We start from the raw sequence: 57,671 nt of genomic DNA on the forward strand, positions 1-57,671 counted from the left end.
GGCTCGCAATTGCTGCAGGACGTCTTGCGAGAGTGCTTTACCGTTGGCCCGCAGTGACGAAAAGTCCAGGGACATCTGACTTCGGTGGGGATAAACCCAGCCCTCTCGCGGGGACAAGGCGGAGGAGGAAGCCCGGCTTTGATGGGCTCTCAGAAAGCCTTGTGTCACGGCGTCCCGCAACGTCACCGCGGCGGTTTTGCGTTCAGCGGCCGAATCGACAGTCTCGACCTCCAGATAAGTGACCTGAACCTGCACCTCGCCGGTGAGGCCCCATTGGGCTAACCATTGATCGGCAAATGTATGAGGTTGAAATCGGCTCCCGTTGGGTAACAGGCTGATGGGTTTCAAGCGCGCGAAAGAAGGCACACCACGTTCATTTTCAGAGAAAACAGTCATTTCAGTGTCCGGTTGTGATCAGGGCTGGGACCCTATCGCGCCGTTCGAGCGGAAATGACATACATATGTATGGAGGGGTTAGAGGGTTCGGGGAAAAGCGTAAGTCCAAATGTCAGCAGAATCTCACGACTCCGTGGCGAAGGCGCTTGCTTGCGCTCGGTTGCGCAGCAACCGCAAGTTCTTAGGGCCGCTGCGCAGCCCCGCGCCACAGGGTTATTCCACAGTACGATGAACCAGGCTCAGACCAGCTTTTGCGCCAGCACCGCAATATGCTCCGGCCCAATCCCGCAGCAGCCGCCCAGATGGCTTGCCCCGCGCTTGCGCCAGTCAGCCGCCCACTGAAGGTACCCTGGTGGATCAAGGTCTTCGCGCAGTGGGTCCAACCCGTCGTTGGCCGTCGCCTCCTTCGGCTGCGGTGGGAACGCGTTGGCGTAGGCTCCAATGTGGATCTTCACCCCCAGGCGCTCGAAGGTGTCCCGCGCGGCATCGATTGCTGCGCCGATCACTTCTGGTTGGCTGCAATTGAACAGCAGCGTTTCGACGCCGAGCTCGGCGGCCACTGCCGCCGCGTCCGCCACCGGCTCACCGGAACGCAGGCGCGGCACTTCATCGGTGTCTTCATCTTTCAGGGTGAATGACAGCCAGAACGGCTTGCCGTCCTTCGGCAGCCCGGCGTGGATCGCTCGCGCTTCAACCGTCGAGCTTTGGGTTTCGGCCAGCCACAGGTCAACATGAGGCGCCAGGCCTGTCACCAGCGGCGCCAACAATTCATTGGCACGGCAAGCATCGAACAAATCGGGTCGATAGGAACCGAACAACGGTGGCAGCGACCCGGCAATCCGTACTGATTTGCCTGAGGCCTGTACCGCCCGCTGCGCCAGCTCCCCAGCCAGCGCCGCCAATGCCTGGCCCTCGGCTGCAAAGCGCTCCTCTCCGATGTGAAACGGCACTACGGCGTAGCTGTTGCTGGTAATCACGTTGGCGCCGCTGGCGATGTAGGCCGCGTGTACCGCTTCTACCGCCTGGGGTGCTTCGCTCAAGGCCAGCGCCGACCACTCGGGCTGTCGGAACGGGGCGCCCCGGCGTTGCAGTTCGCGGCCCATGCCGCCATCAAGGATGACTATCGTTGCTGCGCCCATATGCGATTCACTCATAAGCTTATGAAAAATACTCACTACCGGAGTCCTTCTTATAACTATTTAATACGCACCCATCGGTTAACCACAACTTATTTTTCAGCCAGGGATCTCTCGTGAAATTTCAACCGCTGCTGGCCCTCGGCCTGACTCTACTGGCCGTTTCGTCACAAGCGCTCGCTGGCGCCACGCTGGATCGCATCGAGCAGAAAAAAGAACTGGTCGGCGTGCTGATGGAAAGCTATCCGCCCTTCTCATTCCTCAACGATCAGAACCAGCTCGACGGTTTTGACGTGGATGTTGCCAAAGCGGTCGCTGAAAAACTGGGCGTGAAGCTGCGCCTGGAAACCCCCTCCTGGGACGTGATTGCCGCCGGGCGCTGGAGCGGGCGCTATGACATCTGTATCTGCTCCATGACGCCAAGCAAGGCCCGCGCCGAGGTGTTCGATTTCCCGGTCCAGTATTACGCCTCGCCAGCGGTGATCGTAGTCAACGCCAAGGACGACAGCATCCATGGCGCCAGTGACCTGAGCGGCAAGAAAGTCGGCCTCACCAGCGCCTCCAGCTACGAGAGCTACCTGAACAAGAACCTGGTGATCGAAGGCGCCGAAGACACCCGTTTGAGCTACCCCTTCGAGGACGTGCAGATCGCCCCGTACGACACCGACAACGTGGCCTTCCAGGATTTGGGTCTGGGTGCCGGGGTGCGGCTGGACGCGGTGCTGACCAACCTGGTGACAGCGCAGCCGCGCCTGACCGAAGACAAACGCTTCAAACTGGCGGGCGAGGCGCTCTATTCCGAGCCGAATTCGGTGGCCATCGAAAAAGGCGACGCCGAGTGGAACAGCAAGGTGCGTGAAGTGTTCGCCCAGTTGAAACAGGACGGCACCTTGAGCAAGCTTTCCCAGAAATGGATCGGCGCCGACATCAGCCAATGACTTCCTTTCCATCCCCTTCTCGGCCACCGCAACCGGTGGCCGAGTCGCGCCTGAAAAAGATCTTCGGTTTTCGCACACGGTTGTACCTGACCTGGGCAGCCATGCTGGTGTTGTTCGCGAGTTTTTTCCTGAGCTTCGACCTGAAATTCTCCATCATCCTGGACAAGCTGCCGAATCTGCTGGGCGTGCACCTGGCACCCAACGGCTTTCTGCAGGGCGCGGCGCTGACGCTGTTCCTGTGCCTGTGTTCGATCGTCGCTTCGTCCTTGCTGGGTTTCATCACCGCCCTGGCGCGGCTGTCCAGCAGCGCGGTAGCCTTCGGCATTGCCAGTTTCTACGCGTCGTTCTTTCGCGGCACACCGCTGCTGATCCAGATTCTGCTGATCTACCTGGGCCTGCCACAACTGGGGCTGGTGCCGGGCGCGATTGCCGCCGGGATCATCGCCCTGTCGCTGAACTACGGCGCCTACCTGAGCGAAATCTTCCGCGCCGGCATCCTGGGCGTCCCCCATGGCCAGCGCGAAGCCTCCCTTGCGCTGGGCATGGGTGAAACCGTGATCTTCTGGCGTGTCACCCTGCCCCTGGCCATGCGCACCATCATTCCACCGACCACCAACCAATTCATCTCCATGCTCAAGGACTCGTCCCTGATCTCGGTGATGGGCGTCTGGGAAGTGATGTTCCTGGCGCAATCCTATGGTCGCTCCAGCTACCGCTACATCGAAATGCTCACCACGGCGGCGATCATTTACTGGTTGATGTCCATCGCGTTGGAGCTGATCCAGGCGCGGATGGAGCGGCATTATGGGAAGGCTTATCTCAAGCGCAGCTGACAGGACAGTTCCGAGGATCTTGTAGGGCGACGCTTCAGGTCATGGAAGCCAACGCGACGATCTCTGGATCGCAACACGACCGGCCTACAGATTCCATCTGCTGTGGCTTGCCCAAGGCGCGGCGTTAGCTGGCAGCGTGACCGGGGGTGGAATTTTTAAAGTGCGGACTTCTTTCAAGAGAGGCCGCACTCGATGTCTATCCAACATTTACACCCACCCCAACACCTTGCCCTGGCAATCGCCTTGGCGCTCGGCTGCGCCGATGTTTCGATGGCTCAGCCATCAGCCGATATTCTCACAACCGCCGAGCAACAAGAGCACCTCAAGGCCTTCGCCGAAGCTAAGGATACCAAGCGGCAAAATGCCAACGCCTCCCGTAAAGGCGACGCGAAATGGACGGGCAAAAATGACTGGGTCATCATCAGCGCAAACGCAAAATTCCCCGGGATCATTGATGGTGGCGGTGGAAAAAACGTTCTGCGCCTGGACGCCGCCAAGCATCCGATATTGGCTGAAACCCGAAACTTCATGGCTTTGCAGGTTGCGCAAGGTGAATGGCAACACACCGGGCATTTCGCAGGCTGGGGGGTGATCGAGCCAGAGGCCACGTTGCTCAATACTGGCCGAATCGGCGGCCAGGTAGGGGTTCTCGGCAAGCTGGACAACCAGGGCGTGGTCGCCAATCGCGTGACTGTCGAGCCAGGTGCCAGCATGACGAACTCCGGCGTGGTCAATGGACAGGTTCATGTACGCGAAAGGGCCAGCTTCAGCGGCAATGGCACTGTGGAGTTCTTGAGTGTCGCGGGCCAGTTGGAAGTCGGCCCCGAAATAGGCGCACCCTCCATTACTCAGGACTTCTCGTTGGCGGAGAGTGCCGAACTGATCTACGGGGTCAATGCAGATGGTGGTAGCTCCACGATCAACGTTGAAGGCACCGCGCTCCTCAACAACGCGACGCTGACCGTCGCCGGCGTGCCGGGCGAATACATTGAGGCGCGCGAGCACACGGTCATCCGCGCGGGGAAGATCGAAGGAACGTTCGGCACGGTCTCCAGCAATCTGGCATTCATGACGGCGACGCTGAGCCCCACCGATACGCAAGTCAACCTGACTTACGCGCGCAACGATGTTCCCCTCAAGCAAGCAGCAACTACCGAAAACGGGCAAGAATTTGCGGCCCATATCGAAGCGCTGCAACCGGTCAAACCAACAGCGCCCGTCCCCAACGACGGGCCCGCCGTTGCACAGGCAGCTGGTGCCCGACCAGGGATCGAAGCCCCAGCAATCAAACCCGTCGAGCCACCCAAAATCACCAGCACCGCTCCCAAACCCACCGGCCAATTGCAAACCACCCAGCCAGTCGCAAAACCCAACGCCGCCATCAACGCCTTGCTCGGCAGCGATATGATGACCGCCGCCAGCGCCATCGACCAACTGAGTGGCTACAACACTGCGGATCTGGGCAACGCCACCTTGAGCAGCATCGCGCCGATCAGCAGCGGAATGCTTTCGGCCATGGGCCAGAAAAACCCGGGGAACGTGCATGCTGACGGTCAAGTCTGGGTCCAGGCCATTGGTAACAGCGGCAGTATCGGCAAACAATTGGGCAGCTATGCCCTGAAACACTCGACCAGAGGTGTGATGCTGGGAACCGACTGGGCCATCAGCCCTGATTGGCGCCTGGGGATAATCGGCGGCAAGACGCAAACCCGGCTGGACGGCCAGCAGTTCGATGGTCGGCTCGACAGTTGGCACCTGGGCGCCTACGCCTTGCGCCAGGACGGGCCATGGGCGCTGCGCCTGGGCGCCGTTTACGGCAATCATGACGGCAGTACCAAGCGTCATGTGCTCTTCAACGGTTTCAGGGATCGCCTCAAAGGTCGCTACGATGCCAATACGCAGCAGGTCTTTGGCCAGCTCGGTTACAACCTGAACATCGGTCACTTCGATGTCGAGCCTTATATCGACCTTGGCTACCAACGCTACCAACGCGATCGCTATTCGGAGAACGGTGGCGACGCAGCGTTGCAGTTCAACGGTCAGGCCCAGGACTATTTCCACAGCAACCTGGGCCTGCACCTCGCCCGGTCATTCTCTCTTGACCAGGGCATGCGACTGACGCCGCGCTTGAGTCTCGGTTGGAAACATCTCTACGGCGAGACCCGAGGCGCTTCCCGCCAGGGCCTGGTCGGCGCAGGCAAGTCGTATACCGTCGAAGGCGTCGAACTGGACCGTGACAGCCTGCTCTTCGAAACAGGGCTGGACCTGGCCGTTTCGCCCAGGCATACCCTGGGGGTGAGTTATAAGGGTGAAACCGGTCAGGACAACCGTAACGGGGCGTTGATGGGCCAATGGCGAATGATGTTCTGACAGGCAAAAAAAAGGGGAGCACATGCCCCCCCGAGGTTAAACGGTTGTATCGAGGCTGTTAGCTCAGCCTTCGATCTCGATCAGGATCTCGCCCGGATTGACCCGGTCGCCCTTGGCGACATGAATGGCGGTGACCTTGCCGGCGATAGCCGCCTGCACTTCGGTTTCCATCTTCATGGCTTCGGTAATAAGCACCGCTTGGCCGGCCTTCACCACATCGCCCTCCTTGACCAGCACATCGACGATGTTGCCCGGCATGGTGGTGCTGACATGGCCCGGCGCAGTGGCTTGTTTGCGCTTGCTGCTGCCGCCGCCGACAAACTCATTGAGCGGTTCGAACACGACCTCTTCGGGCATGCCATCGATGGACAGGTAGAAGTGACGCTTGCCTTCAGCCTTGACGCCCACGCCGGTGATGTCGACGCGGTAGGTTTCGCCGTGAACATCGATGACGAACTCGGTCGGCACGCCTTCACCACCCGCCGAGCTCACACTGCCCGCCTCAGGGATTGGCAACAGCACTTCCGGGGTCAGGGTGCCGGCTTCGCGTTCTTCGAGGAACTTGCGCCCGATGTCCGGGAACATGGCGTAAGTCAGTACGTCTTCTTCGGATTTGGCCAGTGCGCCGATTTCGCCACGCAGCTTGGTCATTTCCGGCTTGAGCAGGTCGGCCGGACGCACATCGATCACGTCTTCGCTGCCGATGGCCTGACGGCGCAGCTTCTCATTCACCGAACCCGGAGCCTTGCCGTAGCCGCCCTGCAAATAGAGCTTCACTTCGTTGGTGATGGTCTTGTAGCGCTCACCGGCCAGCACGTTGAAGAACGCCTGGGTGCCGACGATCTGCGAGGTCGGGGTCACCAGCGGCGGGAAGCCAAGGTCTTCGCGCACCCGTGGAATCTCTGCCAGCACCTCGTTCATGCGATTCAACGCGCCCTGCTCTTTGAGCTGGTTGGCCAGGTTGGAAATCATCCCGCCCGGCACCTGATTGACCTGGACGCGGGTGTCCACCGCCGTGAACTCGCTTTCGAACTGGTGGTATTTTTTGCGCACCGCATAGAAATACAGGCCGATTTCCTGCAGCAATTCCAGGTTCAGACCAGTGTCGAACTCGCTGCCCTTAAGGGCTGCAACCATCGATTCGGTGCCCGGATGGCTGGTGCCCCAGGCGAAGCTGGAGATCGCGGTGTCGATGTGATCGGCGCCGTTTTCTACGGCCTTGAGCTGACACATCGCCGCCAGGCCAGCGGTGTCATGGGAATGGATGAATACCGGCAACGACTGCTCGGTCTTCAATGCCTTCACCAGCTCGCCAGTGGCGTACGGAGTCAGCAAACCGGCCATGTCCTTGATCGCCACCGAGTCGCAACCCATGGCTTCCATTTGCTTGGCCTGGGCTACGAAAGCCTCAATGGTGTGCACCGGGCTGGTGGTGTAGGCGATGGTGCCCTGGGCGTGCTTGCCGGCGGCTTTCACCGCCTCGATGGCGACCCGCAGGTTACGCACGTCGTTCATCGCATCGAAAATACGGAACACATCGATGCCGTTGACCGCAGCCTTGGCCACGAACGCCTTGACCACGTCATCGCTGTAATGGCGATAGCCCAGCAGGTTCTGACCACGCAGCAGCATTTGCAGGCGAGTGTTGGGCAGCGCCGCACGCAGTTGGCGCAAGCGCTCCCACGGGTCTTCCTTCAGGAAGCGCACGCAGGCGTCGAATGTTGCGCCGCCCCAGACTTCCAACGACCAATAGCCGACTTTGTCGAGCTTGTCGCAGATCGGCAGCATGTCTTCGGTGCGCATGCGGGTAGCGAGCAGCGATTGGTGAGCGTCGCGCAGGATCGTATCGGTTACGTGAATCTTCTTGGACATTGTTATTTTCCTTACAGGCCTGCGTGGGCGGCAATGGCGGCGGCGATGGCCAGGGCCAGCTCTTCGGGTTTGCGCTTGATCGAGTAGTTGGTCAGCTCAGGATGGCTTTCAACGAAGCTGGTATTGAACTGGCCACTACGGAATTCCGGGTTGCGCAGGATTTCCTGGTAATACGCCGCGGTGGTCTTGACCCCTTGCAGACGCATGTCGTCCAGGGCCCGCAGGCCACGGTCCATTGCTTCTTCCCAGGTCAGCGCCCAGACCACCAGCTTCAGGCACATCGAATCGTAGAAGGGCGGAATGGTGTAGCCGGTATAGATCGCTGTGTCGGTGCGCACGCCCGGGCCGCCGGGGGCGTAGTAGCGGGTGATCTTGCCGAAACTGGGCAGGAAGTTGTTTTTCGGGTCTTCGGCGTTGATCCGAAACTGCAGCGCGAAGCCACGGTGATGAATGTCTTCCTGCTTGACCGACAACGGAAGCCCGGAGGCGATGCGAATCTGTTCACGAACAATGTCGATGCCGGTGATTTCTTCGGTGATGGTGTGTTCCACCTGCACCCGGGTGTTCATCTCCATGAAGTACACCTCGCCCTCGGCGAGCAGGAACTCCACGGTGCCGGCGTTCTCGTAGCCCACAGCCTTGGCGGCGCGCACCGACAGGTCACCAATGTAGGCGCGCTGCTCAGGCGTCAGTTGCGGGCTGGGGGCGATCTCGATCAGCTTCTGGTTGCGACGCTGGATCGAGCAATCACGCTCGAACAGATGCACCACGTTGCCAAAACTGTCACCCAGGATCTGCGCTTCGATGTGCTTGGGATTGACGATGCATTTTTCCAGGAACACTTCCGCCGAACCAAAGGCCTTGGTGGCTTCGGAAATGACCCGCGGGAAAGCCTGTTCGAGTTCTTCGCGGCTGTTGCAGCGACGGATACCCCGACCGCCACCACCGGACGTAGCCTTGAGCATCACCGGGTAACCAATGCGGTCGCCTTCGGTCAGGGCCTCTTCGATGCCCGATACGTTGCCTTCGGTGCCCGGCGTGACCGGTACGCCGGCCTTGATCATGCTGCGACGCGCTTCGGTCTTGTCGCCCATGCGGCGAATGACTTCAGCCGACGGACCAATGAATTTGATCCCGCGCTCGGCGCAGATGTCCGCCAGCTCGGCGTTTTCCGAGAGAAAGCCGTAACCGGGGTGCAACGCATCGCAACCGGTTTCCACAGCCAGGTTCACCAGTTTGCGCGGGTTGAGATAGCCGGCCAGCGGATCGGCGCCGATGCTGTGGGCCTCGTCCGCACGCTTGACATGCAACGCATGGCGGTCAGCGTCGGAATAGACCGCGACCGAGCGAATGCCCATCTCGGCGCAAGCGCGCACGATGCGGACGGCAATCTCACCACGGTTGGCGATCAGGATCTTTGTTATCAATTGGAGGTTCCCTTGAGCCGGTGGTACCACGACCTGGAGCTTCAGGTCGACGCGTGACCAGATGTAACAATCGGTCGCAGCACCACACTAGTCCTGGCTGTTGATTAACAAAAATGAATATTTATTGGGTCGTGCATAAGCAAAGACTTATAGTTGACTCATCCGCCCCGCCCGAGAGCCTATAGAAAATGCGTAAGTCATTGATGCGTATGACATTGCGTCAACTGCAGATTTTCAATGAGGTGTGCGACCTGAGGTCCTACAGCCGCGCAGCCGACGAAATGTCTCTCACACAACCGGCCGTTAGCCTACAGATTCGATCACTTGAGGAGCTGATTGGCCAGCCGCTGTTTGAGTACGTTGGCAAAAAACTCTACATGACCGAAGCCGCCGAAGCCCTTCAACGCGCCAGCCGGGACATCTTCGGGCGCCTGGAAAACCTCGACATGCAGTTGTCGGACATGCAGGGCTCGCTGCAAGGCCAACTGAAGCTGGCGGTGGAATCCAGCGCCAAGTACTTCGTGCCGCACCTGTTCGCCGCCTTCAAGCGCCAGCACCCGGAGGTCAACCTGAACCTCACGGTGGTCAACCGCGGCCAAGTGATCCGAAGGCTCTCGGACAACCGGGACGATCTGGTGATCATGTCCATGGTGCCTCAGGACATGGGCCTGGAATTCCTGCCATTTCTCAATAACCCGATCGTCGCTGTGGCGCCGCCCGACCATCCGCTGTGCCACATGGGCCCGTTGCGCTTGCAAGACCTTGAGCCGTATACGCTGCTGCTGCGCGAGCCAGGGTCAGGCACGCGGCTGGCCTGCGAGGAATATTTCAAGGAGAAACGGGTGCACTTCACCCAGACGCTGGAAGTGGCGTCGGCGGAGGCCCAACGCGAATGCGTTCTCGCAGGGCTGGGCGTGGCGCTGTTGACGCGCCACGCCGTAAGCCGGGAGATGGTGTCCGGCGCTCTCATCGAGTTGCCGGTGGAGGAGCTGCCGCTGTACCGCAGTTGGTGCCTGGTGCAGGCCAGGGCTAAGCGCCTGTCACCGGTGGCTCACGCCTTTCTGGCGTTCGTTCGCGGCGAGCGTGCTCAGATCATTGGCCTGGTTGAGCGTTTCGACGGGAAGCCGCCGATGTTGCCTGCCAATAGTTGAATTCTGCTGCGTCCGGAAACTCGCTGATTTCGGCCAGCAGCTGGCGCTGCTCACAGCGGTCTTCGATGGCACGACGAAACGCCATGCGGCGCTGGTCTTCCTGCTGACGACGGGTTTTGACGGCGCTGCGTTCTTCGTAGGACTGGGTCATGTCGAGACTCCCAAGACGTATACGGGAGCTTTACGATGAAGGCGCGCGATGACGGTTTGGCGGCGCGAGCGTTACAGAACGATGAATTCGCAGATCCCCTCGCCACAGATGCCCTCAACTTCAAGACCAGCGGTCAATCGTCCAGCGCTTTCACCGACTTGGGTGACAACCGCAAGCTGCGCAGGCTGCGTTTCACGCTCTTGAGGTGATTGACCAAACTTGGGCCGCGCGCCATGGCGACGCCCATCGCCAGCACATCGATCACCACCAGATGGGCGATGCGCGAGGTCAACGGCGTGTAGATCTCCGTGTCTTCATGCACGTCGATGGCCAGGTTCACCGTGGACAGTTCGGCCAATGGCGTCTGGCTCGGGCACAAGGTGATCAACGAGGCGCCGCTTTCGCGCACCAGGTTGGCGGTGATCAGCAGATCCTTGGAACGGCCCGACTGGGAAATGCAGATCGCCACGTCGGTGGGCTTCAGCGTGACCGCCGACATCGCCTGCATGTGCGGGTCGGAATAAGCCGCGGCCGTCAGCAGCAACCGGAAGAACTTGTGCTGGGCATCGGCCGCCACCGCGCCCGAAGCACCGAAACCATAAAACTCGACACGCTGGGCCTGGGACATGGCCGTGACGGCTTTTTGCAACGCCACCGGATCAAGCTTCTCGCGAACCTCCATCAGCGTATGCAGGGTCGTGTCGAAGATTTTCAGGCTGTAGTCGGCGACCGAATCGTCTTCATGGATCGCAAACTGGCCGAAGCTGGCACCCGCGGCGAGGCTTTGCGCCAGCTTGAGTTTCAGGTCCTGGAAACCCGAACAACCGATGGCTCGGCAGAAACGCACAATGGTCGGTTCGCTGATGCCGACGCTGTGGGCAAGATCGGCCATGGAGCTGTGCATCACGGCCGCAGGATCAAGCAATACGTGATCGGCGACTTTCAGCTCCGACTTGCGCAGCAGATGGCGTGACTGGGCGATGTGTTGCAACAGGTTCAAGGGATTGGACTCTTGTTATTGGCAGAAGCCGGGATGTAGCAAGCTTGTAGTTATACTACAAGAATCGGCTTTTTGCCCGCCCAATCCGTAACTCAATCTCCCGGTTTCATGCCGCATGCACGCCATGTAGCAACGGCGGGCTAGCAATCATCCCGATTAGCCCATAACAGCGCGGCCAACCCTTGTGCTTCAACCGGTCGGCTGATGAGATAGCCCTGAACCTCATCACATTGTTCAGCTTTCAGAAACTCGAGCTGCTCTGGCCGCTCGACGCCTTCGGCCACCACTTTGAGCGACAACCCATGGGCCATTGCAATGATTGCCCGGGTAATGGCCGCGTCTTCGCTACCCTCCGTCAGCCCACGAATGAACGCCTGATCGATTTTCACGTAATCCACAGGGATGCGTTTGAGATAACTCAGAGACGAATAGCCGGTACCAAAGTCATCGATCGCCAGCTTGACCCCGAGGTCGCGCAATTGCTGGAACGTCGCGATGATGTGCTCAACGCTGTCGAGCAACTGGCTTTCAGTCAGTTCCAGTTCCAGGTATTGCGGCGCCAGACCGGTTTCCTCCAGCACTTGCCGAACCAGGCTGACCAGCTTGCCTTGGCGCAACTGATGCACCGACAGGTTGACCGACACCCTGATCGGCGCCAGCCCCTCACGCTGCCATTGGCACGCCTGCCAACAGGCCTGGCGCAACACGAACTCGCCGATCGGCCCGATCAGCCCGGTCTCTTCGGCCAGGCTGATGAAGTCTCCCGGCGGAACTCGGCCCATGACCGGATGATCCCAACGCACCAACGCCTCGGCAGCGTTCAGACGGCCGGTCGCCAGGCACAGTTTGGGTTGATAGAAAACCTTCAACTGCTGTTCTTCGAGGGCCTTGCGCAGCTGATTCTCCAGTTGCAGGCGCTCCAGCGTGCTGGCCTGGAGGCTGTCGGTATAGAACTGAAAATTGTTGCCGCCCAAATGCTTGGCATGTTGCATGGCCATGTTCGCCTGACTGACCAGCGTGGAAATCTCCCGCGCGTTGTCGGGCAACATACTGATGCCGATCGAGGCGCTGACCACCAGTTCGTGGCCCTCGATGGTGAGCGGCAGGCGCAGCTTGGCGGACAATCGGGTTGCCACCCGCGCCAAGCTGGAAAGGTTGCCGTAGGCATCGAACAACACGGCGAACTCATCGCCGGACAAGCGGGCGATGGTGTCCGCTTCAGGCAACGCATTGATCAGGCGGCGGGCCATCTTCTGCAACAGTTGGTCAGCAACATCATGGCCGAGGCTATCGTTAAGGAGCTTGAAACGGTCCAGGTCGATATGCAGCAATGCCAGGCTGCGTCGGCCGCCCTGACGCACCCGTTGATGGGCTTCGTGCAGGCGCTCGCGGAATAATGAGCGGTTCGCCAGCCCGGTGAGCTCGTCGTAATGGGTCAGGTAGCGCATTCGCTCTTCGGACTCGCGCCGGGCCGAAAGATCGGCGAAGAAGCCCACGATATGGCTCACATGTCCCCGCGCATCGCGCACCACGTTCAGTTGCAGCCACTGGGGATACAACTCGCCATTGGCCCGGGCCTCCACCAGTTCACCTTGCCAGGTGCCGTGCTGCTTGAGCGCCTGGCGGATAATCGGGTAGTGCCGGCGGGCATCACGACTGCACGGCAGGTCGACGACATTGCGTCCCAGCATGTCATCGATATTAAAACCGGTGACCCGCGTGAACGCCTGATTGGCGGCCAGCAGTGCGTAATGCGGGTCAAAAATCACAATGCCTTCGCTGGCGGCCTCGAAAACCGTGGCCGCCAATTGGCGCTGTTGCTCGAGTTCCTTGCTGGTGCTGATGTCTCGCCGGGTGCCGACCATGCGCAACACTCGGCCACTCGGGCTGCGCTCCACGGCCCGACCGCGGTCTTCGATCCAGACCCAATGGCCATCGCCGTGACGTACGCGGTATTCGATCTGGTAGTCCTCGCTGCGGCCTTTGAGGTGCTCAACGAGGGCGCGTTTGAGGGCCGGCACGTCTTGAGGGTGCAGACGCGGGGTCAGGTGACTGAGCATCGCTGTGATGTACTCAGGCTCCAGGCCGAACAGTTCCTTGAGCTGGGTGTGATGGACTTCGTCGGTTTGCAGGTTCCAATCCCACAGCCCCAACTCACTGGCCTTGAGCGCCAGGTCAAGACGGGCTTCGCTCTTGCTCAGGGCCTGGCTGGTCGCCTCCAGCTCGAGGCTGCGCTGTACCACGCGCGCCTCCAGCCCTACCTGGGCCGACCGTAGTTTTTCCTCGGCGCTGCGACGTTGTTCGACTTCCCGGCCAAGTGCCTCGTTGAGCTGTGCGCTACGCGCTTGCGCCTGCTGCAAATGCTCGATCAGCGCCTGATTCTGGAACCTTCGCAGCATGCCACTTTGTATCAACCGGTTGACCTGCCAGGCCACCACGCTGAGCGAGACGAGTACGACCAGTCCGAGCCAGCCCCATCCGCGCTGCTGCTCATCGCCGCCCCAGAACAGATAACCGATGGCCGGCAACAGGCACGGTAAGGTAAAGGACAAAAACGCCGGAAGGCTCACAGCATAGGCAACGCTGGCTGACAAGGTGGCCGCGCCAATCAGGCCGAATACCCAGGCCTGTTGCTGAAAGCTGTCTGCCGGTACCAGTGCAATACCTGCTCCGGCCAATGTCAGCCCGGTCATCGCCGAGCCGAGCAAAAACATTCGCAACCATATCGGGTGCGCCTGGCGGCTGGGTATCGCCGAATCGAAGGCCGCCACCTGAATGACCCGTAGCGCAACCAGCGAGAGCAACCAGACCAGCCAGACGCTGACCTGAAAATGACGCGAAGGCCCCCACAACAACGCGGCGCAAACCAGGCCGTTGACCAGCATGAACAGCGTGGGCAGCAGCGAACCCTGATACAACAGCCTTGTGCGTTCGACCGCCATTTCCGTGGCGTACTGCTTGCAGATGATCCGTGGCTCCACACAGGGGCCCGCCAGATCGGAATTTAGGGTCATAGGCACTGTTCTTGTTCTTATTCAGCGGAGCATGGAGAACCCGAAACATGCAGCGAGCATACACAAGGCAACGGCCATCCCACACTGCCCAAGCTCATAAAAATGCTGAAAAAGTCGCTATTTCATTGGGTCGCAAGCCCTTCAAGCGAGCCCGGCCAATGCCTGTGGCCCATGACCGACCGGTCATCACCGACCGGTCTTTTATCGGCTGGGGCAAAGCTCGGTTTGCCCGGGCTGCCGCCGCACCCTAGAATGCCCCGATGCGCGATGATCTCTCCCTTCTGCTGAACTCCCTCAACGATGCCCAACGCCAGGCCGTAGCGGCCTCCGTGGGTCGTCAGTTAGTCCTGGCCGGTGCCGGCTCCGGTAAAACCCGGGTGCTGGTGCACCGTATCGCCTGGTTGATCCAGGTCGAGAACGCCTCGCCCCATTCGATCCTGTCGGTGACGTTCACCAACAAGGCCGCTGCCGAGATGCGCCATCGCATCGAGCAACTGATGGGCATCAACCCGGCCGGCATGTGGGTCGGCACCTTCCACGGCCTGGCGCACCGCTTGTTGCGGGCGCATTGGCAGGAAGCCGGCCTTAGCCAGACTTTCCAGATTCTCGACAGCGACGACCAGCAGCGGCTGGTCAAGCGGGTGATCCGTGAGCTGGGCCTGGATGAACAGCGCTGGCCGGCCCGTCAGGCCCAGTGGTTCATCAACGGCCAGAAAGACGAAGGCCTGCGTCCGCAACACATCCAGGCCAGCGGCGATCTGTTCCTGGCGACCATGCGCAGCATCTATGAAGCCTACGAGGCGGCGTGTCAGCGGGCTGGCGTGATCGACTTCTCCGAGCTGCTGCTGCGCGCACTGGACCTGTGGCGCGATCACCCAGGCCTGCTGGCGCACTATCAGAAGCGCTTCCGGCATGTGCTGGTGGACGAGTTCCAGGACACCAACGCCGTGCAATACGCCTGGTTGCGCCTGCTGGCCAAGGGCGGCGACAGCCTGATGGTGGTGGGCGATGACGACCAGTCGATCTACGGCTGGCGCGGCGCCAAAATCGAGAATATTCATCAATATTCGGCGGACTTCCCCGACGCCCAAGTGATCCGCCTGGAACAGAACTACCGCTCCACCGCCGGCATTCTCAAGGCCGCCAACGCCCTGATCGCCAACAATACCGGGCGCCTGGGCAAAGAACTGTGGACCGATGGCGGCGAAGGCGAAGCGATCAACCTCTATGCCGCCTTCAACGAACACGATGAAGCCCGCTACGTGGTGGAAACCATCGAAAGCGCGCTGAAAACCGGTCTGGCCCGCAGCGACATCGCCATCCTGTATCGCTCCAACGCCCAATCCCGGGTATTGGAAGAAGCCCTGTTGCGCGAACGTATCCCGTACCGCATCTATGGCGGCCAGCGCTTCTTCGAGCGCGCCGAAATCAAGAACGCCATGGCCTACCTGCGCCTGCTCGAAGGACGCGGTAACGACGCGGCCCTGGAGCGGGTGATCAACGTCCCGACCCGGGGCATTGGCGAGAAAACCGTCGAAGCGATTCGCGACCACGCGCGCCACAGCCATGTGTCGATGTGGGAAGCCATGCGCCAGTTGGTAACCAACAAGGGCATGACCGGCCGCGCCGCCGGTGCGCTGAAGGCGTTCATGGACCTGATCGACGACCTGGCCACCAAGTGCACGGACATGCCGCTGCATTTGATGACTCAGACCGTTATCGAGCAGTCCGGCCTTATCGCCTACCACGAGGCGGAAAAGGGCGAGAAAGGCCAGGCCCGGGTGGAAAACCTCGAGGAACTGGTCAGCGCCGCACGCAACTTCGAGAACACCGAGGAAGACGAAGAGCTTTCGCCACTGTCGGCCTTTCTGGGCCACGCCTCTCTGGAGGCCGGCGACACCCAGGCCGACGAGCATGAAGACAGCATCCAGTTGATGACCCTGCACAGTGCCAAGGGTCTGGAATTCCCCTACGTGTTCCTGGTGGGAATGGAAGAAGGCCTGTTCCCGCACAAGATGAGCCTGGAAGAGCCGGGACGCTTGGAAGAGGAACGACGCCTGGCCTACGTTGGCATCACCCGCGCCATGCAGAACCTGGTGTTGACGTACGCCGAGACCCGACGCCTGTACGGCAGCGAAACCTACAACAAGGTGTCGCGCTTCGTCCGTGAAGTGCCCAAAGGCCTGATTCAGGAGGTGCGGCTGTCCAACAGCGTCAGCCGTCCGTTCGGCGGCGGCCAGCAGCAAAGCACCAGCAGTCTGTTTGGCGGCAGCGACATCCCGGAAACCGGCTTCAGTCTCGGCCAGACCGTGCGACACTCGGTGTTCGGCGATGGCGTGATCCTCAACTTCGAAGGCGCCGGCGCCCAGGCCCGGGTTCAGGTGAACTTCAGCGAAGGCAGCAAGTGGCTGATGCTGGGGTATGCCAAGCTGGAAGCGATCTAGGCGTTCTGAAAGCTTTTTATGTGGGAGCGAGCCTGCTCGCGATAGCAGTGGATCAGGCAACATTGACAGTGACTGACCCACCGCGATCGCGAGCAGGCTCGCTCCCACAGGTCGGATTGCTCACGCCTGCTGCCTTTCCGATAGAACTTGTCCCCCTTTCCTACAGCCAAAAGCCAACAAGCCCTCTTGCGCGGCTGAAGCTGAACCTAACCTGTCACGCAAAAGCCCGAAACACTCTGCCGCTAGCCAGCAACAGTTCACCTGTGCAACATGGCGCGCGTGCTATCCACAAATGGGAATGCCCTTATATGAAACGTTTTCTTAGCATCGCCATGGCGTTGTGCATCGGCCTGACGATGGCCATCGACGCCAATGCCGCCAAGCGCTTTGGCGGTGGTAAAAGTTCGGGCGCTGCCCCGACCCACCAGACCAGCCAGATGGCGCCGTCCTCTGCGGCCGGCTCTACCGCGGCTACTGCGGGCGCGGCCGGTGCGGCTGGCGCCGCCACCAAAGCCAGCGGTGCTTCGCGCTGGCTCGGCCCCCTGGCCGGCATCGCCGCCGGTGGCCTGCTCGCCTCCATGTTCATGGGCGACGGCTTCCAGGGCATGCAAATCTTCGACATCCTGATCATGGCGGTCATCGCCTTCCTGGTCTTCCGCTTCATTGCCGCCCGTCGTCGCAAGCAGCAGGAGCAACTGGCTCCGGCCGGTCATGCGCCGATGCAACGTGAGGTGTTCAACCAGCAACCGGCCAGTGGTTCGATCTTCGGCGGTTCGGCAGCACCGGTGGCTGCTCGACCGGTGATCAATGCGCCAGCCTGGTTCAACGAAGAGCGCTTCATCGAAGCGGCGCGCAACCATTTCATGTCCCTGCAGCAACACTGGGATGCGAACGAAATGGACAAGATCTCTGAGTTCGTGACCCCGCAACTGCTGGAATTCCTCAAGCGCGAGCGGGCCGAACTGGGCGATGGCTTCCAGTCGACCTACATCGACAATCTGCAAGTACAGCTGGACGGTGTCGATGATCGCGCCGACAAGACCATCGCCACCCTGACCTTCAGCGGTGTGTCGAAGGACTCGCGCTTCGACAAAGGCGAAGCGTTCAGCGAAAGCTGGAACATGGAACGTCCCCAGGGCGATGACCAGCCTTGGCTGGTGGCCGGTATCCGCCAGAACGGTTGAACCTCTGCGCGTTTTGCATGTTGAAATAAAAGAACCCCGGCTCAGGCCGGGGTTTTCTATTTCGCGGTTGCATCTATAGCGAGCTACTGTATAAACCGCTCCATATAAACCGCGCCATCGAGAAAGAGGATCCCGGACGTGGAAGAAATCATCGAACAATTGCGTGAAGCCAACGAACCCGTGCCGGTTCCACTGGAGTTACCTGACGAAGACTTGCTGGTGGAGATCGAAGAGCAGCTGTTCATCGATATTCCGTTCGTATTCAGAGAATTTTTGCTGACGGTCAGCGATGTTGTCTACGGCAGCCTGGAACCCGTGACCGTCACCGATCCGCAGTCCCACACCTATCTGCCAGATGTGGCCGCCAACGCCTGGGATGCCGGTGTCGACCGTAGCCTGATCCCCATCTGCCAGGACGGCGACGACTATTACTGCGTCGAAGAAGACGGGACCGTGGTGCTGTGGCAGGCCGAAGAAGAGCTGATTGCCGAAGAAACCTGGGAATCGGTCTGGCACTGGGCCCGGGACGTCTGGCTGGAAAGCTGATCCGCCGCACGTCCGCCGCCGGTCAATGCCCGGACGATTCCTTATGATTGTCCAGGGTCTCCAGCAAGGCCACCTGCATCCGCGTATGCAGGCGGACGAACCAGCGCCAGAGCAATGCCGCCACGACCGTGGCCACCACCGCGATCAGTACCAGCAACTTGTTGGTCGGCAGAATACTGGCCGACAAGGCTGCCAAGAGCAGGAAAATCATCAGCAGCGAGAGGATCGGGATCACTTCTGCGATCACTCGACGCACGCGCTGGGTGTGACGGCCGGCCATCTCCGGCTTCACGCCCATTTCCGCCAGCAGCATCGACAACGCCTTGAGCTTGCGATACGCGGCAATCAAAAACGGCAGCGACAACAACAACGCCCCGCCCCAGATCAGTGCTTTGTGCCAACTCGGGTCGCTGATCCAGGCTTGCAGATAGGCCGACATCTGTTCGGCAAAGTAGCCACCGGCGATAAAAATCGCGATGACCAGCGCCAAGTTGATACCCACCTGCAGCAAAATCCGCCGGATCATGGCGGCCACCAGCGCCCCCTCCCCTTGGGGTTGAATGCTGCGAAGCCACTCGCCATACATTCCCAGTACCCTCGACAGCCGTTGTGGCATAACGGCAGCCAGCCTGACCGATAAAGGGTCGGCGGCCCGGATCAGGTACGGGGTCAGCAGAGTGGTCAGTACCGAAACCGCGACCGCTACCGGATAAAGGAAATCGCTGGTGACCTGCAAGGTCATCCCCAGCGATGCGATGATGAAGGAAAATTCGCCGATCTGCGAAAGGCCCATCCCGACTCGCAGCGAGGTCCGCCCGTCGTTGCCGGCAATAAACGCACCGAGGCCACAAGAGAGCATCTTGCCCAACACCACTGCGGTGGTAATCACGGCAATCGGCCAAGCGTATTGGAGCAATATGACCGGATCGAGCATCAGGCCGATGGCGACGAAGAAGATTGCGCTGAACAAGTCGCGCACCGGCTCCACCAGCCGCTCGATTTTCAGCAACTGCCGCGACTCGGCCATGATCGCGCCGATCAGAAACGCTCCCAGCACCATGCTGTATTCCAGCTTTACCACCAGCAGGCAAAAGCCGAAACACAGACCCAGCACGGTGATCAGCAACATCTCGTCGCTGTCGAACTTCGCCACGTAAGCCAGCAGCCTGGGCACCAGCAAAATGCCGATCACCAGGGCGACAATCATGAATAACGACAATTTGCCGACCGTGGAGAACACTTCGCCGGAGCTGACCGTTCCGCTGACAGCGATGCTCGACAGCAAGGCGATAATGCCGATGCCCAGGATGTCTTCGACAATCAGGACCCCGAAGATCAACTGCGCAAAGCGCTCGTTCTTCATCTTCAGGTCATTGAGGGCCTTGACGATGATGGTGGTCGAGGAGATGGCCAGGATTGCCCCGAGGAACAACGAATCCATGGTGTTCCAGTCGAACCAGCGCCCGATTTCGTAGCCGATCCAGATCATCAACACAATTTCGAGAAACGCCGCGATGAACGCCGTGGCGCCCACCTTGAACAACTTGCGCAGGCTGAACTCCAGGCCCAGATAAAACATGAGGAAGATGACCCCCAACTCGGCCAGGGTCTTGATCGTCTCTTCGTCGTGGATAAAACCGAAAGGCGGCGTATGCGGGCCGATGATGAAGCCTGCAACGATGTAACCCAGCACCACGGGTTGTTTGAAACGATGAAAGAGTACCGTGACCAGCCCCGCTGCCATCATGATGATCGCCAGGTCTTGAATAAAACTGATGGCATGCATGGTGGGGCTCCCTGTTCAAATGACTCATCACAGAGCTGGACGAGTCCGTTTCCTTTGTAGGAAATACCCTCGCAAGGGGCTTTTGAAGGGTACCACCGCGACTTCCGACAAAAAGACAGTGCAATATATGGAAACAGATCCACCGGAGCGTGACGGCTGCCACGGGCGCAGCGTCCCGATACTGGTAGTTTGAAAACCTTCCAGCACCCGCAGAGGTGCACTCCCGAAATTGCTGCCTTGAACCGTGAGTACGTTATGGAACCCGGAAACGCCCAGCTGTCGATGACGGTGCTGATGACCCCCGATATGGCCAACTTCTCTGGCAATGTGCATGGCGGCACCCTGCTCAAGTACCTCGACGAAGTCGCCTACGCCTGCGCCAGCCGCTACGCCGGGCGCTATGTAGTGACGCTGTCGGTTGACCAGGTGATTTTCCGCGAGCCGATTCATGTCGGCGAGCTGGTGACGTTTCTGGCGTCGGTGAACTACACCGGTAACACGTCAATGGAAGTGGGCATCAAAGTCGTGACCGAAAACATTCGTGAACGCTCGGTGCGCCACACCAACAGCTGCTTCTTCACCATGGTTGCGGTGGACGATCAGCGCAAACCCGCCGCCGTCCCGCCATTGCAACCGCAGAACAGCGAAGAAAAACGCCGTTACGAACAAGCCCAGCAGCGTCGGCAAATTCGCCAGGAGCTGGAGAGGCGCTATCAGGAAATCAAAGCCGACGGCCCTTAACAGATCCGCCCGGCTCGCACCCACAGGGATTCGCGTTGATCAGAGGCTGATCGGTACAGCTTCGAACCTTACCCTCGGATGGGTGATCCGGTCCTGGGCGCGTACCAGTTCCAACTCGTAACTGGCACACGCCTGGGTTTCCAGCAGTACTTCATGTACGGCTGCGGCAGTGAATTCGAGCGCCGCCACCAGGCTGTCTCCCAGCACCACTCGCGCCAGGAACAGCCCCGAGGTCAAGTCTCCCACCCCCACCGGCTGACGAGGGAATGCGAGTAATGGACGACGCAGGTGCCAGCTACCGTCGGCGGTTACCAACAACATTTCGAAGCTGTCCTCCGGCTTTCCCGGATAGGCCAGGTGTTTGACGAGTATCGCTTTGGGTCCACGGGTCAGGAGCGCGCGAGCCATGGCCAGGCAGTCCAGCAGCGACTGCGCCTTGCGTCCCGAAAAACTGTCCAGCTCCAGCTGGTTCGGGCACATGATGTCCGCCACACCAGCCGCTTCCTCCAGGAGAAAATCGCTCACCTCGGGCGCCACGATGCAACCCTTCTCCGGATGCCCCATGACCGGATCACACAAATAAATTGCCTTGGGATTGCACGCCTTGATTCGCGCCACGCCCGCCAGAATCGCCTGCCCTTGGGCGGCGCTGCCCAGGTAACCGGACAACACCGCGTCACAATTGCCCAGCTCGCCGATTGCGGCGATCCCCTCTACCAATGCCGGTATCTGCTCAGAGGCAAGCACGTCGCCGGTCCACTGTCCGTACTGAGTGTGATTGGAAAATTGTACGGTGTTGAGCGGCCACACGTTCACCCCCACCCGTTGCATCGGAAAGACTGAAGCGCTGTTACCGGCGTGACCGAAGACCACGTGGGACTGGATGGCAAGCAGATGAGGGGTACGTTTCATGCGGGATGTTTCCGTAAAACGAATGAAATTCAAGCCGCGCAGTATGCGACTAAACGCAACCTGTACGACAGACCGGGGACACAGTTAAGCTGACAGCAACTTGTAGGAGCACTTCGTTCATGCTGACCCTTGGAAATATTTTCGTGCTGATGCTGTTGGCTACCGCCGGCGCCTGGCTGTGGCACAACCATGGTTTGCGCGAACGAGCGTTGGCGAGGGTCATGCAACATTGCGCCAACCTCAAGATCGAGCTGCTGGACGGCAACGTGGCGCTGAAAAAGATTGGGTTCGTCAAAGACGCCAGCGGACGCCGGCGCCTGGCCCGTATCTATAACTTCGAATTCACCGTTACGGGTGAATCGCGCCATTCGGGCACCATTACCCAGTTCGGGGCCCACAGCGCGCAAATCGAGCTGGCGCCTTATCCCATGCCGTTCGAAGAGTCAGCGCCGACACCGATCGAACCGGTCCAGACCAGGCCCAGGGCCGAAGTCATCGAGTTGAGTCAGTGGCGCCAGGAACACAACAAGTGGAAGCCTTGAAGCAAGGCTGACTCACGGGCACCGACAGTTCGCCAGGCCGGCTTGCAGCGCTGCCACGTCTTGAGGCTCATCAAAAATCAATTCGATTCGTGAGTCCTGGCGCCACTCGCTGGCCTGCCACCGCAGCGTCGCGCCCTCCAGCGCATTGGCTGAAACCCAGCCATCGGCGCTGTGGATAACCATCTTCGCCCGCTTCCAGCCGCAGCCTTGCAGGCAGCGCGTCAACGTCGCCGTGTCCAGTCGCTGACTCGGATGCCAGCGCCAGCCAATACTCCAGCCGCCTTCCTGTTGCTGATACAGGCAGATGGGCGATGTCGGGTCGGTCCAGACGGCCGGCATCTGTCCCACGTCCTTGGGTAGATTCACGTTAGCCACAGCCCCGCTTCCGCGAGCCGCAAGACCTGGCAGTCGATCGATCGGCATCACAGCCTGTCGGGTCCAGTACAAGGCAATCTCCGGCAGTTGCGCGGTGATGCCCAGGCGTTCGGTTTCGCTCAGGTGCTCGGATTTGTTCAGCACCACCAACCCTGCATCGGCCAGAGTTTGCCGCTGCGCGTCGGGCAACGGCGTGCCATCCGCCATCGCTCGGGCATCGAGCACCAACACGCAAGGCTGAACCGCCAGCACGCCGAGCCATGGCGTTTCGTTCAGTTGCCGCATCAACTGCGCCGGATGGCCCAGGCCGGAGGGCTCGATAAACAGTCGATCCGGGCGCGCCTTGCGCAGTAAACGAGCGAGGCCGATCTGAAATGACGCGCCGTTGACGCAACACAAACAGCCCCCGGCCACTTCGCCCAGTGCGATACCATCGGCAGTCTGGGTCAGCAACGCCGCGTCCAGGCCGATTTGACCAAACTCGTTGATCAGCACCGCCCAGCGCTCATTCGCCGGGCGCTGCGCCAGCAATTGCTTGATCAGGCTGGTCTTGCCAGCCCCCAAAGGGCCTGCGATGACGTGGGTGGGAATGTTCTGCAACATAATCGGCGGCTTTCGAGGGAGGTGAACATGCGGTTGATCGGCTGTTTTTTACTGGCGCTGACGTCGAACCAGGCGCTGGCCCAGGCTTGTGTCGTGCATAGCCAGGCAGAACGGCTGGATGTAAAAGTCTGCCAGCAGAACCGCAATATTCCGCAGAAACTGTTCGCCGACGGCTTCTGCCAGCCAAACCTTGCCGGACAAAAAGTCGAGGTACAGTACGTCGATCAATGCCCTGGCGGCGCGTTTGGCATCTGCAGCAATGCCCAGGTCGCCAATATGCCCTACCGCCAGGATATTCACTATTACGGCGTAGCCAGCGATGCGGCCTATCTGCAGCCCTTCTGTGAAGGACAAAGTCAGGGCAACTGGCTCAAACCTTAAGCGAGCCAGTCCAGAGTCAGGATCAGTCGACGCTCCCCCGGCGCCAGCTGCGGCGAGCGATGGATCAGGCCCATGCCCTCATTACCATGCCACTTCTCGCCTTTGAGCAGCGCCACATCACCACAGGCAAACTGCTGAACCGCATGCGGGTCACCCGGTTCAGCGTCAGGTTGCCCCAGACATCGACGATCCATCACACCTTCCTTTAGCCACTGGCTGCCCACGCCAGCGTACGTGGCGATCAGCCGTACCGGCACATGGTCGACGTGAAAACGCGGGCACATGGCCTTGTCCAGCGTTCGCAGGCGCAGGCCGACACGTTTGGCGCCCAGCAGGCAGGCAAACGCACTGACCAGCCAGGAGACATCGGTGATGAAGCCTTCATAGCCATGCAGATCGCCAAAGCCTGCGGCGAGACCGTCCAGTGCCGGTTGCGCGTCCTCGTGCGGCAGGTCGAGCACCCGCGATTCGGCCAGAGGCTGATCCATGGAAAGCACCATTGCCGCAAAATCGCTGATGTGCGCCGGCAGTTGACGTTGCCAGACCGCCAGGTTGGTATCGTCGTCCAGAATTTGCGTCAGGATCCGCGGGGTATCGCCCTGAACCTGGCGTACCGGCACTTCCCGCTTCGGATTGGGCGCCAGCATCACGCTGCCGCCTCGTCATGCCAAGGGCCGAACGGATCCGGCAGCAAACGCCAACTGTCGACACCCAGGGCCATTTCCGCGTCACTGAGCAGGCAAGCGTCCAGCTCGGCGGTCAGTTGCGTGAAGTCGATATTCTGGCCGATGAATACCAGCTCCTGCCGGCAATCACCGGTGGCGGGAAGCCAGTTTTTCAGGATGGCTGCGGTGCTTTCCTCATCTTGCGGCCATTGGCTTTTCGGCACGAACCGCCACCAGCGCCCGGCGAATCCATGTCGCATCAAGCCGCCGGCCTGGGACCAACTGCCCGCTTCCTCATGTTTGCTGGCCAGCCAGAAGAAGCCCTTGGAGCGCAGGAGCTTGCCATTGGTCCACGGACGGTCGATAAAACTGAAAAAACGCTGGGGATGAAACGGCCGCCGCGCCCGGTAAGCTGTCGAAGCGATGCCGTATTCTTCGGTTTCGGGCACGTGCTCACCGCGCAGTTCCTGCAGCCAGCCCGGTGCTTGAGCCGCGCGCTCGAAGTCGAAGAGGCCTGTGTCGAGGATCTTTTCCAGCGGTACTTGGCCCATGACCATGGGAATGATCTGCGCCTGGGCGTTGAGCCGTTCCAGAATCGCGATCAACTCCTCCCGTTCGTGACGGCCAATCAGGTCGATTTTGCTGATCAGAATCACATCGGCGAACTCGATCTGCTCAATCAACAGATCAGTAATGGAACGCTCATCTTCCTCCCCCAGGGTTTCGCCGCGTGAAGCGAGGCTTTCGGCCGCCTGGAAATCCAGCAGGAAATTGACCCCATCGACCACTGTCACCATCGTGTCCAGCCGTGCCACATCGGCCAGGCTGCGGCCTTGTTCATCACGAAAAGTAAAGGTTTCCGCCACCGGCAAGGGTTCGGAAATCCCCGTGGACTCGATCAGCAGATAGTCGAAACGGCCTTCCCTGGCGAGCTGGCCGACTTCTTCCAGCAGGTCTTCACGCAACGTGCAGCAAATGCAGCCGTTACTCATCTCCACCAGTTTCTCTTCAGACCGGCTTAGGGTGACATCTCGCTGGACTTCGCTGCCATCGATGTTGATCTCGCTCATATCGTTGACGATCACCGCGACGCGCAGGTTGTCGCGATTGCGCAGGACGTAATTGAGCAGTGTGCTTTTACCGGCGCCGAGAAATCCGGACAGCACGGTTACAGGGAGACGATTGGGCACCAGGTATATCCTCATCGGGCGGGCCGCGCTGATGCGGTTGAATGCATGTCGCGGCTCTTTTCTTCAGGCTTGGGTTCGGTTCAAGGTCTAAGCCTTTTTAATGTTATAGTATAACAACAACATTTAACCAGCCTCTCGGCTCAACCGGTCTGAAGTAAAAACATGCGCAGTTTTCTGAAATTCGTATTCGCAAGCCCGATGCTGCTATTGGCGCTAGATGCTTCAGCCCAGAGCCCTATGTTGGCAAACTGCACTCGCAGCGCGAATTTACTGGCCTGTGTCGATGGGCAAGGTAATGCCTACAGCGTCATGACGGCCGGAAACACCCTGTATCTCCGTGGATTTGAAGTAAATGGCCGCCGCTATTGGGCACAAACCACTAGCCGCTATGGCCAGCTGACGTTCTTTACCGGAATAGCTTCTGACGGAGAGACCTGGGTGGGATACAGCCGGCGCGTAGGTTGGACGACACTCAACCGTTTCTCGAGCTCGGGTGGAAGCACTGGGAAATTTTTATGCGGACGCATAAGCGGTTGCCAGGACGCACCACGCTGATGTTTCACGTGGAACGGTACGAAAAGCCCTCACACCCAGCAAAATGAAACTGCGTTCATGAACTAGTGCTCGTCGAACACACTGTTATAGTATAACGTTTGTTGTGTACCTATGACGGACCTTGAATATGAATGCGTTCACTCTGCCGGACGTTGCCGCGCAGGCTTCGCGCCAGGCCTTGGCCCTTGACTGGGTAGGCATGTGCGGCATCGCGGTACCCGTATTGATCGACGGTCAGCGTCTTAACGCGATCGCTGATGCCGGTGTCAGCCTTGACGACGGTGAAGCCCGAGGCATCCATATGTCACGCTTGTACCTGGCGCTGGAGCTGCTCGAAGGCGCAGCGCTGTCTCCCATGCTGTTACGCCGAATCCTCCAGCAATTCCTCGACAGTCACGCCGGTCTGTCCGACGCCGCCTCGCTGAGCATTTGTACCGATCTACTGTTCAAGCGCCCTGCGCTAGTCAGCCCACTGGCTGGCTGGAAGCGCTATCCGGTCAGCATCGAGGCCCACCTGAAAAATGATGTGTTCCACGTGGAACTGACCATTCAGATTGCCTACTCGTCCACCTGCCCTTGCTCGGCCGCGCTCGCTCGTCAGTTAATCCAGCAGCAATTTGTAGACGATTTTGCCAATAAAGCGCTCGAGCACGCCGGAGTCCTGGCCTGGCTAGGCTCATCAAAAGGCATCCTCGCCACGCCTCACAGTCAACGCAGCACGGCCACGGTGAAGCTGAGACTGAACAGCGACGTCGACGAATTGCCGCTGCTGTCGCTCATCAACGAAGCCGAAGCAGCCCTCGGCACGGCCGTACAAACCGCCGTGAAACGGGCAGACGAACAAGCCTTCGCCCTCGCCAATGGTCAAAACCTAATGTTCTGTGAAGACGCCGCGCGGCGGCTGAGCATGGCTTTGAGGCGATCCCCCGATATCGCCTCCCTCGATGTGCGAGTGGTGCACGCCGAAAGTTTGCATGCCCATGACGCTGTGGCACAAAGCCGTTGGGTCAGGGAGGCACTGTGATTCGTTGCCAGTCATTGCGCTGGGGCGCCCCGGGCCACCCCCTCACACCCCCGTTGAACATAGAGCGGCCGGCGGGAAGCCTGACGGCCATCGTCGGAGCCAACGGTGCGGGCAAAAGCAGCCTGCTGAAAGTGCTGGCGGGCCTGCAAAAACCCCTATCCGGCAAAGTCGTGCTGGATGTTCCACGTCGCGGCAGCGTCTCGTTTCTGGCGCAACAGCAACATCTGGATCGGCAATTTCCAATCAGCTTGCAAGAGTTGGTGGCGGCGGGATCCTGGGGGAGCAGACACACGCCAGCGATGCGCCGCCATCGCTTGAAAGCCGTACTGCAAGACTGGGCGTTGGATGGCCTGGAGCATCGCTCGTTGATGGCGTTGTCGGGAGGCGAGCTGCAACGCGCCCTTCTCGCCCGTTTGAGTCTGGCCGAAGCGCCCCTGTTGTTGCTCGACGAACCCCACGCCGCCCTCGACGAACAAGGCCAGGCGCTACTGTGGAAACACCTTCACGGCTGGCATGCCGAAGGCCGCACCCTGGTGGTGGTTTGTCATGATCTCGCTGCGGTGCGCCAACATATTCCTCATACACTATTGGTCAGCCAGGCTGGTTGCACGCTGGGCCGCAGTGTCGATTTGATTACCCAACAACCCCTCACGCAGGTGGCCTGATGCTCGCGGCCACCCACCTCTGGCAACCCTTTCAGGAATTTGTCTTCATGCGCCGGGCGCTGCTGGGCGGCCTGGTATTGGCGTGCAGCACGGCACCGCTTGGGGTGTTTTTGATTCTGCGACGCATGAGCCTGATAGGCGACGCCGTCGCTCATGGCATCTTGCCCGGAGCCGCACTGGGTTTCTGGTTCGCCGGGCTGAGCCTGCCAGCCCTGACGCTGGGCGGACTCGGTGCAGGCTTGAGCATGGCCGGGCTGGCAGCCTGGATTACCCGTCGCACCGGTCTGCGGGAAGACGCCAGCCTTGCGGCGATCTATCCCATTTCCCTGGCCGCCGGTGTGTTGATTCTTGGTATGGCCGGCAAACGCCTGGACTTGCTGCACCTGTTGTTCGGCTCCGCGCTGGCGGTAGATGGCCCGACACTTACCGGCATGCTCTGGGTTTCGGGGGGCAGCCTGCTCGCGATGGCGCTGATTTACCGACCGCTGTTGCTCGACACCCTGGACCCTCTTTTCCTGCAAACCGTCAGCCGGCTGGGGCCACTGGCCCATGGCGTATTTCTGACCTTGGTCGTGCTGAATCTGGTCATCGGCTTCCAGGCCATCGGCGCACTGATGGTGGTCGGTTTGATGATGTTGCCGGCTGCCGCTTCACGATTCTGGAGCCGCCGTTTGCCGGTTCTGATGGGAGTCGCGGCGCTGCTTGGATGTGTGTCGGTGTGGCTCGGACTGCTGTTGTCATTCCACTTCTCGCTACCCAGCGGCCCGGCCATCGTACTGGTGGCGGGCGCGTTATATCTGCTGTCCGTAGTGTTCGGTCCGGTGCACGGTTTGCTGCGTCGCCCGCCTTTACTCACATCCCAATGAGGTGTTTCCCGATGCGCGTTCTGCTCGTGCTGTTCAGTCTGATGCTGTCCTTATCCACGTCTGCCGCCGAAAAGCTCCAAGTGGTGACCAGCTTCAGCATCCTTGCCGACATGACCCAAGAGGTCGGCGGCGAGCATATCCAGATCACCAACCTGGTGGGGCCGGACGCGGATGCCCACACTTACGAACCCACGCCAGACGACGCCAAGGCGTTGCTCAGCGCCAAACTGATCATCAAGAATGGTCTGGGTTTTGAACCGTGGCTGGATCGCCTGGTCACCAGCACCGAAACCAGCGCACCGGTGATCAGCGCCAGTCGCGGCGTTATTCCTCGTTCGCTGGATGAAGAGGGCGAGACCGTCCCCGACCCGCATGCCTGGCATAACCTGGCAAACGCCGAGCTGTACGTCAGGAACATCACCAAGGCGCTGGAGACCGCCGACCCGGCCCACCAGGCCGACTACGAACGTAACAGCCAGGCGTATCTGAAAAAGATCTATGCGCTGCTCGCCGATGCCAAGGCCAAGCTTGGTGCCTTGCCACCGGGCAATCGCAGGATCGTGACGTCCCACGATGCCTTCGGCTACCTGGGACAGGCCTATGGCATTGAGTTTATCGCGCCCCAGGGGCTGTCCACTGAACGGGAGCCCTCGGCCGCCGATGTCGCGGCGCTGATTACCCAGATACGCCAAGCGAAAGTAAAAGCCGTGTTCATGGAGAACATCAAGGACGCGCGCCTGCTCAAGCAGATAGCGGCTGAAAGCGGTGCGCACATCGGCGGCACGCTGTACTCCGATGCGCTGGCGGCCAGCGGGCCGGCCAGTACCTTCATCGGGCTGTTCGAGTACAACCTGAATACGTTGTACGACGCGTTGCGCCGGCCATGATTTGCAAGCGCCCTTGAACGAACTTCCGTGGGAGCAAAGCTTGCTCGCGACGCGCACGAGCCTTGCTGCCACAGATCAACCAGCTCATGTACGCCAGAGCGGGATTCAAGCCCTCGGCTTGACCGTCCCGCAATCCTGCCCCAGCCACACGGCGCGAGTGTCCAGGCTGCCGTTCTGCTGGATGCCGGTGGCATTGAATGTGCCGTTCACCGCCGTAGTGAATTCCCGATCACTCTGGAATGTCGCGACCCCATTGCCTTGGGCTTTCGGACAACTGAAACGAAACTTCCACTGATTGCCGGTGCGCTCGGTGATCTGCTGCTTGCACCCCGATTGCGGGTCTTGCAGCGGAATGTCATTGGTCTGGACCTGCTCCGGGGTCAGGCATACGCGAATACCCTTTCCACCCATGGTGATGCCCTGCTTTTCCAGCATCGCCCGTTGCTCCGGGGTGATCTGGTTTTGCAGTTGGCCAAGAATCAGTTGCAGGTCCGGCAGATTCTGGTTGTCGACCTTCATATTGCTTGTAGTCAGTTCCCACAACCCTGGTTGAAGCATCTGCGCCTGAGCCGCCACAGAAACCGACAAACCAATCGTCAGGGCCAAACCCAGCAGACAAACTTTCATCACAAGCACTCCAGAGGACAGGTGGCCGTTAGACGTCTCCCACAGGCTTCGGTTCAGGCTCGGCAGGAGTGAATTAATTAGCGACATCCGTCGTGGAACATGGTCTGTTAAGCATTGAAACTTCAGGAGCAAGGCTGCCCCATGGATTACTTCGGCCCGCATGTTTTCGGTTACCTGATCGCACTGCTTCACACTCTGGGTTCCATCGCCGCCGTTCACGCGGTGCTTACGGTGCGCACCGCTCAGGGTTCCATCGCCTGGGCCCTGTCGTTGGTATTTATCCCCTACCTGACATTGATTCCCTATCTGGTTTTCGGCCGGAGCACGTTCGACGGCTATATCAAGGCGCGCCGGCAAGCCAACGAAGAAATGCGCAAAGCGGTTTCCGAGCTGAACTGGCGGCCATGGGTCGAAGAAGCCCTCGCCGCCCGCGCCTCTGAGGCCTACGCCTCGTTACGGGCGATGCCCAAGCTGGGCCGCACGCCGTGCCTGGCGAACAACCAGGTGCGCTTGCTCATCAATGGCTTCGCCACATTCGAGGCGATTTTCGAGGCCATTGAGAGTGCCCGGGAAGCCGTGCTGATTCAGTTTTTCATCATCCACGACGACCGCCTCGGTCAACGTCTAAAAACGCTGCTCCTGAAGAAAGCCGCCGAAGGTGTTGCGGTGTATCTGCTGTATGACCGCATTGGCAGCCATTCCCTGCCCCACCGCTACGTCCAAGCTTTGCGTGATGGCGGGGTCCATGTCAAAGCCTTCGCCACCCGTAGCGGCTGGCTCAACCGATTCCAGGTCAATTTTCGCAACCATCGCAAAATCGTCGCGGTGGACGGCGTCTTGGGTTTCGTTGGCGGCCATAACGTGGGCGATGAGTACATGGGTGAAAAGCCGCCCTTGGCGCCATGGCGCGATACCCATGTGGAAGTACGCGGGCCCGTCGTGGCGAGCATGCAAGAGTCGTTTGCTGAAGACTGGTTCTGGGCGGCCCGCTCATTGCCGCCGCTCATCCTGCCGGACGCGTACCCGGATGATGGCGTACTCTGCCAGTTGCTGGCCAGCGGCCCGGCCGACGCGTACGAAACCTGTTCACTGTTTTTTGTCGAAGCGATCCATGCGGCCAGCGAACGTGTCTGGATCACCACGCCGTACTTCATTCCTGATGAAGCGGTATTCGCTGCGTTGCGCCTGGCGGTATTGCGCGGGGTAGACGTGCGCATCTTGCTGCCCTCACGCCCGGACCATAAGGTCGTCTACGCGGCGTCGAGCCTGTACGCGTTCGAAGCCGTACGGGCCGGCGTGCGGGTGTTTCGTTATGAGCCGGGCTTCCTGCACCAGAAAGTCGTGCTGATTGACCGGGAAATCAGCGCCATCGGCAGCGCCAACCTGGACAATCGTTCGTTCCGGCTCAACTTCGAGGTGATGCTACTGACCGTGGATATTTCGTTCGCCACTCAGGTCGAGCAGATGCTCGAGGACGACTTCGCCCAAGCGCTGGAAATAGACAAACAGGAAAGCCGGGAGACCCACCGCCTGCAGAAGATCGGCATGCGGATCGCCCGGCTTATTTCCCCGATACTCTAAGTGGCACACATCTGATCAAGGGGTATAGATGTCGTCGCGAGTCCAGGGCAATTCATGGCTGCCATCGGCGTGCGTCTTCACCGCCAGGATCTGGTGCAGGTTGATCCACCCCTTGGCGAATGCGTAGGCGCATCCGGCCAGATAAAGCCGCCAGATCCGCAGCGCTTGCTCCGGCACTTCTTTGGCGGCGGCCTCAAGGTTGTCTTCCAGCCGCTCACTCCAATGATCGAGCGTGCGGGCGTAATGCATGCGCAGGCTTTCCACATCGACAATCTCCAACCCCGCTTCGCTGATCTGGGCGGAAATCATCGACAGGTGCGGCAGCTCGCCATTGGGGAACACATACTTCTCAATGAACTCGCCCGCGCCACGTCCGACCGGGCGGCCATCAGTGTGCTTGGCGGTGATGCCATGGTTCATCACCAAGCCACCCTCGCGAACCGCGCCGAAAAGCGTTTTGCAGTACTGCTGGAGATTGGCATGACCGACATGCTCGAACATGCCGACGCTGACCACCTTGTCGAAGCGACCGTCCTGGGGCAGGTCCCGATAGTCGAGCAACTGCAACTCCACTTGATCCTCCAACCCCTGCGCCTTGACCCGTTCCCGAGCGAGGGTCAGTTGCGCCTGGCTGAGGGTAATGCCGAAGACCCTGGCGCCGAATTCCCGGGCAGCGTAACGGGCCAAACCACCCCATCCGCACCCCACATCCAGCAGATAATCACCGGGTTGCAGACGCAGTTTGCGACACAGATGGCGGAATTTGGCTTGCTGGGCTTGTTCGAGGGTTTCGCTACCGGTCTCGAAATAGGCACAGGAATAAGCCATGTCGCTGTCGAGCCACAGCTGATAGAACGCGTTGGAAAGGTCGTAATGATAGGAAATCGCCTTGGCGTCGGTTTCCTTGTCGTGAACTGAACGCACGGGTTGATTCGCGCCATCGTCTTCCATCAGCGCCTGACTCAGTTCATCACAGACGCGAATGACTTCGTTGATCGAACCTTCGAGTTCCAGCTTGCCTTCTACAAACGCCGCACCCAGCGCGTTCAGACTGGGGTGGGTGAATTGCGCGACCATTTGTGGGTCCTTGACCACGATCGTGACGCTGGGGTCGGCACCCAACGTAAACTCATGGCCGTCCCAGAGCCGCAGCCGAAGCGGTAAATGCAGATTCTGTAAGGCCGGTGGAAGTTGCGCGAGCATGAGATATCCCCCTTGTTTCAGACGACTGAAATGAGGGTAGACCATCCTAGAAAAATAGCAGGCTATCGAATTTATAGCCTTTTTCTATCGCCTTCCACATCTACTGTTCTAACCAGTAACTCCCTGAAGGGGTACACCCTCTGCGTAGCTGACTATGAGTATGGCCTACAGTTCGCCGAAATTCCCCTTTGGTCGAGGGTCTCGATTTTCAACAGCGGTTCCTGAAACCGCAAAAGACGCCCGGCATTACCCAAGACCAGCAACGTGCTCACGTTATGCAGCAATGCCGCGATCATCGCCCCAGCCGCGCCAAGCCAACCGAATGCGGCGAAAGCGATGATCGCCAGCGTCCAGCCCAACCCGATGATCACGTTGACCTGCAACGTGCGCCTGCATCGACGACTCAGGCGCACGCAGGTGCCGAGGCGGCGCAGGTCACTGCCGATCAATACAATGTCCGCCGACGCAAGCGCGATGTCCGAGCCACCCGCCCCCATCGCTATGCCCACTACTCCGGCCTTGAGCGCCAGGGAATCATTGATGCCATCCCCCACCACCATGGGTCGCAAGCCGTGGTCGATCTCGGCCATGACCCGTTTAAGTTTGTCTTCAGGCAAAGCGTGAGCCTGCACTTCGCCAATACCGATTTCCCGCGCCAGTCTGTTGGCTACGCTCTGGCGGTCCCCGGTCAGCAACAACTGGCGCCCCAGGCCCAGCGCCCGCAACTCAGCCATGGCCTGGCGCGCTTCCGGCTTGGTGCTGTCGGCCAACAACAGCCAGGCGATGAACGTTCCCCCCAAGGCCAGGCCGGCAATAGGTCCGTCATGGTCAGGGATCGGCGAAGTCTCGATCCTCAACCGGGCGAACAACTCAGCCCGACCAAGAGCCGCCTCACCTTGGTCGGTCATCGCCACCACACCCAACCCTTGGTGTTCGTGGATTTCGGTCAGCGGCAGATATTTTTCCGGCGCCACCAACCCAGCCAACGCACGACTGACCGGATGGCTGCTGGCCGAACCGAGGCTGGCGGCCAATGGCAGCAGAAAGGATTCATGCTCGCGGACGCTGTCGATGGATTGCAGGCGAAGGATGCCGTGGGTAAGCGTGCCCGTTTTGTCGACGACCAGCGAGGTCAGGTCCGCCAGTTCCTCCAGGAAGGCCGCACTACGGATCAGGATTCCATGACGCGCCGCGACTGCGATGCCGGCAACCGCCGTCGCCGGAGCTGACAGGACCAGTGCGCAAGGACACGCTGCCACCAACACCGCCAGCATCGCCTGGGCGTCGTTTGTAACGAACCAGGTCACCGCCGCCAACAGCAACACCAGCACCAGATAACTGGCGGCGTACCGTTCAAGCAACCGGGTGATGGGCGGCTTGGAACGCTCGGCGTTTTGCATCAGGGCAATGACTCTGCCCAGAGTCGACTCATCCCCCGTGCGAGTCACTTCCAGGCGTAGCAGGCCATCGAGGTTGATCGCGCCCCCAAAGACCTCATTGCCCACCAGCGCCTCCAACGGCACCGCCTCACCCGTAATGGGCGCGGTGTCGAGACTGGCCTGGCCAGACAGGACCCGGCCATCCACCGGCACCCGATCACCGGCGCGCACTTCCACCACATCGCCGGGTCGGAGCGTGGCGTTGTCGACTTCGATTATCGAGCCGTCGGCCTGAACCTTGCGCCCCTGGCTTCGGGTCAGTTGGGCGAGGGCATCGATGGCTTCCTGGGAACCGAGGACGCTGCGCTCCTCCAGCACGTGACCGAAGGTCATGATGATCGGCAACAGCGCAGCCGTCAGCAAATCCCCCGTGGCCCAAGCGCCGAGCATGGTCAGGGCAATCAGTTGATCGGTGACGCCATGCAGGCTCGGATATCGCAAGCTGTACCAGGCCGAACGCATCACCGGTACAGCCACCAACACGGAGGCCGCCCCCCACAGTAGTTGGCTGACAGCGTTCTGCTCCGGCGCCCACCCGCGCCATACCAGACCCAACGCGAGCAGACCGAGGGCAATCATCGCCAGCGTCAGTTGCCGCGCAACCGTACGCTGTTCGCTGGAAGACAACATGGACGCGGTGAGGGTTTCGGCGTTCATTGCTCAGCTCCCTGAATGATCAGGCGGGAATCGTCTTGCGGATCGACCGTTGTCACCGAACCGGCTTGGCGAAGAATGCCGGGTATACGTTCGCGATAAAGGCGTAGCCACATCTGAGGATCGCTCTCCTGAGTCTTCGCCAGGCTGAGGACCGTAGCAGTGTCAGCCGAGGCTTTGGCGAGCCGTTCACTGGCCTGAGCATGGGCAATCTGAAGGGCACGGTCGGCGTCCTCGCGGGCGGTCTGGGTCAGTTTCTCGGCTTCGGTGCGGGCGTTCGCCACGGCTTGGTCTGCCTGCTGGCTAGCGGTCAGTACCGCATTGAACGCACTCACCGCAGGGCCCGGAAGGCTCGATTGCACATCGACGCGCACCACCTCAATCCCTAGCCCCTGCCCTGTCGCGGCAAGATCGGCCAAGCGTCGATTGATGCCCTGGAGCAGATCACTGCGCAAGCGTTCACGACGTTCGGCCGCCTGGTTATCGCGGCCGATCAATTCGGGACGAGCCACGAGAATCGTATCCAGGTCCCGTGCTGCACTAAGGCTTATGGCGCTGCGGGTGACCAACCGGTCCAGCGCCGGCAACACATGCTCGCCCTGTACAACGAAGGCATAGGGCTCGCTGACTTTGTAGAACACCCGCACATCCAACTGCACCACTCCCGCGTCACCGGTCAATAGATAGCCAGAACCGGCCAGCGCATCGCTGACCGGTGAGGCAAAACTGGCGACGCGGTCAGCCTGCAAAGCCGCATCCGAACGCAGCAGGTTTTCAACCCGCCGCTCCAGGACCCGATCCGCCGCCGGCAGCAAGATCACGTGTTCCACCGGACGAGGCCAAGCAAGCAAAAGGCCGGCATTCTGGACTCGATCCAGGGCGCCGAAACGCAGGATCACTGCACGACTCTGCGGATCAATCTGTCGCACATTTGAAAATGCCCAGGCCAGCGCGGCTAAAACCGTGACGGCATAGAGCGCCAGAAAGGCTAGCCGTCCGGCCTGAATCCAGGGGCTGACGGAGGTATTTGTTCCACGTGGAACCAAACTCATGGCCGTGTTCCACCTAAACGTTCCACGGATGGTGGGCCCTCTACCAAGGCGCGAAACGGTGCGGCGTCGGTGCGCAAAATCAGTTTCGTACCCGGGGAAACAATCGTTCCCAAGGTGTCCAGCGAGCGCAGAAGGTTGTAGAGCTGGGGGGACCCGGCGTATGCCTTGCTATAGATCCCGGCAGCTTCAACACGGGACTGCGCCTCGATCTCAGCCGCTTTCACCTTTGCATCGGCCTGAAGAATCCTCGCATCACGCTCTGCGGCAGAACGAATCTGCGCCGCTTCACGCTTACCAATGGCGGTGCGCTCAGTAGCAATGGTTTCACGCTCAGCGCGCATGCGATCCACCGTCGCAGTCAGCGTCACCGACGGTAAGGTCAAGCGCTCGATGCCAACTTGCAGCACCCGAACGCCGTAGGTGCTGAGCAATTGTTGATCAATCTGCTGCCGCAACTGAGCTTCAAAATCGGCGATGCGCACTTGGCTGGCATCGGTGTTGACCAGGCTGGCCAAATCAAAACTGGCGGCGGTGGTTTCCAAGGCTGAACCAACGAACGTGCGAATCTGCCGTGCAGCTTCATCCGGTTGATTCTGCACCGCACGCATAAAGCGCTGAACGTTTTGCGGGTCACCCTGCACCTGCCACGCCACGTAGGCCTGAACAATGATCCGCAATCCGTCGCGGGTACCCACGTCCTGAAGCCCGCTGGAGGTGGTGCGTAATCGCAGGTCCACCGGGATCGCCGCTTCGAACGGTGCCGGCCAGTGCCAGTTCAAACCTGGTTGCAGCAGCACCCGCGCCGGATTGCCGAAACGGGTAATGACCGTCGCCTCTCCCGAGCGCACTTGCACCAGGCTGGAGGCAGCGATAGCAAACGCCACCAGCAGCGCCGCCCAGCCCACCCGGCCCCAAGGAAACGGGCCGGCCACATGTGGATCGTCATGATGGTGATGATGCCCGTGGTGATGGTGGTGGCCGGCATGAGCGTGACCGGGATGATCATGGTGATCATGTGAAGAAGACTGGCTCAATGGGCAGCTCCTGGCTGGACCGGGTTAGGCGGCGAGGCGGGATCCGCCGGCAGCGTGAACGTACGCAAATCGAGGGTGGGCGCGTTGCTCCCAGCCCCCAGGCGATGATCGAGAATCAGCAGCTTTGCATTGCCAAGTCCCTGGCTTAGCTGGCTGAGGTATTGCTCCAGCACAAAAGCATGGCCAGCCGTTGCGTAGGCTTGGCGTTCGGCGTTGAAGCGCAAGTCGGCGGCTTGGGCGGTCGCATTGATTTCTCGGGCGGTGGCTTGAGCCTGGTCATGGACGATGCTGGCTTGCAACTGCGCCTGGTTAGTCTGCTGCGCTGCGGCACCACGCTCCCGGGCGATCAGGGCCTGGGCGCCAATCTGCGCCGCTTGCACGCCGTGATAGGCATTGGCGGCGCCGGCCGGCGGATGAATCGCTTCGACCACCGTCGCCAGAATTTCCACACCGCTGTCGAGCCTCTGCAAGTCGGCCTGTACGGCACGGCCGATTTCATCCGCCAGACTGACCCGATCGACACCCAGCAAACCATCGAGCGTCCGCGAGGCGAACTCATGCACCAGAACGCGGCTGGCGGTGCTGCCGATCAGCGCGGGCACATCGGCACTGTTGTAGGTGGCCGCCAGTGCCGCCGCGTCGGTAAGGCCGATGCGATAGACGAAACGCACGTCCATGTTGACGATCTGGAAGCTCTGCTGATCGGCCCGGCGGCTGGCGATGACTTGGGATTTTTCGTTCACATGACTGGCGTCCCACAATCGATTGGCAGCCGCGGGCGCCGGTCCTTCCGCTGAATCAGCCTCGGTAACCATCCGGTTGCCGCCGACGCTGGTGGCCAGTTCATGCACGACGCCGTTCTCGACGTTCAACACCCTGCCCAACGGCCACGGCAAGCCGACTTGCAGGCCAGGGCCGAATACTTCCACCGGTTTACCAAAGCGCTCGTAGATGCCCCGCCCTTGCAACGGAACCTCATGCACACCAGTCAGCAGCCACCCCACCAAGGACACTAGCGCCACCACCGGCAAAAAGGCGCGACGCATGTAGCTGAACGCCCAGATCTGACGCAAGTCGATCCCGAAATGACTGTGCAGCTCATGTTGCAGCGCCGACAACGGCCGTGGTGGCCAGCGCAGCAACTCGGCGATGACACTTCGGCCCAGCAATGATGGCTCTTGGGAATCCCGGCGCGGGCTGAACAACGACAGCAATGCGCGCAGTAACAATTCCGCCGCCACCAGAGCCGGCAGCACCCCCATCAGCACGGCCAGGCGCACCGGCCAGATGGACGTTGGTGCGGCGAACAGCACGCACAAGGCGCCCAGCACCAGTACGACAATCGCCACCCGGGTCAGCTGAGCCAGCGCCTGGGCCTCCGGCCATTGCTGAGGGGATTGCTGGACCCACTGACGCTCCAACACCAACAACCCGAACGCCAGCAGTAAAGAGAGCACCGCTCCCACACTGGCCGACACGCCGAGCTCGGTCGCAGGTAATTCCAGGTTCCAGGTTTGCTCCAGACTGAACAGCACCAGGAGTGCCCAACCGAGCAGCCACAACGTGGGGCCGCCGATGTGCTTGAGCAGGGCGATCCAACGGACACTGATTCGATCCAGCAGGCGCTCATACCAGCCATGGTCATCCACTGGCGGGGTTTCAGAAACCGGGATATCCATAACCGGCATCAGCGCCCTGCCCCGCCACTGGGTGATCCACCAGGCCGATTGCAGACCCGCCACCAGCACCCATACTCCGGCACTTTGACTGACCAGCAGCGGCGGCCACATCGACTGCGGCGAGAACAACCCGATGAAAAACGCCACCACCAGGCCCAGGCTCGCTACGCCACCCAACCCGAAGGCGATCCGCCTCAAGCGACGCCCCTGAAAGAGCGCCTGCTGGAACCGCGGCAACTGGGCTACCTCTGCCCCCTCGACATCAAGATCGATTTGCATACCACCCCGACGCGGCTCTGTTACATATCGTTACCTTATAACGACTCTTGTGAAATTTATGTTTGAGCACCTTCTCGCAAATTCTCGACCCTGGCCCTTGACCGAGATATTCGAGAACGCACATATTACGATCATAATTTTTCTCAAGCAGAGCGGGAGAAGCGCCATGAGCAACTACGACGTGATCATTCTGGGCGGTGGCCCCGGTGGGTATAACGCGGCGATTCGCGCCGGACAGTTGGGCTTGAAGGCCGCCTGTGTCGAGGGCCGAGCCACCTTGGGCGGCACCTGCCTGAACGTCGGTTGCATGCCCTCCAAAGCATTGCTCCACGCCTCGGAGCTGTACGAAGCGGCCATGGGAACGCCATTCGCCAATCTGGGCATCGAAGTCAGCCCCACCCTCAACCTCGCTCAAATGATGAAGCAGAAGGACGAGAGCGTGGCAGGCCTGACCAAGGGTATCGAGTTCCTGTTTCGCAAGAACAAGGTCGAATGGATCAAGGGCTGGGGCCACATCGACGGGCCCGGCAAAGTGACGGTCACTGGTGAAGACGGCGGCAAGACCACACTGAGCGCCAAGGACATCGTCATCGCCACCGGTTCCGAGCCCACTCCCCTGCCGGGTGTGGCGATCGATAACCAGCGCATCCTCGACTCCACCGGTGCATTGTCCTTGAGTGAAGTGCCGAGTCATCTGGTGGTGATCGGCGCAGGCGTCATCGGCCTCGAATTGGGTTCGGTCTGGCGGCGCCTGGGCGCTGAGGTCACGGTGGTGGAATACCTCGATCGCGTCTGTCCTGGCGTGGATGGCGAGGCCGGCAAGACCTTGCAACGGGCCCTGGGCAAACAAGGCATCCAGTTCAAACTGAGTCCCAAAGTCACCGGCGCCACGTCTTCGGCCAGCGGCGTGCAATTGCAGGTTGAGCCTGCAGCGGGCGGCGAGACGCAGCTCTTGGATGCAGATTATGTGCTGGTCGCCATTGGCCGTCGGCCGTATACCCAGGGGCTGGGGCTTGAGAACGTCGGCCTCAGCAGCGACAAACGCGGCCTGCTCGCCAACAAGGGCCACCGCACCGAAGCGCCCGGCGTGTGGGTGATCGGCGACGTGACATCCGGTCCGATGCTGGCCCACAAGGCGGAAGACGAGGCCATGGCCTGCATCGAACAGATCGTCGGCAAGGCCGGCGAGGTCAACTATGACCTGATCCCCAACGTTATCTACACCCGTCCAGAACTGGCCAGCGTCGGCAAGACCGAAGAACAGCTCAAGGCTGAAGGCCGCGCCTACAAGGTCGGGAAGTTTCCGTTCACGGCCAACAGCCGGGCGAAGATCAACCACGAGACCGAAGGTTTCGCCAAAGTACTGGCCGATGAACGGACCGATGAAATCCTCGGTGTACACCTGGTGGGGCCGAGCGTCAGCGAGATGATCGGGGAATACTGCGTCGCCATGGAGTTCAGCGCCTCAGCCCAGGACATCGCGCTGACTTGCCATCCGCACCCTACCCGCTCGGAAGCCTTGCGCCAGGCGGCGATGAATGTGGAAGGGATGGCGACACAGATGTAATGCGTGAACTTATCCACAACACGCGGGGAGCAAGGCTTGCTCCCCGCGTATCTGGATGTCTACAAAGCTTAACGAGCCGAAATCCGGGCCTTGCGCTGGCGACGGCTGATCAATCCCAGCCCCAGCGCCACCACCAGCAGGCCACCGGCTATTTGCAGCCAAACCTTATAGGGCCGCAACACCGAACGAATCGGCTCCAGCGCCTGGGTCACGTAGCGTTTGTCCGCGTTACGAAAATCAGGATAAGGGCAGTGGCGGCCAAAATCCCAGGCCCACTCCACGTAAGGGCCATGCTGCACATAACGTTGATACAACGCACGTTGCTCCGCCAGACTGGAGTTGTACCCCACCGCGGCGCACAGCACCGCCGCAAACGCATGGCTGGTATGGGGCAGGTTGTCGGCCGCCTGGCTCGCCAACGCCGTGGCGACAAAACGGTAATGATAACGCGCGTCCGGTTGCGCGGCGCTGGCCTGCTGGCGTTGCCACTCGCCTTCGCTGATCAGCGGTCCAACCTTCAGGTCGGCGGGTTCAAGGCTATAGTTGCCGCCAAAGGTGGCGTAGTCCGGCGCCATCTCGTAACCGAGCAGTTCCATACCGTGGGTACGCGCGAACCAGGATGCATTGAAATACGCCTCGGCCCGTCGAGTGGGCCACCACCTGGACTCGGCCTCCTGGCGCAACTGCCCATACGCTCGGGCCTGGTTCTGTAGCTCGACGTTGTCGAAGTAGTCCGGCGCCTCGTCGTAACGTCCTTCTCGCAGCAAGCGACGCCCCAGCAGATTGCGCAGGTTCGCGGCCACCGGCAGTTGCACGTAATTGTCGCGATCCTGCTGGCTCAACGGCGGCACCGCCGGGACTTGAGCATCGACGTACTGCTTGAGTTCGTCGACGGTCAGCACCCGCTCAGCGACCGTAGCGGCGTCATACCAATAAATGCTCTGGCTACGGTAGAGCTGATCGAAGGCTTGAAGGTAATCGCCCCGTTGCAAGGCCAGGATCGCGCTTTCGCCTTCGACCCGGCACTTGGGTTGCACGGACTCGTAATTCCAATCCGGCGTGCGTCGCTCGCCCCACGACTCGTCTTTGGGAAACGCCTGGGCGGCTTTGGCATAGGCCGCCGCCGCGGCGCCTTTGTCACCCTCGCGCACCGCCAGTTTGGCCCGCAGCCACCAGGCCAGCCCGCTATCCCCGGCCTTTTCCAGGAACGCCTTGGCGGCGGCATAATCGCCTTGCTGATAGTTCACCGCCGCCAGACGGTCGGCATTATCGAGGCTGTCACGGGTGCTGGCTTGCAGCAACTTGACCAGCCGCTTCTCGCCGGCCGGTTGCTCACCGAATGACCAACCGATACGGCTGAGCAACGAAGCGGTGAGCAGTTGCTGCACTGCTTTGCCTTTGAGCTGGCGCATCAACTGCTCGTCCGGCAGCTCGCTCAGGTCACCGACCAATTGTTTCAACGAACTGTAGCCGACCTCGGAGCCCAGCAGGTTCTGGCTGGCGTAGAGTTCAATGGCACTGTTCCAATCGTCACGGGTGTAGGCAACCCGGGCTTCTTCGCCGAGGCTGGCGACACCCAACTCCAACGGGTCACTGAAGCCACTGATGCTCAACTGACGAGCCTGACGGAACGCCTCTTGAGCCTGCTCCAGCAATACGGCCGGTTCACCGTTGCCCGCCTCGCTGCTCATGGCGAACAAGGCTCGTCCCAGGGAATACGCGGCCCATGTGCTGCGCAACCGGCGCTCGTGCGATGGCAACGCGAGCAACTGACGGAACGAATCGACCGCCAGCGCATGCTCGCCGGCGTTGAAGGCTGCCGCGCCGATCGCGTACAGCCGCAGTTCGGCAGGCAGATTCGCCGCTTCGGTGGTGACCTGCTGAACGTCGGTCAGCGCCCGCACCCGCTCCACCACCGCTTGCTGCGGCGGGGTCAGGCCAAGCCGTTCGGCCTTGTTGCGTTGTTCGACGTAGGCAGGCACATCACCATAACGCTGATCCGGGTTGGCCGTCGCATCGGAGGCCGACTTGAGCCCGGCTATGGCGTGGCCGAGGCGACTGATCTCGAAGCGAAAGCTGCCTTCGGGCAGATCCGCCAGCGATTGGCTGCGGTTATCCAGCAGGCGCATCGGGAAATCCGGTCCGCAGGCCAGCACCTGGCCCAACGGCAGGCTGAGGCTCAGACAGAGCAGACGACTGGGCCACTTACGGGTGAACATTGAAACCTCCTTGGTCAATTTTCGTACAGCGCGCCCAGCCAACGGCACGCTGGGCGCCGGCGGCCAGGCGGCCTTCCTGAATGCGGGTGAAGGTAAGCAGTCCGGGAGTTTGTTGCAACGTGTACCCCGCCAGCGCATCGGCACCGTCGCAGGCGCCAACGACCAAGGTCAGGCGTTGGGGCCAGGGGCTGTCGAGATTGCCCTGGTTAACCAACTCAATATCGTAAAGCCCGTCCTGTTCACGCACACGCAAGGCCAGGCGACTATCCAGGCGGTCTCCCCGCGCAACGGCACCGAGGGTGGTCAAACTCCAGGCACGTCGGTCATCCGCCAGCGGCAGGCGAAACCAGATCAGCCCGGCCAGATGTGTCGGCGGGTCGGCCCGCAGTTCTGTCACCAGCCCGGCCACTTGCTGCGGGTCGGCCAGCAGCTCACGACGTTCGCCGCCTTGATCGATCGGCACTTCACTTTCAACCACCGGCACACCACTGTCCTGAGTCAACAGCGCCATGCCGTAGGCTGGCAGGGCCAGATAGAACGGTCGCGTGGTAACACCGCTCCAGCGTTCGGCCCAGCGCAAAGCCTGTTTCGGGTCGAACAGCCCCTGCCGGGGATCACTGACCGCATGGACCTGCAACACGCTGCTGTCCACCGTCCGCAGCAGCCCTGGCAACGCAGGGCTGTCGAGCCAGGCAGGTAATGCCGTGATGCTCAGCCCCAGCGTGGCGGGCAGGGCTTGCCGCAAGCGGTTCAAAAATGCGCCATAGGCAGGCAGTCGCGCACTACCGGCGTCGTGGTCGATCTCGATCCCTACTGGGGCCAGGCCTTGCGCTTGCCAGTCGCTCAGCAGCTGCTGGATCTGCGCGATCACATCGTCCTGATCCAGAAATTTGAGCTGACCGTCCAGGCGTATCACTGCGATCAGCGGTCGACCGTCAGCCTTGAGCAGTTGCGCATCGATCCGCGCGCGGCTCCAGCCGGCCTGGGGAAAGGCCTGCAAGGCAAGAATGCGCAGGCTGGAAAAATCCCTGTGGCTTTGTTGCAGCGCCGGCACGTGAGCCGGCGTCCACTGGCGCTGCCAGACATAGAGTTGTTGATCGAGAGCCGGTGGCGGGGACTGTTCACAGCCGCTTAACAGCACTGCGGCAAGGATCAGCGATAGCCGGAAAAGAAAAGCCATGGAGTTTCAGCACCCAAAAAAGGCTGGCAGATTAACCCCTCCCGCGCCAGCCACAAATGAATTCATCCTCAGTCCCTGTCATCCAGGCTTACGCGCAATAATCACCTGACTCTTGGCCACCACCGCGTCCAGCGCCTGCTTGATCTGCGCGCCGCGTGGCGAATTGAGCACCGCTTGCCAGGTGTCGGCCCAATGGTTGAGCAACGGGTGGTCGGCATTGCTGAAATCGACTTTCGCTTCCCAGAACAACAGCATCCACATCGACCAGTAGAAACCGTACTGGCTGTGGCTCAACACCTCCAGCCCGGCCTCGCTGACCATCGCCTTGAACTGCTCTTCACTGATGATGCGAATGTGGTTGGGCTTCTGGAAATACTCCGGCGCGGCGATGTCTTTTTGCAGATCTTCGGAGCTGGGGTGCGGCACGCTCAACAGGTACAGCGCGCCGGGCCGGCCGACCCGGACCAGCTCGGCGAGAAACTGCGCCGGGTCGTCGACATGCTCAATGACTTCCGTGGACACCACGCGGGTGACCGTACCATCGGCAATGGGCAGCGGGTTGCAGTCGGTCACATGGCATTCGACGTCACGCGCCGGAGTGTCGCTCAAGCGCTGGCGGGTGGCCTCGACCTTGGCCGCGTCGATGTCGGCGATGATAATCTTCGCCCCGCGCATGCCACAAAAATGCACGTTGCCACCGTCGCCGCAGCCAACGTCCAGCAATATGTCCTCAGGCGCAACCGGGAAACCGCTGAACAGCTCTCCGGTTTGCTGATTGAACCAGCCGCTGAGCATCGCATCGTGCAGCCCGAGCATATAGGGATCGACCTTGTCGGCCGCTGGTGTTGCGGGCGCGGGCGTACCCGTGGTGAGTTTCTTCAAAAGGCTCAGCATGAAGGGGCTCCAGAGACGGGAAGGACGGGACGGGCGGCACGCAGGCGTTCAACCAGTTGAGCTCCGCGCTGGCGCATGGGCATTTCAACCATCCGGTAGTTGAGTTCGCTCAACAGCCCGATCAGCGTCAAGGCACAGGCAAGGGCCAGCCAGGGATCACTCGCCATGTCCGGCGACCCCAACGGGGCGAAACGAAACCACAGCTCGCGCAGCAGGAAAAACACCGGGATGTGGATCAGATAAATCCCGTAGGAGCGGCTGCCAACCCAGGTCAACGCGGTTTTCAAAGGGCTGCGGGGCAGGAGATAGTCCCGGTCATAGGAGGCCACCCATACCAGCACGGCACTGAGCAGCGCGATGACCCCAAGACGGTAGAACGACAGATTGAAGTGTTCAGTGGCAATCCACGCCATCACGCCCCCCAAAACGACGATCAGCAACATCCCCGCTCCGGGCCAGCGCAGCCACTTGGGCTCGAACCGCCCGTACCCGTGCCGCAAGCTCCAGATCGACAGCAGCACGCCGAGGGCCAGGGCGTCGGTGCGGATCACCGAGAGCCATACCGCACGCCAGGTGAAAAACTGTACCAGCACCACCGCCAGCAACACCCAGACCAGATACCGGCGCGAGACGAACACCAGCAGCGGCAGAATCAAATAGAACTGCTCTTCCAGCGAGAGCGTCCAGTAAACAAAGCTCGCACCATATTCATACCGCATGAATGCATCAGCAAAACGCAAATTGGCGAATTGCAGAAAACCGGCCAGGGTCGCCTGTACGTTGGCTTGCACACTGCCAAACGCACCGGAACGATTAAAAAACAACGCAGCCAGCAGCATCAGCAGCAACCAGAGCCACGCCGACGGCAGCAGGCGAAACGCCCGGCGAATCCAGAATTCGCGGGCGGTGGCCCAGAACTGCCGAGAATTGTCACAACCGCGCAGTTGCGGGATCAGACTGCGGCCAATGACAAAGCCCGATATCGCGAAGAACAGATCCACGCCCCACCATAGTTGGAAGCTACCGGAAAGAGCCGACAGACGCGGCCATCCGCCGGGAAACGGCATGCCTTGTACGTGATGAAACAACACGCCCATCACCGCAACGGCGCGCAACAACTCGATGTCCATGATTCGCTTGCTGCTCATGCTGAGCTCCGGGTGGCAGGATCAGGTTTGCGGGCAATGATGACTTGGCTCTTGGGCATGAATTGATCGAGGACCTGCTTGATCGCCAGGCCATCGGGTCGTGTCAGCACGCCCTGCCAGAGAGTCGCCCAGCTCTCCATCAGCGGCGGGTAAGGCGCCTGGATCCGGTCACGCACCGCCCCCTCGAGGGCTCGTCCGGCCGCGCGTTCACTGGCCCAGAAAAAAATCATGCCCATGACCCAGAAAAAGCCGCTGGCCTGGCGATGCTCAATGACCAGCCCCGCGTCCTCCACCAATGCAGCGAATCGTTCGGCACTGAAAATCTGCACATGGTTGGGAGACTGGAAGTAACCCGGCGGTGCGATGCCCTGCTGTAAATGCTCACCCACCGGGGCCGGCACGCTGAGCAGGTACTGCGCCCCTGGCCGACCCATGCGCACCAGTTCGGCCATGAACGGCTCGGGTTGGTCGACATGCTCGAGCACTTCCATGCACACGATTTTGTCAGCGCAGCCATCGGCCAGCGGCAGCGGCAGGCTATTGCTGACCAGACCCAGAAACGGCGCGCGGGTCTGGGCCTCGACCTGACGGGCCAGGCTGCGCACCTTGTCGTGCTCGCTGTCGGTAAAAATCACTGAAGCGCCTTGGCGTACTGCAAACAAGGTCGCCACGCCCTCCCCGCAACCAACGTCCAACAAGGTGTCCTGGGCGGTGATAGCAAAGCCTTTGAGCAGCTCGCCGCTGTCGTTGAGAAACCAGCCGTCGAGCATTGCATCGTAGAGGCCCACGTCACGGGGCGACACGGCGCCAGTCGATAGCGGCGCGGCAGGTACGACGGGCGGCCTGAGCCACGCCAGCAACCGCCCGATCATGGCTGCTGCGCGTTCCGGCGACGCTCCAATACCTGTTCAAAAAACACCCGCAGACGCTGCTCGGCGTTGGCCTGGCTGCAGAACGTTTCCAGACTGCGCACGGCATGGGCCGACATGCGGCGATAACGCTCGGGGTCGTTTTTGGCCACGTCGTAGCTGGCGCGATAGGCCGAGCACAGCGAGTCCCAATCGGTGACATAGCGCAGGGTTCGAAACGCTGCACGCGGGTCGTGGGGCCAGGCAGTCAGTTCCTCGGTGCACTCGACGACGAAGGCATTGTCGTGGTCGATGTAATCGGCCATCGCCGTGTTCACGGGTGCAATCGCCGGCCGGCCGCAGGACATGAACTCCATCAGGGGCAAGCATTGGCCTTCGCCGTAAGAGCAGTTGACCACATAGCGAGTGGCCTCCACCAACCGCTCGTAGTCCGCGTCCGCCAGGTAACCGTGGATCAGCACGATGCGGCAACGGTATGACTGGTTCTTGTAGACATGGTGCAGCATGTCGTTGAGAGCGGCGGTGACGTCGTGGTGGGTCAGCTTGAGTACCAGCGTTGCGTCAGGAACGTCGCGGAACGTCGCGCAAAATGCGCTTATCATGTCCTTCCAGTTCTTGCGTCCATCGTAAGGGTTGAAGACCGACGTATACACCACTCCGTCCAGAAGCAGCTCGCAATCCTGGGCCGGCGCATCAAAAACCAGCGCCGTACCGGCCTGGTGCGCTGGCGGACCGTAGGGCCGCAGGTCGACGGTGCGGCTGTCGATCAACAGCCCGCGCAACTGCAGGCGCATGTGATCGACCGTCGGTCGCTGGGCCAGCACCGCACCGCGCGCGTAAAACCGGTCCCATACCGGAGCGGCAATGGCAACGATGGGGAAGTCCGCCCCCATTACCTCCCGCACGGCGTGGACGGTGAAGCTGGAATGGGTAATCGCCATACCGGTCGCGCCAAGGACCACTCGCCAGTCGTGCCGCGGCTCACCCTGCCAGCTTTCGGTTGGGATGGTGCTGAACTCCCAGGCGAAGACGGGAATCGTCGGGCAGGCGTAGTGGGCATCTGTGCGATGGGGCGGGGAAAAGGACAGGAAGACACAATCCTCGCCGCGCCCCAGGCAATCGGCATATAGCTGATCGACTTCTTCTTCCGGCCGGGTCACTTCAATGACGTGTCCCAGCCGCTCCAGTACTGGGCGAAACTCCTTGAGCACGAAGTAATAGCTGTATTCGGGTTTGCCGAGGTTCGCCAGAATGTTGCTCTGATTGGTTTCCGAATAAACGATGATCAGCATGATGTGGAGCCCACCTGGGCCAGCAGCGGCGCATTCTCGGCACGGCCTTGCGGGGCCAGGAAATCCACCAGGCGCTGCTGCACCGGGGTAAAACCGCAATAGCGACGCATGCGCTCATTCGCCGCCACCGCCATGGCCTGGTAGGCCTGCGGCTGATGCCGGGCCATGGCGTAGCTCTGTTGGTAAGCAAGTTTCAGCGATCCCCAGTCGGGCCGATGGCGCAGGGTGCGGTACAAAATGCGCGAATCTTCCGGCCAGATGGTGGGTTCATGGCTGGATTTGACGATAAAGGCCACCTCGCTATCGATGTAGTCACGCATCGCCGTGTGGTCCGGCGCGATGGCCGGGCGCGCGCAAGACATGAACTCCATCAGCGGCAGGCACAAGCCTTCGCAGCGCGAAGCATTGACGTAAAAACTCGCCGCACCGTACAACCGGGCGAATTGTTCGTCCTCCAAATAGCCATGCATCACCACTACCCGACAGCTGAACGGCGATAGCTGGGACAGCAGCGTGAGCAACTCGACGTAGTAGGTCGACAGGTCGTTCTGGGTCATTTTCAGCACCAGCGTGGCGTCCTCGACGTCCCGCAGCGCCCAACAAAATGCCGTGATCAAGTGATGCCAGTTCTTGCGACCGTCATCGGGGTTGAACACGCTGACATAGACCACCCCGCTGACTTGGGTTTCCACCACCCGATGGGTATCAGGCAGCACTGCTTGGGGATGTTCCGGTGACGCCGACTCTGGAGTGGACTCGACGACACCTGGCACAGGCCGCGTCGGGCCTCTCATCAGTCGGCTCACCAAAATGCGCACCGGCACTGGCACCAGGTCGCGAACCGCTTCGCGATACCAGCACAACAGATTGTGCTTGATCAGCCACAACGGCCCTTGGGTAGCCTTTGCGGTCAAGGCGCGCAGCACTTCGCGCAGGTAATGCCGGGAGATGAAAGCGCGGCGCCGCCACGTCAGGGCCGTAGGTTCGCTGGACGCCCTCCCCGATGCCCCTTCGGCAAGCGGAGCGATCAAGCCATCTGCCGACAGCCCAAGAGGGCGGCTGTCGATGATGCAGCCCTTGATCTGCAAGAGCGTGCCCGGATTGACCGGTGTGATGGGATATTGCTCACGAACCGCAGCGAAGCGTTCCCACAGCGGCGTGGGCAAGACCAGCACCGGGAAATCCTCACCCAACGTACGACGGATCGCCTCGGCCGTGTGGCTGGACAGGGTAATCACCCGGCCATGGCGCGCCAGCGTGCGGCTCCAGTCATGGCGCAGGTCGTCATCCCAGTGCTCGGCCGGAATCGAATCGAATTCCCAGGCCACCACGCAGACCATGGGGCACAACAGATCGACGGGCGTCTTGTGGGGAGGTGAAAACGAGAGAAACAGACAGTCCTGCCCCGCCTGCTGCAACGTTTGATAGAGCGGATCGACCTCGGCAACCGATGACACCACATGCACCCGGCCCAGGCTTTCCAACACGGGGCGATAAGCCTTGAGCACAAAGTAATAACTGTACTCAGGGCGGCCGAGGCTCTGGCTGATGGAGTGATCGTTTACGTCCGAGTAAAGAATGAAATTCATGGCATCCCATCATGGAGCGGCCATCCCGGCGACTCCACCTCATGACGGTCGACTCACGAACCGGCCCGGCCAGGAGGCCGTTGCTCGTCGATTGTCTGCGTACCCGTCTCGTTCTTGTCTTTAGTGGCCCTTGCCCCGTGGTTCGACTTGAAATCGACATCGCAGGGATCGTGACAAGGGGCATTCTAACCACATCAACCAAGGGTTCGTGAACAGGCGAATGAGAATAAACCGGCTATAAATATGAGAACTGACCGGTCACGATTTACATGGTTGAAATTGCTTCGAAATTGGCACAGATTGGCAACCAAACAACTACAACAAACGCTTCATCTGGGCTGACTTTCAACTGGGTTTCTCCGAACTTACGGAAATATCCTACTCAGATCCGCACCAGACGAAGTTTGCATCGAGAGGGCTGGTGCTTGAAAAAACGTCTGTTCGTAACAGGCCTCGGCGGTTTCGTAGGACGCCACATCAAATCTCGCCTGGATGCCCCCAATTCCAGTTGGCAGGTGATGTCCGTCCCAAGCCGTTATGACCTGACAGACGGTAGATCCCTGGAAGGTCTCTGGCCCGAGATCCCCGATGCCGTGATCCACCTGGCAGGCCAGACATTCGTTCCCGAAGCCTTTCGCGATCCGGCCCGCACCCTGCAAATCAACCTGCTTGGCACCTTGAATCTTCTCCAGGCCCTCAAGGCCCGGGGGTTCACCGGAACATTTCTGTATGTCAGCTCTGGTGATGTGTATGGCCAGGTCAATGAAACCCAGCTCCCCATTACCGAACTGCACGCCCCTGCCCCGCGCAACCCCTATGCCGTCAGCAAGCTGTCAGCCGAACTGCTGAGCCTGCAATGGGGCATGAGCGAAGGCTGGCCGGTACTGGTAGCCCGCCCTTTCAACCACATCGGCACCGGTCAGAAAGACAGCTTCGTCATCGCCAGCGCGGCCCGGCAGATCAGCCGCATCAAGCTGGGCCTGCAATCGGCCCAGTTGCAAGTGGGCGATATCGATGTCACCCGCGACTTTCTTGACGTAGGCGATGTGATTTCAGCCTACCTGGCGTTGCTGGATCACGGCGCGCCGGGGCAGACCTACAACATCTGCTCGGGTCACGAGCAAAGCATTCGCAGCCTGATCGAACAATTGGGCGACATCGCCCAGGTCGATGTGCAATTGATCCAGGACCCTGCGCGTCTTCGCCGCGCAGAACAGCGTCGCGTCTGCGGTAGCCCTGCCAAGCTACGCCAGGCCACGGGATGGACGCCTGAAACAACAACACAACAATCCTTGCGGGCGATCCTGTCCGACTGGGAGATACGGGTACAACAAGAATGAAAAGTGCATTGATCACAGGGATCACCGGCCAGGACGGCGCGTATCTGGCCAAGTTACTGCTCGACAAGGGTTACAAAGTCCATGGCCTGGTGGCCCGGCGAAGCAGCGATTCGCGCTGGCGGCTGCGCGAGACCGGGATCGAGAACGACATTGTTTACCTGGACGGCGACATGGCCGATGCCTGCTCGGTACAACGCGCCGTGATCAAGTCAGCGCCGGACGAGGTGTATAACCTGGCCGCGCAGAGTTTCGTCGCCGCTTCCTGGAACCAGCCGGTGACCACGGGAATCGTCGATGGCCTCGGGGTGACCCACCTGCTCGAAGGCATTCGCCAGTTCAGCCCTCAAACCCGTTTCTACCAAGCGTCCACCAGCGAAATGTTTGGCCTTATCCAGGCCGAGCAGCAGGATGAGCACACCCCGTTCTACCCACGCAGCCCCTATGGCGTGGCGAAACTGTACGGCCACTGGATCACCGTCAATTACCGCGAAAGCTTCGGTCTGCACGCCAGCAGCGGCATTCTTTTCAATCATGAATCGCCCCTGCGCGGCATCGAATTCGTGACGCGCAAAGTCACCGACGCCGCTGCGCGCATCAAGCAAGGCAAACAGCAGGAGTTACGCCTGGGCAATATCGACACCAAGCGCGACTGGGGTTTTGCCGGCGATTATGTCGAAGCCATGTGGCTGATGTTGCAACAGGACAAACCCGACGATTACGTGGTTGCCACAGGCGTGACCACCACTGTGCGCGAGATGTGCAGGATAGCCTTCGAGCATGTGGGCCTGGACTACCGTGACTTCGTGAAGATCGACCCGGCGTTTTTCCGCCCGGCTGAGGTGGACGTGTTGCTCGGCAACCCGGCCAAGGCCCAACGGGTTCTTGGCTGGAAACCCCGGACCGACCTCGACACCCTGATTCGCATGATGATGGATGCGGACATGAAACGCGTCGCCAAGGAGTAGGCCATGCTGATTCCCATGATTCTCTCCGGCGGTGCCGGCACGAGGTTGTGGCCGATGTCCCGCGAGGGCCATCCCAAACCCTTCATGATCCTGCCTGACGGCCAGTCGCTGCTGAGCAAGACCTACCGACGCGCCGCCGGGTTGTTCGACGGCCGCGGCGACATCGTTACCGTGACCAATCGCGAGTATTACTTTCAGAGCCGCGACCACTACCAAAGCGCCCATCTGGCACGCCATCGCGGCCATTTCGTACTTGAACCGACAGGCCGCAACACCGCGCCAGCCATCGCCACGGCGACGCTCGCGGTGCAAGCCGTGCACGGTGACGATGCCATCCTGATGGTGATGCCCGCAGACCACCTGATCCAGAACGAGGCGGCCTTCAAGGCTAGCGTGGAGCATGCCACGCAACTGGCCAAAAGCGGTTACCTGGTGACCTTCGGCGTACTGCCCACGACACCGGAAACCGGCTTCGGCTATATAGAACGGGGCAAACCCCTGGATACCCAGGGCGCTGCCAAGGTCGTGCGCTTCGTCGAAAAACCCGACCTGCAAACCGCAACACACTATCTGGAAAGCGGCCGTTTCCTGTGGAACTCGGGCATGTTCTGTTTTTCAGTCAAAACCCTGTTGGCGGAATTGCAGAACCACGCCCCGGCGTTGCTGGAACAGGCTCGCGCCTGCATAGCCGCGAGCACGGCCGTGGAGACATCAGGTTGCGTGCAACAGGAGCTGTCCGTCGCGCATTTTTCCGAAATGCCGGACATCTCCATCGACTACGCCTTGATGGAGCGCTCCAGCAATGTGGTGGTGGTCCCTGCCGCATTCGACTGGAGCGACATCGGCTCCTGGAGTGCCGTCGCCGATCTGGTGCCCGCCGATGCACAGAACAACCGCGTCAGCGGTGAGGCGTTGTTCATCGACAGCCAGAACAACTATGTCCAGAGTGAGGGACGGTTGGTGGCCGCGCTGGGTGTGGAAAACCTGATCATCATCGACACCGCCGACGCCATCCTCGTCGCCCATTCCGACCGGGCCCAGGATGTACGCCGCGTCGCGCGCCAGCTCAAGGACAAGGAACACGAATCCTATCGCCTGCATCGCACGGTCAGCCGCCCATGGGGCAGCTACACCGTGCTGGAACAAGGCCCGCGCTTCAAGATCAAGCGCATCGTGGTCAAGCCAGGCGCGGCGCTGTCCCTGCAAATGCATCATCACCGCAACGAACATTGGGTGGTCGTCGAAGGCATGGCCAAGGTCACCAACAATGGCTCGGAGGCTCATCTGGTGGCCAAGAACGAATCGACGTTCATCCCCGCCGGGCACCGCCATCGGCTCGAGAACCCCGGCGTCATCGATCTGGTGATCATCGAAGTCCAGAGCGGTGAGTACCTGGGAGAAGACGACATCGTGCGCTTCGAGGATCACTACGGCAGGGCCGTCTGATGTTGCTGACCTTGCACCGTGCGCTGTGGAGCTACCGCGGTTTTGTCCTCGGCAGCGTCAAGCGCGAATTCCAGGCGCGCTATCGCAACTCTTTGTTCGGCGCGTTGTGGACCGTGCTCAACCCGCTGTCGATGATCCTCGTCTACACCGTGATTTTTTCCCACATCATGCGCGCCCGCCTGCCGGGGGTGGACGATGGCATGGCCTACAGCGTTTACCTCTGCGCTGGGCTGCTGACCTGGGGGTTCTTCGCCGAGATCACGACCCGCAGTCAGGGCATGTTTCTGGAAAACGCCAATCTGCTGAAGAAGATCAGCTTTCCCAGGATCTGCCTGCCGGTGATTGTGCTGTTCAACGCCGGGATCAACTTCGCGATCATCCTCGGCCTTTTTCTCGGTTTCCTGTTGATCACCGGCCGCTGGCCAGGGATGACGTTGCTGGCGCTGGTGCCATTGCTGGCCCTGCAGGTGATGTTCGCCGCCGGGCTGGGCATGTTGCTGGGGATTCTCAATGTGTTCTTTCGCGATGTCGGGCAACTGTTTGGCATTTGCCTGCAATTCTGGTTCTGGCTGACGCCCATTGTTTACCCGATGACCATCCTTCCGCCGTCGATCCAGCAACTGCTGGCCCTCAACCCCATGACAGCGCTGATGCAGAGTTACCAGAATCTGTTTCTCTACAACCAGTGGCCGGTCTGGAGTTCGCTGACACCGCTGTTGGTCATCGGCCTACTGATGTGCGTCACCGGTTTGCGGATGTTTCGACGCCGCGGCGGTGAAATGGTGGATGAACTCTGATGGGGCATTTACGCGTCAGTGGCCTGGGCAAGGCCTACAAGCAGTATCCGAACCGTTGGAGCCGGTTGTTCGAATGGCTGATTCCCTTTTCTCGCCCGCGTCATCAATTGCACTGGGTCCTGCAGGGCGTCGATTTCGAGATCCAGCCCGGTGAAGCCGTCGGCATCGTCGGGGTCAACGGCGCGGGCAAAAGCACGTTGCTCAAAATGATCACCGGCACCACCCAACCCACCTGCGGCCACATTCAATTGCGTGGCCGCGTCGCGGCGTTGCTGGAGCTGGGCATGGGGTTCCACCCGGACTTCACCGGCCGCCAGAACGCTTTCATGGCCGGGCAGTTGCTGGGCATGCAGGTGGAGGAAATCGAATCGTTGATGCCTGAGATCGAAGGTTTTGCCGAAATCGGCGCGGCCATCGACCAGCCGGTACGCACCTATTCCAGTGGCATGCAAATGCGCCTGGCCTTCAGCGTCGCCACGGCCCGCCGCCCGGATATCCTGATCGTCGATGAAGCCCTGTCGGTGGGTGACGCCTACTTCCAGCATAAAAGTTTTGAGCGCATCCGCAGTTTTCGCAAGGCCGGTACGACGCTGCTGATCGTGTCCCACGACCGCTCGGCGATTCAGTCGATCTGCGACACCGCCATCCTGCTGGAGCACGGGCGCATGGCCATGCGCGGCAAGCCGGAAGAGGTGATGGATTATTACAACGCGATGCTGGCCCAGCGCGAGGGCCAGATCGTCCGCCAGGAAATGCTCGCCAACGGCCAGGTACGTACCATCTCCGGCACCGGCGAGGCCGGCATTGTTGATGTACAGCTGTTGAACAGTCAGGGCCAGCCGGTGGAAGTGGCCGAAATCGGCCAGCCGATGGTGTTGCAGGTGCGGGTCGAAATCCGCCAGGACATCGAGCGGCTGGTGCTGGGTTTCCTGATCAAGGACCGCCTCGGCCAGCCCATGTACGGCATCAACACCCATCGCCAGGATAAAGCCGTGACCGACCTCAAGGCCGGCGAACACGTCACCTTCCGTTTCAGTTTCGACATGCGCCTGGGCAAGGGCAATTACTCTGTCGCGCTGAGCCTGTCCCGACTGGATTCGCACCTGGACCGCAACTTCGAATGGCGCGACTACGGGCTGGTGTTCCACGTCATCAACAATCGCCAGGAAGATTTCGTTGGCTGTTCGTGGCTGCAGGCCCGCACCAGCATCCAGCGCACGGCATTACCAGCGGTTGAGGAACTGACGCAAAAGGAACTGCCATGACTCGCCTGCTGATGGAATGCACCTACGTGTATGAACATCCCAGAGCCAATTCCGGGATTCAGCGAGTAGTGCGCAACGTTATCCGCGAACTGCCGGCCAGAGAGGCAGAACACGAATGCATCCCCGTTGTGATACTGCGGGGCAAGTTGTACGAAGTGAAGAGCCTCGCCCCGTTGCCCTCCAGGGGGCTGGATCTGGTCAGCCTGCGGGTACGGCTGGAGCAATTCGCCAGCCTGTTCTGGCTCAGGCATCGAACGCTCGAACGGCGACGCCCCTTCAGCCAGTCGCGATGGGCGCGCCACGCGTTGTACTTCGGCTGCCGGCTGTTTGCCCTGGGCTTTCTGAGCATTCCGATCCGGGTGCTCGATCGCTTGCTCAAACGCCAGCACGTCCCGACGCGCTGCGTACCATTGCAGCACCGGCCCGGCGATCAGCTGGTGTTGCTGGACTCTTCCTGGCACGCCGATTTCTTTCCTCTGGCCGAACAGCTCAAGCGCGATGGGGTCGGGATTGTATCGGTGATCTACGACCTGATTCCCCTGACCCATCCGCAGTTCTGCGACGCCGGCCTGGTCAAGGTATTCAATCATTGGTTCGACTGGATTGCCCGCACCGCTGACGGTTACATCGCGATCTCCAGCACCATCCGTGATCAGGTTCGGCTGGAGATGGAGCAGCGCGTTGGCGAACAGCAGGTCAGTGAACGTTGGTTCGACTATTTCCACTTGGGCAGCGAACTGGATTTGGCGGATGCCACCAGCGCCATCGACAGCAAACTGCTGCGAGTATTCACGCAGCCCGAACCGGTGTTCCTGATGGTCAGCACCATCGAACCACGCAAGAACCACGCTTACCTGCTCGATGCGTTCGAACGCGCTTGGGCTGCCGGCTCAAAGGCAAGGTTATGCATCGTCGGAAAAATTGGCTGGAAATGTGAGGACTTGATCGAGCGCATAAAGCGTCACCCGCAACTCAACAGCCGCCTGTTTATGTTCAACAATCTTTCGGACCATAGCCTGGAACACGCTTACCAAAATGCCACTGCGCTGGTGTTCCCCTCCTACGTTGAAGGCTTTGGTCTGCCGCTGGTGGAGGCCATGCAACGCGGCTTGCCGGCGATGGGCAGCGACATTGAGGTATTTCGAGAAATCGGCGGTGAATTCATGGCCTATTTCAATCTCGAAGATCCCCAGAACCTGGCAGACCTGGTGACCGGCATGGAAAACAGCGGGGTTTTCCCGGCCAGTCGTCCCCTCGATAAATGGCACTGGCTGAGCTGGCGCCAGGCCAGTGCGCAATTGGTGGAGCGAATCGAGCGACACATCGATGAAGTGATCCTCGACAGGGAAACCGCATGCGAATAGCTCTGAACGCCCGGATTCTCCAGGCGCCACGCACCGGCATCGGCCATTACGTGGCGGAACTGGCTACTGCCCTGGCCCAGGAGCCGGATGTACAGCTGTCATTGTTCCACGGCTGGGGCTGGAGCTCGCAGTTGCCGCAAACGGCCACGCCAGGTTACTCGCGGCTTACACCTTTGCTGCGCCAAGTACCGGGGGCCTATCGGGCGCGGCGCTGGCTGGAACAGAAACGCTTCGATCAGGGCCGTTCCCGCGCCATCGACCTGTATCACGAACCGAGCCTGTGGCCCCTGGCCTTCGAAGGGCCGACGGTGATGACGCTGCATGACCTGACGCACCTGCGCTACCCCGAGACGCAACCACCGGCACGACTGAGGGAAATCGAGCGTCGGCTCAGCCGTGCGGTAGAGCAGTCGCAGCTGATTCTGACGGACTCGCAGTTCATCGCCGATGAAGCCCGAGAACACTTCGGCCTTTGCGCGGAACGCTTGAGAGTCGCCCCGCTGGGGGCTGCTGCACGTTTCCATCCACGCGAAC

49 protein-coding genes (2 of these 49 cut by a window edge) are annotated in these 57,671 nt (G+C 60.6%); 24 read left to right on the forward strand and 25 right to left on the reverse strand.

The features are described 5' to 3' along the window. Both CRX69_RS26495 and CRX69_RS26500 read right to left on the reverse strand, forming a co-directional pair. Window positions 1-396 carry the 5' end (the start) of a dermonecrotic toxin domain-containing protein gene (locus CRX69_RS26495; protein ID WP_107323146.1) on the reverse strand. The gene continues 4,950 nt to the left of window position 1, outside the view, so only the first 396 of its 5,346 coding nucleotides appear in the window; the start codon lies at window positions 394-396; its stop codon lies beyond the left edge, outside the window. 239 nt (window positions 397-635) lie between these two features. Further along, complete coding sequence (locus CRX69_RS26500; protein WP_047226704.1) at window positions 636-1,535, reverse strand: homocysteine S-methyltransferase family protein; 900 nt, start codon at window positions 1,533-1,535, stop codon at window positions 636-638. A gap of 113 nt (window positions 1,536-1,648) precedes the next feature. Between CRX69_RS26500 and CRX69_RS26505 the strand changes: the two genes are divergently transcribed. The 3 genes from CRX69_RS26505 (at window position 1,649) to CRX69_RS26515 (ending at window position 5,673) form a co-directional block, all read left to right on the forward strand. Next, window positions 1,649-2,470 carry an ABC transporter substrate-binding protein gene (locus tag CRX69_RS26505; RefSeq protein ID WP_076383200.1) on the forward strand — a complete coding sequence of 274 codons (822 nt, stop codon included), beginning with the start codon at window positions 1,649-1,651 and terminating at the stop codon, window positions 2,468-2,470. Next, a complete protein-coding gene (locus CRX69_RS26510) occupies window positions 2,467-3,303 on the forward strand; it encodes an amino acid ABC transporter permease (RefSeq protein WP_107323147.1) in 837 nt (278 codons plus the stop codon). Before CRX69_RS26505 ends, CRX69_RS26510 begins: the two co-directional genes overlap by 4 nt. Before the next feature lie 270 nt (window positions 3,304-3,573). Then, window positions 3,574-5,673, forward strand: a complete 2,100-nt coding sequence (locus CRX69_RS26515; protein WP_240539574.1) for an autotransporter outer membrane beta-barrel domain-containing protein — start codon at window positions 3,574-3,576, stop codon at window positions 5,671-5,673. A gap of 63 nt (window positions 5,674-5,736) precedes the next feature. On the opposite strand, the gene oadA is transcribed toward CRX69_RS26515, so the two are convergent. Together oadA and CRX69_RS26525 are read right to left on the reverse strand one after the other, a co-directional pair. Beyond that, window positions 5,737-7,545 (reverse strand): sodium-extruding oxaloacetate decarboxylase subunit alpha, encoded by a 1,809-nt coding sequence (oadA, locus tag CRX69_RS26520; protein WP_107323149.1) that lies wholly within the window; start codon window positions 7,543-7,545, stop codon window positions 5,737-5,739. Between the two features lie 11 nt (window positions 7,546-7,556). Then, window positions 7,557-8,972 (reverse strand): acetyl-CoA carboxylase biotin carboxylase subunit, encoded by a 1,416-nt coding sequence (locus tag CRX69_RS26525; RefSeq protein ID WP_047226699.1) that lies wholly within the window; start codon window positions 8,970-8,972, stop codon window positions 7,557-7,559. 188 nt (window positions 8,973-9,160) lie between these two features. Between CRX69_RS26525 and CRX69_RS26530 the strand changes: the two genes are divergently transcribed. Next, the gene (locus CRX69_RS26530) at window positions 9,161-10,123 is read left to right on the forward strand and encodes a LysR family transcriptional regulator (protein ID WP_047226698.1); all 963 of its coding nucleotides are present in this window, start codon (window positions 9,161-9,163) and stop codon (window positions 10,121-10,123) included. Here the strand turns inward: CRX69_RS26530 and CRX69_RS26535 are convergent. The 3 genes from CRX69_RS26535 to CRX69_RS26545 all read right to left on the reverse strand — a co-directional run bounded on the left by CRX69_RS26535 (window position 10,065) and on the right by CRX69_RS26545 (window position 14,288). Next, on the reverse strand, window positions 10,065-10,274 hold the full coding sequence (locus tag CRX69_RS26535; RefSeq protein WP_047226697.1) for a PA3496 family putative envelope integrity protein: 210 nt from the start codon (window positions 10,272-10,274) through the stop codon (window positions 10,065-10,067). The genes CRX69_RS26530 and CRX69_RS26535 overlap by 59 nt on opposite strands. A gap of 133 nt (window positions 10,275-10,407) precedes the next feature. After that, a complete protein-coding gene (gene hexR, locus CRX69_RS26540) occupies window positions 10,408-11,274 on the reverse strand; it encodes a transcriptional regulator HexR (RefSeq protein WP_003187110.1) in 867 nt (288 codons plus the stop codon). Between the two features lie 140 nt (window positions 11,275-11,414). Continuing rightward, a complete protein-coding gene (locus CRX69_RS26545) occupies window positions 11,415-14,288 on the reverse strand; it encodes a putative bifunctional diguanylate cyclase/phosphodiesterase (RefSeq protein WP_107323150.1) in 2,874 nt (957 codons plus the stop codon). A 260-nt stretch (window positions 14,289-14,548) separates the two neighbouring features. On the opposite strand from CRX69_RS26545, the gene uvrD reads away from it, so the two are divergent. From uvrD to CRX69_RS26560, 3 genes are all read left to right on the forward strand, one after another. Beyond that, window positions 14,549-16,732, forward strand: a complete 2,184-nt coding sequence (uvrD, locus tag CRX69_RS26550; protein ID WP_047226695.1) for a DNA helicase II — start codon at window positions 14,549-14,551, stop codon at window positions 16,730-16,732. Window positions 16,733-17,040: 308 nt separating this feature from the next. Then, window positions 17,041-17,916, forward strand: coding sequence for a Tim44 domain-containing protein (locus CRX69_RS26555; RefSeq protein ID WP_047226694.1), 876 nt, complete (start codon window positions 17,041-17,043; stop codon window positions 17,914-17,916). A 138-nt stretch (window positions 17,917-18,054) separates the two neighbouring features. After that, window positions 18,055-18,462, forward strand: coding sequence for an SMI1/KNR4 family protein (locus tag CRX69_RS26560; RefSeq protein ID WP_003187120.1), 408 nt, complete (start codon window positions 18,055-18,057; stop codon window positions 18,460-18,462). A 22-nt stretch (window positions 18,463-18,484) separates the two neighbouring features. Here CRX69_RS26560 and CRX69_RS26565 read toward each other — a convergent pair whose 3' ends face one another. Continuing rightward, window positions 18,485-20,248 (reverse strand): cation:proton antiporter, encoded by a 1,764-nt coding sequence (locus tag CRX69_RS26565; protein ID WP_076383196.1) that lies wholly within the window; start codon window positions 20,246-20,248, stop codon window positions 18,485-18,487. Between the two features lie 255 nt (window positions 20,249-20,503). Here CRX69_RS26565 and CRX69_RS26570 point away from each other — a divergent pair, with 255 nt between their 5' ends. Further along, complete coding sequence (locus tag CRX69_RS26570) at window positions 20,504-20,989, forward strand: acyl-CoA thioesterase (protein WP_047226692.1); 486 nt, start codon at window positions 20,504-20,506, stop codon at window positions 20,987-20,989. 39 nt (window positions 20,990-21,028) lie between these two features. On the opposite strand, the gene pdxY is transcribed toward CRX69_RS26570, so the two are convergent. Beyond that, window positions 21,029-21,901, reverse strand: coding sequence for a pyridoxal kinase PdxY (pdxY, locus tag CRX69_RS26575; protein ID WP_047226691.1), 873 nt, complete (start codon window positions 21,899-21,901; stop codon window positions 21,029-21,031). A gap of 119 nt (window positions 21,902-22,020) precedes the next feature. On the opposite strand from pdxY, the gene CRX69_RS26580 reads away from it, so the two are divergent. After that, on the forward strand, window positions 22,021-22,443 hold the full coding sequence (locus tag CRX69_RS26580; protein WP_047226690.1) for a DUF3301 domain-containing protein: 423 nt from the start codon (window positions 22,021-22,023) through the stop codon (window positions 22,441-22,443). Window positions 22,444-22,455: 12 nt separating this feature from the next. On the opposite strand, the gene CRX69_RS26585 is transcribed toward CRX69_RS26580, so the two are convergent. Beyond that, entirely contained in the window at window positions 22,456-23,421 is a 966-nt protein-coding gene (locus tag CRX69_RS26585; protein ID WP_107323151.1) for a CobW family GTP-binding protein, read from the reverse strand. Window positions 23,422-23,448: 27 nt separating this feature from the next. Between CRX69_RS26585 and CRX69_RS26590 the strand changes: the two genes are divergently transcribed. Continuing rightward, the gene (locus CRX69_RS26590; RefSeq protein ID WP_047226688.1) at window positions 23,449-23,802 is read left to right on the forward strand and encodes a hypothetical protein; all 354 of its coding nucleotides are present in this window, start codon (window positions 23,449-23,451) and stop codon (window positions 23,800-23,802) included. Here CRX69_RS26590 and CRX69_RS26595 read toward each other — a convergent pair. Continuing rightward, complete coding sequence (locus tag CRX69_RS26595) at window positions 23,799-24,449, reverse strand: DUF1826 domain-containing protein (RefSeq protein WP_107323152.1); 651 nt, start codon at window positions 24,447-24,449, stop codon at window positions 23,799-23,801. The genes CRX69_RS26590 and CRX69_RS26595 overlap by 4 nt on opposite strands. Further along, window positions 24,449-25,657 (reverse strand): zinc metallochaperone GTPase ZigA, encoded by a 1,209-nt coding sequence (gene zigA / locus CRX69_RS26600; RefSeq protein WP_107323153.1) that lies wholly within the window; start codon window positions 25,655-25,657, stop codon window positions 24,449-24,451. Before zigA ends, CRX69_RS26595 begins: the two co-directional genes overlap by 1 nt. A gap of 162 nt (window positions 25,658-25,819) precedes the next feature. Between zigA and CRX69_RS28035 the strand changes: the two genes are divergently transcribed. From CRX69_RS28035 to CRX69_RS26625, 5 genes are all read left to right on the forward strand, one after another. After that, window positions 25,820-26,212, forward strand: a complete 393-nt coding sequence (locus tag CRX69_RS28035) for a glutamine synthetase (protein ID WP_076383192.1) — start codon at window positions 25,820-25,822, stop codon at window positions 26,210-26,212. A gap of 127 nt (window positions 26,213-26,339) precedes the next feature. After that, a complete protein-coding gene (folE2, locus tag CRX69_RS26610) occupies window positions 26,340-27,236 on the forward strand; it encodes a GTP cyclohydrolase FolE2 (RefSeq protein ID WP_107323154.1) in 897 nt (298 codons plus the stop codon). Next, the gene (locus CRX69_RS26615; protein WP_047226684.1) at window positions 27,233-27,901 is read left to right on the forward strand and encodes a metal ABC transporter ATP-binding protein; all 669 of its coding nucleotides are present in this window, start codon (window positions 27,233-27,235) and stop codon (window positions 27,899-27,901) included. Before folE2 ends, CRX69_RS26615 begins: the two co-directional genes overlap by 4 nt. After that, a complete protein-coding gene (locus tag CRX69_RS26620; protein ID WP_107323155.1) occupies window positions 27,901-28,767 on the forward strand; it encodes a metal ABC transporter permease in 867 nt (288 codons plus the stop codon). Before CRX69_RS26615 ends, CRX69_RS26620 begins: the two co-directional genes overlap by 1 nt. 11 nt (window positions 28,768-28,778) lie before the next feature. Further along, window positions 28,779-29,654 carry a metal ABC transporter substrate-binding protein gene (locus CRX69_RS26625; protein WP_107323156.1) on the forward strand — a complete coding sequence of 292 codons (876 nt, stop codon included), beginning with the start codon at window positions 28,779-28,781 and terminating at the stop codon, window positions 29,652-29,654. A 105-nt stretch (window positions 29,655-29,759) separates the two neighbouring features. On the opposite strand, the gene CRX69_RS26630 is transcribed toward CRX69_RS26625, so the two are convergent. Further along, the gene (locus tag CRX69_RS26630; RefSeq protein ID WP_047226681.1) at window positions 29,760-30,281 is read right to left on the reverse strand and encodes a DUF3617 domain-containing protein; all 522 of its coding nucleotides are present in this window, start codon (window positions 30,279-30,281) and stop codon (window positions 29,760-29,762) included. A 141-nt stretch (window positions 30,282-30,422) separates the two neighbouring features. Here CRX69_RS26630 and cls point away from each other — a divergent pair, with 141 nt between their 5' ends. Then, the gene (cls, locus tag CRX69_RS26635) at window positions 30,423-31,862 is read left to right on the forward strand and encodes a cardiolipin synthase (RefSeq protein WP_047226680.1); all 1,440 of its coding nucleotides are present in this window, start codon (window positions 30,423-30,425) and stop codon (window positions 31,860-31,862) included. Window positions 31,863-31,877: 15 nt separating this feature from the next. On the opposite strand, the gene cfaB is transcribed toward cls, so the two are convergent. The 5 genes from cfaB to hflK (CRX69_RS26660) all read right to left on the reverse strand — a co-directional run bounded on the left by cfaB (window position 31,878) and on the right by hflK (CRX69_RS26660) (window position 39,202). Further along, window positions 31,878-33,065, reverse strand: a complete 1,188-nt coding sequence (gene cfaB / locus CRX69_RS26640) for a C17 cyclopropane fatty acid synthase CfaB (protein ID WP_047226679.1) — start codon at window positions 33,063-33,065, stop codon at window positions 31,878-31,880. 152 nt (window positions 33,066-33,217) lie between these two features. After that, window positions 33,218-35,161, reverse strand: coding sequence for a cation-translocating P-type ATPase (locus CRX69_RS26645; RefSeq protein ID WP_107323157.1), 1,944 nt, complete (start codon window positions 35,159-35,161; stop codon window positions 33,218-33,220). Next, on the reverse strand, window positions 35,158-36,210 hold the full coding sequence (gene hflK / locus CRX69_RS26650) for a protease modulator HflK (protein ID WP_107323158.1): 1,053 nt from the start codon (window positions 36,208-36,210) through the stop codon (window positions 35,158-35,160). The genes CRX69_RS26645 and hflK (CRX69_RS26650) overlap by 4 nt, the downstream gene beginning before the upstream one ends. Next, window positions 36,207-37,244, reverse strand: coding sequence for a protease modulator HflC (gene hflC, locus CRX69_RS26655; RefSeq protein WP_107323159.1), 1,038 nt, complete (start codon window positions 37,242-37,244; stop codon window positions 36,207-36,209). The genes hflK (CRX69_RS26650) and hflC overlap by 4 nt, the downstream gene beginning before the upstream one ends. After that, window positions 37,241-39,202, reverse strand: a complete 1,962-nt coding sequence (gene hflK / locus CRX69_RS26660) for a protease modulator HflK (protein ID WP_107323160.1) — start codon at window positions 39,200-39,202, stop codon at window positions 37,241-37,243. The genes hflC and hflK (CRX69_RS26660) overlap by 4 nt, the downstream gene beginning before the upstream one ends. 166 nt (window positions 39,203-39,368) lie before the next feature. Here hflK (CRX69_RS26660) and lpdA point away from each other — a divergent pair, with 166 nt between their 5' ends. Further along, entirely contained in the window at window positions 39,369-40,769 is a 1,401-nt protein-coding gene (lpdA, locus tag CRX69_RS26665) for a dihydrolipoyl dehydrogenase (RefSeq protein WP_107323161.1), read from the forward strand. Window positions 40,770-40,837: 68 nt separating this feature from the next. On the opposite strand, the gene CRX69_RS26670 is transcribed toward lpdA, so the two are convergent. From CRX69_RS26670 to CRX69_RS26700, 7 genes are all read right to left on the reverse strand, one after another. After that, a complete protein-coding gene (locus tag CRX69_RS26670) occupies window positions 40,838-42,988 on the reverse strand; it encodes a hypothetical protein (protein WP_107323162.1) in 2,151 nt (716 codons plus the stop codon). Then, window positions 42,975-44,168: a DUF3142 domain-containing protein gene (locus CRX69_RS26675; protein WP_076383182.1), complete on the reverse strand. Its 1,194-nt coding sequence runs from the start codon at window positions 44,166-44,168 to the stop codon at window positions 42,975-42,977. The genes CRX69_RS26670 and CRX69_RS26675 overlap by 14 nt, the downstream gene beginning before the upstream one ends. 78 nt (window positions 44,169-44,246) lie before the next feature. Further along, window positions 44,247-45,062 carry a class I SAM-dependent methyltransferase gene (locus tag CRX69_RS26680; protein ID WP_047226671.1) on the reverse strand — a complete coding sequence of 272 codons (816 nt, stop codon included), beginning with the start codon at window positions 45,060-45,062 and terminating at the stop codon, window positions 44,247-44,249. After that, complete coding sequence (locus tag CRX69_RS26685; RefSeq protein WP_107323163.1) at window positions 45,056-46,210, reverse strand: acyltransferase family protein; 1,155 nt, start codon at window positions 46,208-46,210, stop codon at window positions 45,056-45,058. The genes CRX69_RS26680 and CRX69_RS26685 overlap by 7 nt, the downstream gene beginning before the upstream one ends. Next, entirely contained in the window at window positions 46,207-47,082 is an 876-nt protein-coding gene (locus CRX69_RS26690; RefSeq protein ID WP_107323164.1) for a class I SAM-dependent methyltransferase, read from the reverse strand. The genes CRX69_RS26685 and CRX69_RS26690 overlap by 4 nt, the downstream gene beginning before the upstream one ends. Next, window positions 47,079-48,371, reverse strand: coding sequence for a glycosyltransferase (locus tag CRX69_RS26695; RefSeq protein ID WP_107323165.1), 1,293 nt, complete (start codon window positions 48,369-48,371; stop codon window positions 47,079-47,081). The genes CRX69_RS26690 and CRX69_RS26695 overlap by 4 nt, the downstream gene beginning before the upstream one ends. After that, entirely contained in the window at window positions 48,365-49,960 is a 1,596-nt protein-coding gene (locus tag CRX69_RS26700; RefSeq protein WP_047226667.1) for a glycosyltransferase, read from the reverse strand. The genes CRX69_RS26695 and CRX69_RS26700 overlap by 7 nt, the downstream gene beginning before the upstream one ends. Window positions 49,961-50,385: 425 nt before the next feature. Between CRX69_RS26700 and CRX69_RS26705 the strand changes: the two genes are divergently transcribed. The 7 genes in view from CRX69_RS26705 to CRX69_RS26735 are tightly spaced (at most 3 nt apart) and all read left to right on the forward strand, a layout consistent with a single transcriptional unit that may run on beyond the window. Then, a complete protein-coding gene (locus CRX69_RS26705) occupies window positions 50,386-51,300 on the forward strand; it encodes a GDP-mannose 4,6-dehydratase (protein WP_076383176.1) in 915 nt (304 codons plus the stop codon). Further along, window positions 51,297-52,265, forward strand: coding sequence for a GDP-mannose 4,6-dehydratase (gene gmd, locus CRX69_RS26710; RefSeq protein ID WP_047226665.1), 969 nt, complete (start codon window positions 51,297-51,299; stop codon window positions 52,263-52,265). The genes CRX69_RS26705 and gmd overlap by 4 nt, the downstream gene beginning before the upstream one ends. 3 nt (window positions 52,266-52,268) lie before the next feature. Beyond that, window positions 52,269-53,711 carry a mannose-1-phosphate guanylyltransferase/mannose-6-phosphate isomerase gene (locus CRX69_RS26715; RefSeq protein ID WP_047226664.1) on the forward strand — a complete coding sequence of 481 codons (1,443 nt, stop codon included), beginning with the start codon at window positions 52,269-52,271 and terminating at the stop codon, window positions 53,709-53,711. After that, entirely contained in the window at window positions 53,711-54,508 is a 798-nt protein-coding gene (locus CRX69_RS26720; protein WP_047226663.1) for an ABC transporter permease, read from the forward strand. The genes CRX69_RS26715 and CRX69_RS26720 overlap by 1 nt, the downstream gene beginning before the upstream one ends. Further along, the gene (locus CRX69_RS26725; protein WP_047226662.1) at window positions 54,508-55,773 is read left to right on the forward strand and encodes an ABC transporter ATP-binding protein; all 1,266 of its coding nucleotides are present in this window, start codon (window positions 54,508-54,510) and stop codon (window positions 55,771-55,773) included. Before CRX69_RS26720 ends, CRX69_RS26725 begins: the two co-directional genes overlap by 1 nt. After that, window positions 55,770-57,137, forward strand: a complete 1,368-nt coding sequence (locus tag CRX69_RS26730; RefSeq protein ID WP_107323166.1) for a glycosyltransferase family 4 protein — start codon at window positions 55,770-55,772, stop codon at window positions 57,135-57,137. The genes CRX69_RS26725 and CRX69_RS26730 overlap by 4 nt, the downstream gene beginning before the upstream one ends. Then, window positions 57,128-57,671, forward strand: the beginning of a protein-coding gene (locus CRX69_RS26735; protein WP_107323167.1) for a glycosyltransferase family 4 protein. It continues 587 nt past the right edge of the window; the window shows 544 of its 1,131 coding nt (coding positions 1-544); the start codon lies at window positions 57,128-57,130; the stop codon falls past the right edge of the window. The genes CRX69_RS26730 and CRX69_RS26735 overlap by 10 nt, the downstream gene beginning before the upstream one ends.

The organism is Pseudomonas rhizophila, from assembly GCF_003033885.1.
GTDB classification, from domain to species: domain Bacteria; phylum Pseudomonadota; class Gammaproteobacteria; order Pseudomonadales; family Pseudomonadaceae; genus Aquipseudomonas; species Aquipseudomonas rhizophila.

Coding starts and splice junctions, on each gene's coding strand:
- hflK (WP_107323158.1), bottom strand. CDS start 36,210: ATGAGTTTGGTTCCACGTGGAACAAATACCTCCGTCAGCCCCTGGATT.
- CRX69_RS26625 (WP_107323156.1), top strand. CDS start 28,779: ATGCGCGTTCTGCTCGTGCTGTTCAGTCTGATGCTGTCCTTATCCACG.
- CRX69_RS26515 (WP_240539574.1), top strand. CDS start 3,574: ATGGCTCAGCCATCAGCCGATATTCTCACAACCGCCGAGCAACAAGAG.
- CRX69_RS26500 (WP_047226704.1), bottom strand. CDS start 1,535: ATGGGCGCAGCAACGATAGTCATCCTTGATGGCGGCATGGGCCGCGAA.
- CRX69_RS26510 (WP_107323147.1), top strand. CDS start 2,467: ATGACTTCCTTTCCATCCCCTTCTCGGCCACCGCAACCGGTGGCCGAG.
- CRX69_RS26680 (WP_047226671.1), bottom strand. CDS start 45,062: ATGCTGAGCCTTTTGAAGAAACTCACCACGGGTACGCCCGCGCCCGCA.
- CRX69_RS26565 (WP_076383196.1), bottom strand. CDS start 20,248: ATGCATGCCATCAGTTTTATTCAAGACCTGGCGATCATCATGATGGCA.
- pdxY (WP_047226691.1), bottom strand. CDS start 21,901: ATGAAACGTACCCCTCATCTGCTTGCCATCCAGTCCCACGTGGTCTTC.
- CRX69_RS26590 (WP_047226688.1), top strand. CDS start 23,449: ATGCGGTTGATCGGCTGTTTTTTACTGGCGCTGACGTCGAACCAGGCG.
- CRX69_RS26685 (WP_107323163.1), bottom strand. CDS start 46,210: ATGAGCAGCAAGCGAATCATGGACATCGAGTTGTTGCGCGCCGTTGCG.
- CRX69_RS26730 (WP_107323166.1), top strand. CDS start 55,770: ATGACTCGCCTGCTGATGGAATGCACCTACGTGTATGAACATCCCAGA.
- CRX69_RS26725 (WP_047226662.1), top strand. CDS start 54,508: ATGGGGCATTTACGCGTCAGTGGCCTGGGCAAGGCCTACAAGCAGTAT.
- CRX69_RS26645 (WP_107323157.1), bottom strand. CDS start 35,161: ATGAACGCCGAAACCCTCACCGCGTCCATGTTGTCTTCCAGCGAACAG.
- CRX69_RS26580 (WP_047226690.1), top strand. CDS start 22,021: ATGCTGACCCTTGGAAATATTTTCGTGCTGATGCTGTTGGCTACCGCC.
- folE2 (WP_107323154.1), top strand. CDS start 26,340: ATGAATGCGTTCACTCTGCCGGACGTTGCCGCGCAGGCTTCGCGCCAG.
- CRX69_RS26555 (WP_047226694.1), top strand. CDS start 17,041: ATGAAACGTTTTCTTAGCATCGCCATGGCGTTGTGCATCGGCCTGACG.
- CRX69_RS26620 (WP_107323155.1), top strand. CDS start 27,901: ATGCTCGCGGCCACCCACCTCTGGCAACCCTTTCAGGAATTTGTCTTC.
- CRX69_RS26570 (WP_047226692.1), top strand. CDS start 20,504: ATGGAACCCGGAAACGCCCAGCTGTCGATGACGGTGCTGATGACCCCC.
- CRX69_RS26535 (WP_047226697.1), bottom strand. CDS start 10,274: ATGACCCAGTCCTACGAAGAACGCAGCGCCGTCAAAACCCGTCGTCAG.
- CRX69_RS26670 (WP_107323162.1), bottom strand. CDS start 42,988: ATGTTCACCCGTAAGTGGCCCAGTCGTCTGCTCTGTCTGAGCCTCAGC.
- cfaB (WP_047226679.1), bottom strand. CDS start 33,065: ATGCTCGCGCAACTTCCACCGGCCTTACAGAATCTGCATTTACCGCTT.
- CRX69_RS26700 (WP_047226667.1), bottom strand. CDS start 49,960: ATGAATTTCATTCTTTACTCGGACGTAAACGATCACTCCATCAGCCAG.
- CRX69_RS26720 (WP_047226663.1), top strand. CDS start 53,711: ATGTTGCTGACCTTGCACCGTGCGCTGTGGAGCTACCGCGGTTTTGTC.
- CRX69_RS26690 (WP_107323164.1), bottom strand. CDS start 47,082: ATGATCGGGCGGTTGCTGGCGTGGCTCAGGCCGCCCGTCGTACCTGCC.
- lpdA (WP_107323161.1), top strand. CDS start 39,369: ATGAGCAACTACGACGTGATCATTCTGGGCGGTGGCCCCGGTGGGTAT.
- cls (WP_047226680.1), top strand. CDS start 30,423: ATGGATTACTTCGGCCCGCATGTTTTCGGTTACCTGATCGCACTGCTT.
- oadA (WP_107323149.1), bottom strand. CDS start 7,545: ATGTCCAAGAAGATTCACGTAACCGATACGATCCTGCGCGACGCTCAC.
- CRX69_RS26530 (WP_047226698.1), top strand. CDS start 9,161: ATGCGTAAGTCATTGATGCGTATGACATTGCGTCAACTGCAGATTTTC.
- CRX69_RS26545 (WP_107323150.1), bottom strand. CDS start 14,288: ATGACCCTAAATTCCGATCTGGCGGGCCCCTGTGTGGAGCCACGGATC.
- CRX69_RS26675 (WP_076383182.1), bottom strand. CDS start 44,168: ATGGCTTTTCTTTTCCGGCTATCGCTGATCCTTGCCGCAGTGCTGTTA.
- CRX69_RS26585 (WP_107323151.1), bottom strand. CDS start 23,421: ATGTTGCAGAACATTCCCACCCACGTCATCGCAGGCCCTTTGGGGGCT.
- hflK (WP_107323160.1), bottom strand. CDS start 39,202: ATGCAAATCGATCTTGATGTCGAGGGGGCAGAGGTAGCCCAGTTGCCG.
- CRX69_RS26630 (WP_047226681.1), bottom strand. CDS start 30,281: ATGAAAGTTTGTCTGCTGGGTTTGGCCCTGACGATTGGTTTGTCGGTT.
- CRX69_RS28035 (WP_076383192.1), top strand. CDS start 25,820: ATGCGCAGTTTTCTGAAATTCGTATTCGCAAGCCCGATGCTGCTATTG.
- CRX69_RS26715 (WP_047226664.1), top strand. CDS start 52,269: ATGCTGATTCCCATGATTCTCTCCGGCGGTGCCGGCACGAGGTTGTGG.
- uvrD (WP_047226695.1), top strand. CDS start 14,549: ATGCGCGATGATCTCTCCCTTCTGCTGAACTCCCTCAACGATGCCCAA.
- gmd (WP_047226665.1), top strand. CDS start 51,297: ATGAAAAGTGCATTGATCACAGGGATCACCGGCCAGGACGGCGCGTAT.
- CRX69_RS26595 (WP_107323152.1), bottom strand. CDS start 24,449: ATGCTGGCGCCCAATCCGAAGCGGGAAGTGCCGGTACGCCAGGTTCAG.
- CRX69_RS26695 (WP_107323165.1), bottom strand. CDS start 48,371: ATGCTGATCATCGTTTATTCGGAAACCAATCAGAGCAACATTCTGGCG.